This is a genomic window from Runella sp., from assembly GCF_027484545.1.
Classification (GTDB): domain Bacteria; phylum Bacteroidota; class Bacteroidia; order Cytophagales; family Spirosomataceae; genus Runella.
Map to the genome: position 1 here is coordinate 1 of NZ_JAIXST010000277.1, position 41,011 is coordinate 41,011.

At 42.6% G+C, this 41,011-nt stretch carries 39 protein-coding genes; 21 read left to right on the forward strand and 18 right to left on the reverse strand.

Annotated features, from left to right (window positions below; genetic code table 11):
• Positions 1–301 precede the first annotated feature (301 nt).
• The 3 genes from Q0081_RS24935 to hemN are packed head-to-tail and all read right to left on the reverse strand — an operon-like array spanning position 302 to position 4,007.
• Positions 302–1,360 carry a response regulator gene (locus Q0081_RS24935; RefSeq protein WP_298360146.1) on the reverse strand — a complete coding sequence of 353 codons (1,059 nt, stop codon included), beginning with the start codon at positions 1,358–1,360 and terminating at the stop codon, positions 302–304.
• 3 nt (positions 1,361–1,363) lie between these two features.
• Positions 1,364–2,605 carry a PAS domain-containing sensor histidine kinase gene (locus Q0081_RS24940; RefSeq protein WP_298360148.1) on the reverse strand — a complete coding sequence of 414 codons (1,242 nt, stop codon included), beginning with the start codon at positions 2,603–2,605 and terminating at the stop codon, positions 1,364–1,366.
• Between the two features lie 40 nt (positions 2,606–2,645).
• Entirely contained in the window at positions 2,646–4,007 is a 1,362-nt protein-coding gene (gene hemN / locus Q0081_RS24945) for an oxygen-independent coproporphyrinogen III oxidase (RefSeq protein ID WP_298360150.1), read from the reverse strand.
• 165 nt (positions 4,008–4,172) lie between these two features.
• On the opposite strand from hemN, the gene Q0081_RS24950 reads away from it, so the two are divergent.
• The 4 genes from Q0081_RS24950 to Q0081_RS24965 all read left to right on the forward strand — a co-directional run bounded on the left by Q0081_RS24950 (position 4,173) and on the right by Q0081_RS24965 (position 7,622).
• On the forward strand, positions 4,173–4,544 hold the full coding sequence (locus Q0081_RS24950) for a helix-turn-helix domain-containing protein (protein ID WP_298360152.1): 372 nt from the start codon (positions 4,173–4,175) through the stop codon (positions 4,542–4,544).
• Positions 4,545–4,684: 140 nt separating this feature from the next.
• Complete coding sequence (locus Q0081_RS24955; protein WP_298360154.1) at positions 4,685–5,467, forward strand: hypothetical protein; 783 nt, start codon at positions 4,685–4,687, stop codon at positions 5,465–5,467.
• Complete coding sequence (locus tag Q0081_RS24960; RefSeq protein WP_298360156.1) at positions 5,464–6,645, forward strand: phospholipase D-like domain-containing protein; 1,182 nt, start codon at positions 5,464–5,466, stop codon at positions 6,643–6,645. Before Q0081_RS24955 ends, Q0081_RS24960 begins: the two co-directional genes overlap by 4 nt.
• An 8-nt stretch (positions 6,646–6,653) precedes the next feature.
• The gene (locus Q0081_RS24965) at positions 6,654–7,622 is read left to right on the forward strand and encodes a hypothetical protein (RefSeq protein WP_298360158.1); all 969 of its coding nucleotides are present in this window, start codon (positions 6,654–6,656) and stop codon (positions 7,620–7,622) included.
• A gap of 177 nt (positions 7,623–7,799) precedes the next feature.
• Here Q0081_RS24965 and Q0081_RS24970 read toward each other — a convergent pair whose 3' ends face one another.
• Positions 7,800–7,997, reverse strand: a complete 198-nt coding sequence (locus Q0081_RS24970) for a hypothetical protein (RefSeq protein WP_298360160.1) — start codon at positions 7,995–7,997, stop codon at positions 7,800–7,802.
• A gap of 92 nt (positions 7,998–8,089) precedes the next feature.
• On the opposite strand from Q0081_RS24970, the gene Q0081_RS24975 reads away from it, so the two are divergent.
• A complete protein-coding gene (locus tag Q0081_RS24975; RefSeq protein WP_298360162.1) occupies positions 8,090–10,564 on the forward strand; it encodes a WG repeat-containing protein in 2,475 nt (824 codons plus the stop codon).
• A 7-nt stretch (positions 10,565–10,571) separates the two neighbouring features.
• Here Q0081_RS24975 and Q0081_RS24980 read toward each other — a convergent pair whose 3' ends face one another.
• From Q0081_RS24980 to ccoS, 7 genes are all read right to left on the reverse strand, one after another.
• The gene (locus tag Q0081_RS24980) at positions 10,572–10,937 is read right to left on the reverse strand and encodes a hypothetical protein (RefSeq protein WP_298360164.1); all 366 of its coding nucleotides are present in this window, start codon (positions 10,935–10,937) and stop codon (positions 10,572–10,574) included.
• 484 nt (positions 10,938–11,421) lie between these two features.
• Positions 11,422–12,123 carry a sulfite exporter TauE/SafE family protein gene (locus Q0081_RS24985; protein ID WP_298360166.1) on the reverse strand — a complete coding sequence of 234 codons (702 nt, stop codon included), beginning with the start codon at positions 12,121–12,123 and terminating at the stop codon, positions 11,422–11,424.
• Between the two features lie 176 nt (positions 12,124–12,299).
• A complete protein-coding gene (locus tag Q0081_RS24990; RefSeq protein ID WP_298360168.1) occupies positions 12,300–12,734 on the reverse strand; it encodes a FixH family protein in 435 nt (144 codons plus the stop codon).
• An 11-nt stretch (positions 12,735–12,745) separates the two neighbouring features.
• Entirely contained in the window at positions 12,746–14,158 is a 1,413-nt protein-coding gene (ccoG, locus tag Q0081_RS24995) for a cytochrome c oxidase accessory protein CcoG (RefSeq protein WP_298360170.1), read from the reverse strand.
• A 94-nt stretch (positions 14,159–14,252) separates the two neighbouring features.
• A complete protein-coding gene (locus Q0081_RS25000) occupies positions 14,253–15,311 on the reverse strand; it encodes a cbb3-type cytochrome c oxidase N-terminal domain-containing protein (protein WP_298360172.1) in 1,059 nt (352 codons plus the stop codon).
• A gap of 4 nt (positions 15,312–15,315) precedes the next feature.
• Complete coding sequence (gene ccoN, locus Q0081_RS25005) at positions 15,316–17,460, reverse strand: cytochrome-c oxidase, cbb3-type subunit I (protein ID WP_298360174.1); 2,145 nt, start codon at positions 17,458–17,460, stop codon at positions 15,316–15,318.
• Between the two features lie 36 nt (positions 17,461–17,496).
• The gene (ccoS, locus tag Q0081_RS25010) at positions 17,497–17,643 is read right to left on the reverse strand and encodes a cbb3-type cytochrome oxidase assembly protein CcoS (protein ID WP_298360176.1); all 147 of its coding nucleotides are present in this window, start codon (positions 17,641–17,643) and stop codon (positions 17,497–17,499) included.
• Between the two features lie 249 nt (positions 17,644–17,892).
• Here ccoS and Q0081_RS25015 point away from each other — a divergent pair, with 249 nt between their 5' ends.
• Entirely contained in the window at positions 17,893–18,654 is a 762-nt protein-coding gene (locus tag Q0081_RS25015; protein ID WP_298360178.1) for a hypothetical protein, read from the forward strand.
• 6 nt (positions 18,655–18,660) lie between these two features.
• On the opposite strand, the gene Q0081_RS25020 is transcribed toward Q0081_RS25015, so the two are convergent.
• Positions 18,661–21,180: a heavy metal translocating P-type ATPase metal-binding domain-containing protein gene (locus Q0081_RS25020; RefSeq protein WP_298360180.1), complete on the reverse strand. Its 2,520-nt coding sequence runs from the start codon at positions 21,178–21,180 to the stop codon at positions 18,661–18,663.
• A 228-nt stretch (positions 21,181–21,408) separates the two neighbouring features.
• On the opposite strand from Q0081_RS25020, the gene Q0081_RS25025 reads away from it, so the two are divergent.
• From Q0081_RS25025 to Q0081_RS25035, 3 genes are read left to right on the forward strand one after another with little or no spacing between them, the layout of a single operon-like run.
• Complete coding sequence (locus Q0081_RS25025) at positions 21,409–22,569, forward strand: acyltransferase family protein (protein ID WP_298360182.1); 1,161 nt, start codon at positions 21,409–21,411, stop codon at positions 22,567–22,569.
• 30 nt (positions 22,570–22,599) lie between these two features.
• The gene (locus Q0081_RS25030; RefSeq protein ID WP_298360184.1) at positions 22,600–23,328 is read left to right on the forward strand and encodes a hypothetical protein; all 729 of its coding nucleotides are present in this window, start codon (positions 22,600–22,602) and stop codon (positions 23,326–23,328) included.
• Positions 23,325–24,038, forward strand: coding sequence for a glucosamine-6-phosphate deaminase (locus Q0081_RS25035; protein WP_298360186.1), 714 nt, complete (start codon positions 23,325–23,327; stop codon positions 24,036–24,038). Before Q0081_RS25030 ends, Q0081_RS25035 begins: the two co-directional genes overlap by 4 nt.
• Here the strand turns inward: Q0081_RS25035 and Q0081_RS25040 are convergent.
• The 5 genes from Q0081_RS25040 to Q0081_RS25060 form a co-directional block, all read right to left on the reverse strand.
• Complete coding sequence (locus Q0081_RS25040) at positions 24,035–25,192, reverse strand: lycopene cyclase family protein (protein ID WP_298360188.1); 1,158 nt, start codon at positions 25,190–25,192, stop codon at positions 24,035–24,037. The genes Q0081_RS25035 and Q0081_RS25040 overlap by 4 nt on opposite strands.
• Before the next feature lie 7 nt (positions 25,193–25,199).
• Positions 25,200–25,388, reverse strand: coding sequence for a type II toxin-antitoxin system HicA family toxin (locus Q0081_RS25045; RefSeq protein WP_298360190.1), 189 nt, complete (start codon positions 25,386–25,388; stop codon positions 25,200–25,202).
• Entirely contained in the window at positions 25,388–25,603 is a 216-nt protein-coding gene (locus Q0081_RS25050; RefSeq protein WP_298360192.1) for a type II toxin-antitoxin system HicB family antitoxin, read from the reverse strand. Before Q0081_RS25050 ends, Q0081_RS25045 begins: the two co-directional genes overlap by 1 nt.
• Before the next feature lie 12 nt (positions 25,604–25,615).
• Complete coding sequence (gene lipA, locus Q0081_RS25055) at positions 25,616–26,494, reverse strand: lipoyl synthase (protein WP_298360193.1); 879 nt, start codon at positions 26,492–26,494, stop codon at positions 25,616–25,618.
• Positions 26,495–26,576: 82 nt separating this feature from the next.
• Positions 26,577–27,335 carry a hypothetical protein gene (locus tag Q0081_RS25060; RefSeq protein WP_298360195.1) on the reverse strand — a complete coding sequence of 253 codons (759 nt, stop codon included), beginning with the start codon at positions 27,333–27,335 and terminating at the stop codon, positions 26,577–26,579.
• 123 nt (positions 27,336–27,458) lie between these two features.
• Here Q0081_RS25060 and Q0081_RS25065 point away from each other — a divergent pair, with 123 nt between their 5' ends.
• The gene (locus tag Q0081_RS25065; RefSeq protein ID WP_298360197.1) at positions 27,459–28,544 is read left to right on the forward strand and encodes an N-acetylmuramoyl-L-alanine amidase-like domain-containing protein; all 1,086 of its coding nucleotides are present in this window, start codon (positions 27,459–27,461) and stop codon (positions 28,542–28,544) included.
• Here the strand turns inward: Q0081_RS25065 and Q0081_RS25070 are convergent.
• Positions 28,541–29,596, reverse strand: a complete 1,056-nt coding sequence (locus Q0081_RS25070) for a DNA/RNA non-specific endonuclease (RefSeq protein ID WP_298360199.1) — start codon at positions 29,594–29,596, stop codon at positions 28,541–28,543. The genes Q0081_RS25065 and Q0081_RS25070 overlap by 4 nt on opposite strands.
• A 139-nt stretch (positions 29,597–29,735) precedes the next feature.
• Here Q0081_RS25070 and Q0081_RS25075 point away from each other — a divergent pair, with 139 nt between their 5' ends.
• From Q0081_RS25075 to Q0081_RS25125, 11 genes are all read left to right on the forward strand, one after another.
• Positions 29,736–30,959: an NAD(P)/FAD-dependent oxidoreductase gene (locus Q0081_RS25075; protein WP_298360201.1), complete on the forward strand. Its 1,224-nt coding sequence runs from the start codon at positions 29,736–29,738 to the stop codon at positions 30,957–30,959.
• A gap of 44 nt (positions 30,960–31,003) precedes the next feature.
• Positions 31,004–31,711 (forward strand): FHA domain-containing protein, encoded by a 708-nt coding sequence (locus Q0081_RS25080; RefSeq protein WP_298360203.1) that lies wholly within the window; start codon positions 31,004–31,006, stop codon positions 31,709–31,711.
• A gap of 67 nt (positions 31,712–31,778) precedes the next feature.
• Complete coding sequence (locus Q0081_RS25085; protein ID WP_298360205.1) at positions 31,779–32,708, forward strand: hypothetical protein; 930 nt, start codon at positions 31,779–31,781, stop codon at positions 32,706–32,708.
• Entirely contained in the window at positions 32,708–33,307 is a 600-nt protein-coding gene (locus tag Q0081_RS25090) for an FHA domain-containing protein (RefSeq protein ID WP_298360207.1), read from the forward strand. Before Q0081_RS25085 ends, Q0081_RS25090 begins: the two co-directional genes overlap by 1 nt.
• On the forward strand, positions 33,294–34,898 hold the full coding sequence (locus Q0081_RS25095; protein WP_298360209.1) for a caspase family protein: 1,605 nt from the start codon (positions 33,294–33,296) through the stop codon (positions 34,896–34,898). Before Q0081_RS25090 ends, Q0081_RS25095 begins: the two co-directional genes overlap by 14 nt.
• A 14-nt stretch (positions 34,899–34,912) precedes the next feature.
• Complete coding sequence (locus tag Q0081_RS25100) at positions 34,913–35,137, forward strand: hypothetical protein (RefSeq protein ID WP_298360211.1); 225 nt, start codon at positions 34,913–34,915, stop codon at positions 35,135–35,137.
• The gene (locus Q0081_RS25105) at positions 35,116–35,685 is read left to right on the forward strand and encodes a hypothetical protein (RefSeq protein ID WP_298360213.1); all 570 of its coding nucleotides are present in this window, start codon (positions 35,116–35,118) and stop codon (positions 35,683–35,685) included. The genes Q0081_RS25100 and Q0081_RS25105 overlap by 22 nt, the downstream gene beginning before the upstream one ends.
• A gap of 38 nt (positions 35,686–35,723) precedes the next feature.
• A complete protein-coding gene (locus Q0081_RS25110; RefSeq protein ID WP_298360215.1) occupies positions 35,724–37,730 on the forward strand; it encodes an SBBP repeat-containing protein in 2,007 nt (668 codons plus the stop codon).
• 155 nt (positions 37,731–37,885) lie between these two features.
• Positions 37,886–40,270 carry a serine/threonine-protein kinase gene (locus Q0081_RS25115; protein ID WP_298360217.1) on the forward strand — a complete coding sequence of 795 codons (2,385 nt, stop codon included), beginning with the start codon at positions 37,886–37,888 and terminating at the stop codon, positions 40,268–40,270.
• Between the two features lie 39 nt (positions 40,271–40,309).
• Positions 40,310–40,591 (forward strand): DUF4258 domain-containing protein, encoded by a 282-nt coding sequence (locus tag Q0081_RS25120; RefSeq protein ID WP_298360219.1) that lies wholly within the window; start codon positions 40,310–40,312, stop codon positions 40,589–40,591.
• Between the two features lie 4 nt (positions 40,592–40,595).
• Positions 40,596–40,838, forward strand: coding sequence for a type II toxin-antitoxin system MqsA family antitoxin (locus Q0081_RS25125; RefSeq protein WP_298360221.1), 243 nt, complete (start codon positions 40,596–40,598; stop codon positions 40,836–40,838).
• Positions 40,839–41,011 lie beyond the last annotated feature (173 nt).

Sequence of the window (41,011 nt, forward strand, 5' to 3'; positions counted from 1 at the left end):
GATAGTGGCAATGTCATTCATAAGGTGAATGAAAATCAAAGTGGAGGGCAGGCAGGTTTTGTAATCAACCACGGCTTGACCGACAAAGAGCGCGAACTTTACGAGCGAAAAATAGTCCTTTTACAAGACGAAATCGCCTTTTTGCGCGGCTTGGTCAAAGCGCAGCATCAGTAAAGCTATGGTTTCCCATTTTTAATACTTTGAGTGGAAAATTTCAGTATTGGAGGCTGAGGTGTTGAAAAAAGAAAATCGTCAGTCGGGGCTGCCTAAACCGACTGACGATTGACAAACGAAGAACTATTTAATTCCTCATCCTTGCCAGTTTTTCATAGTCCAACACCGTAATAAGACTGCCTTTCATTTCGATGAGGTGTTCATCTTTGAAATCAGAAAGCGTACGAATGACAGTTTCAGTAGCCGTGCCTACAATGCTGGCGAGGTCTTCGCGCGTGATGGCAATGGCAAAAGGCTTTGATTTGTCTTCCTGATACCGATTGGCGAGCATGATAAGCGCTTCGGCTACGCGTTTGCGTACGGAGTTGTAAGCCAATTTCAACAATCTTTCTTCTCGTTCTCTTACTTCGTTAGAAAGCATTTTGATGAATTTAGTAGCTACATCTCGGTTGTTATAAAGCAAGCTGTTGAACTCATCTTTGGGAATAATGACAATTTCGCTGTCCTGCAAAGCCACCGCCGACTCTTGGTAGGGGGTATTTTCCAGTAAATCCAAATAACCAAAAAAATCGCCCGGTTTGTGAAGTTCAACGATATATTCTTTGCCAAATTCGTTGGCTTTAGAATTTTTGATTTTTCCGCTTTTTAAGAAATAAACCGCGTTGGGGTAGCTGCCTTTCGAGTAGATGGTTTCCCGTTTTTTATAGACTTTCGTTTTCTTGTTTTCAGAAAGTTTTTTGAGCGATTCAAAGGATTTGACTTCGTTCAAAAATTGATTTAAGCCATCTTCGGTGCGAGAATATTCACTTTTTAGAAGGTCGTTTTTGCGAAGACGCGTTTCAACGGCGCTCAAAAGTTCGACATCGTCATAAGGCTTGGTGAGGTAATCGTCGGCCCCCAGCGTCATGCCTTTTCGGTAATCGTTTTTTTCGGCTTTGGCAGTCAGAAAGATAAAGGGAATACTGGCTGTTTCAGATTCTTTGCTGAGTAAGTGAAGTACGCCATAGCCATCTAATTCGGGCATCATAATATCGCAAATGATGAGATCAGGCTGCTGTTCCTGCGCCAGTTTGATTCCTTTCTTACCATTTTCTGCAGTGACCACGTTGTAATGTGCCAATTCAAGAATTTCAGTGGTGTTATCCCTCATATCGGGATTATCTTCAATCAATAAAATGGTTTTCATTTGTTAACAGTTAGGGATTTCTACATACACCGTCGTTCCTCTATTGAGTTGACTCTCCAAACGAATTTCACCCTGCATGAGTTGAATATACTTCATTACAATGTTAAGCCCCAAACCCGTGCCTTGAATCGTTCCCGAATTATGCGCTCTGAAAAAACGATCAAACACGTACGATTGATCCTGTTCAGGAATACCGATTCCCTGATCCTGTACTTCAAATTCAATACTGTTTTCCTTTTTGTAAGTACGTAAAAAGATGTTTTTACCTGCTTCTGAATACTTTGTAGCGTTAGACAACAAATTAATCAGCACATTTTTGAGCAGATGTCGGTCTATGCATACGTCCACATTGCCTTCGTGGATATACTGTATTTGTTGATTCTCTTTGCAAACCGAACGCATTTCTTCCACTAATTCCTGACAAAATTCAGAAAGGTTGAATACAACGGGAACGTTACGAATCTGCCCTTCTTCAAGTTTGCCAAGTGACAAAAAGTCGTTTAGAATTTCGGTAAGATTATTGACTGTTGACTTAATGCGCTGAACGTGTTTTTGACGTTTCTCATCTTCATCGGCATTTATATAGCGTCCAATCAAAGAGGCTGAAGATAAAATAGTGGCCAAAGGCGTACGAAATTCGTGCGAGGCAATGGTCACAAATTTGGTCTTCATGTCGTTGAGCTGACGCTCTTTTTCGAGCGCACGCATCACTTCCTGTTTCGATTGCTCGATTTCTTCGAGTGCCTGCGCCAGTTCGCGGGTACGAAGCTGTACGCGCTCTTCCAAATCCGTATTAAGGAGTTGGATTTGACGGTGAGCTTCGAGCAACGCTTCTGCTTGTTTTTTACGGGGAGAAATATCAATAATAAAGCTCACCACGTAGTCACCATCGCTGGTGGAACAGGGACTCAAACTGATTTCGACAGGAAACTCGGTGTTATCTTTACGTTTGGCATAGAGGTCCAAATTGCCTCCCATGCTCCGGGCCTTGGGGTGTTGCGCATAATTCATTCGATGGTCTACGTGCTTGTGCGCGTAGCGTTGAGGAATCAGCAGTTCAATTTTTTTGCCTACCAATTCGCCATCTTCGTATCTGAATAGTTCTTGCGCCTTAGGGTTAGCCAATTGGATAATTCCCCATGAATCCACGACAATAATTCCCTCCGTCGCACTTTTAAAAAGTGCATCTAACATTTCGACGTGTCTTCTCATCGCTTGGGTTTGCTGAATAAAAACTTCTAACATACCAAATACGGAGGTTACGGTGATTTTTCCAAAATTTATTTTAAAATGTTTGACTGAAAATGGCAGTTTGGGGTACATCATCCCAAAGACGAGCATCAAAAGCCATACTAATATTGCGTATAAAAGCCCTTCCTTTGGGAGTAACTTTTAAATGATAAGGCTCTATCAGGACCAGTCCATCTTTCTCGGGTTCTTCCAGCCGGGAAAGTGCTTCGTACAGTTCCTGGCATTGCTCTTTAGTATCAAACCAACCGGTTTCAAAGTGACACATCAATTGCAGGATATGACGACGCAGTATCAAGTCAGAACGAGTCAATATGTGACCTCTGAATGTTGGCAACTCATTGTTTTTCAGTCGCTCATAGTATTTTTCGACTGTTTTTTCGTTCTGTGCATATCCCCACCAACAATCGCTGATGGCCGATACACCCAAGCCGATCAACAGGCGGGTTTGGGTGGTGGTATAGCCCATGAAATTGCGGTGAAGTTTCTTTTGCTCCAATGCTTCGTAAAGGGAGTCGGTTTTGAGCGAAAAATGATCCATACCGATGTCAGTATAGCCGGCCAATTCGAGTGCTCCGCAGCAAGCTTCGTAGATGGCTAATTTTTTTGCGGCATCGGGTAGGTCGGCTTCCGTAAATTTACGCTGACCCGGTTTGATCCAAGGTACGTGTGCGTAGCTGTACAAGGCAATGCGGTCGGGGCGCAGTTGAATTACTTCCCCAATGGTCTGAGTCATACCGCAAACTCGCTGTTGTGGTAACCCATATACTAAATCAAAATTGACCGAAGTATAACCGATTTCTCGGGCTTTTTCGGTGACGTGTTTTACCTGATGGTAAGTTTGCGGGCGATTGATGAGTTCAAGAATAATCGGGTTAAAATCCTGAACGCCAATGCTGATTCGTTTAAAACCTAAGTCATATAAAGTTTGAAGGTGTTCATCAGTCGTACTGGCAGGATGCGCCTCAAATCCAAATTCGTGCTGTGGGTGAATGTCTGCTTTCTCAAACAGGCCATTAATTAACGTACGTAAATTATCGGGACTGAAAAAAGTAGGTGTCCCGCCTCCTAAGTGAATTTCCCGAATTTGAGGACGCGCGGGCAAAAAATCAACGTAGAGTTGCCATTCTTTGAGCAAAGCAGTAATATAGGGCTGCTCGACTTTGTGGTTAACCGTAATACGGGTGTTGCAGCCACAATACGTACACAAACTTTCGCAAAAAGGCAGATGCAAATAAAGGCTGATGCCTTCAGTAGCGTTGCTCACCTCAAATGTATCTTTGACTAAATCCTTCCAACGGGATTCGGCAAGTTCAGTCTTGTCCCAGTAAGGTACGGTTGGGTAACTGGTATATCGAGGACCCGGTACGTTGTATTTTTGGAGGAGATGCGTATTCATGGTAAATAGGTATTTTACCAAAAATGCACGGTATTGAAAAAGCAAAATATGACATTTGTCAGGCAGTGGATAAAAATATCAAGTACTGAGTGTAATTGAAGTGAATCAAAAAGATTATTCTTGTGAAGCCGAATGAAAAGAGTACTGATTTAACATTAGGAACAGATGAATAATACGGACGAAATTTATATGGAAAAGTTGGAGAAAATACAAAAAAGAATTTCTCCTGAACATCATGCCAATACCCTTAAAAGAATGGGATTGGCTGCAAGGATCTATGAAGGTATGCACACCAAAGGGCTTACAAATCAGGAGTTTGCTTTTTTAATGGGTAAAAAACCCGCTGAAATTAGTCGTTGGTTGAGCGGAACGCACAATTTTACAACAGAAACTCTTTGGGAAATAGAGCGTGTATTGGGAATACAACTGGTAGCGGGAGCAGCATCTCCTACTCCCGACGCCTTGCGAGCATTCATTATTGAGGAAATACAAAAAGCATTTGAGCGATTTAATTGGCAGATGAGTGTGAATCAGTAAAATCTAACCGGTGTGTTATTTAACAGCCCCATGGCAGATAGAAATTTCATCTACTTCCAAACCTAATATCTTTAGGATTATTAGAATTTGGTGTGTTTCAAACGTATATTTTTTATGTTTGTAGCCCATACTATTCTCAAATGCACCAATCTATTTCTAAAACCCTTTCTGAACTACCCGAAGACCGTTTTCGGATAGATGAAAATGTAATCGCACTCGCCGACGGTGCGGGCGGTATGGGTGTCTATGCAGGTGAATGGGCATCTTATTTATGTGAACATCTGCCTTCTGAACCTTGGAATGATTTTAGTGCATTTGAAAAATGGTTGGATAACATCTGGGAGCAGTTTTTCGACTTATATCAAGCCCAAAGCCAAAACACCAATTGGGCTGCCAAATTTATTGACGAGGGGTCTGCTTCGACCTTAATAGCGGTTTGGCCTCAATATCATAAAGCGGCGGTTTATGGCGACAGTGTACTTTTTGTGTATGATTCAAAACATGACAAACTTTCAGCTTCTCTTGCCAGTCCACTTGAATTCAATGAATCTCCCTATTTGATTAATTGGCGCGAACCTGCTCTTGAAGTTGGGTTTCGACTTATTGATTTGCCCAAACAAGCTGAAATTTGGCTTGCTTCCGATACCCTTGCGCAGTATTTCTGGGGAACATTCTTGCAGTCGTCATCCAACTCCGACGACCAACGACAATTTAGAGAAGTTTGCCAATTACCTTCCCGTTTGGGCGGTTTGTGGGAAAACATAGCACGTTTGCCTTTACAATCTTTTGAAAAGGATGTGCTTCAACCTTTAAAATCAGCCTTGACCTCAGAAAATGGTTTTCGGGAATATGTCGAAAAATTACAATCGCAAAAAATGTTGGGGATTGATGACATGACACTCATTATCCATTCGTTGGCATGAATATACAGGTACTTTTTACTAACATACGCCCCAAGTTAGTACAACATTTATCGTTGGCTACTGATGAGATTCGCGCGGCTATCGCGTGGTTTACGGATCAAACTATTGCGGAAGTACTGGTGGAGGCTGCGCAAAAAGGGGTAAAGGTCTCGTTGATAGTGGAAAACGACGAAATTAACCATCAATCACGGATTGATTATCAAACCTTACAGCAGCACGGCATCCAAATCATTTGGGCTGATGTAGTGACGGGGGGCAAAATGCACCATAAATTTTGCGTGATTGACCGAAAAAAGGTTTTGTGGGGTTCCTATAATTGGACTTACTGTGGTGCCATCTATAACAAAGAAAACCTGTCGATTGTGGAAGATGACCCCAATTTGGCCCAACTCTTTTTGGAGGAATTCAGTCAACTTTTAGAGGAGTTTGGCCCAAAAATAACCACGAATCCGCAGAAAGAGCTGATAAATAAGTCACAAGAGTGGCGGTTGGCTATCCAACTTTTAGAAGCCGAAATAGGGTATTTACAACAACAAAAGTCTGATTATGAAACCGTTATTGAGCAATACTATTATCAGTTGAAGTCGGCTCTCGGAGATTTGTTGCTTCGGCATCTTTCGCTCAAAACCGAATGGGCGAGGCGAGAGGCTGAGTTGACCGCCAAAAACCAAGATAAACAAAGATATGAAGGCTATCGTGTTGACTATGAGCGCGTAACTACTCAACTCTCGCAGGTCGAAGAAGTAGTTAAATTGGAAGAAGATACTGAGAGGAAGCTCAAAAAAATGTACCGTGAGGCGATTATATTGGGGCACCCCGACAAGTTTATGCACGACCCCGCCAAGCAACAAAAAGCCCAAACGATAGCCACTGAATTAATCGCTGCCTACCAACGCCGCGACCTCGCCAAAGTGACCGAAATTTGGCAATCTTTGAAAGAGGGTACAGCTTTTGGTATTGATTGGGACAGTTCCAAAAGCAGCGATGATTGGCAGCAAATCCATGCCCGACTGCTCCTCCGACGCGAAGACTTATTACGTGAAATCGGGTTGCTTGAAACGGATGAAATTGTGGTAGTGTACGAACAAATAGGTAATTTTGAAAAGCACTTTTCCGACTTGCGCATTCGATTGCAACAAGACATCAAAAACTTAGAAAAGCAACTCAAAGTAAGCTAATACGATTCATGCCGAATCTCATCAAATCCCAACTTTTACCCGCTGAACGAACGGCTGTACAGCAGCTTTTGCAAGCGGCAATGAGCCAAGTCGTACCTAAGTCAAAGCCTTATACTGCCTACATTACGCGCAAAACGCCTTCGGCTATGTTGTTTTTGATTGACCAATCGGGATCGATGGATGTCGAAATCGTTTTTCAGGGACAAACCACCACCAAAGCTCAAGCGGTGGCGTTGACGCTCAATTCGTTATTGGACGAAATCCTCAATCGCTGCAACCGCGAAGGTGAATTGCGTGAATACTTTCAAATCGGTATCATTGGCTACGGAAATCAAGATGATGACGCCTATTCCGCTTGGCAAGGAGCCTTGGATGGGGAAGCATTTGTGGGGATGTCTCAACTGCGCGACCATTATTTGAGCATGACCCAGACCACCGTAGAACAAACCATTCGTGGGCGAATGATTGTGAGTCAAAAACCTGTACGTGAATGGATAACGCCTCAGTCGGGCGGACTTACGCCCATGAAAGCGGCCTTGGATTTGGCCGCAGATTGGCTTGAACAGTGGATTGTGGCTTTGGAAGACAAAGATTGTTATCCGCCTATTGTTATCAATATTACCGATGGTGAAGCAACCGATGGTGACGACACCGAACTCTTGCAAGCGGCTCGCCGTATGAAAACCTTGAATACTGCCGACGGAAACGTGTTGCTGTTCAACGTTCACCTCTCCGATACAGAACATACACCCGTGCTTTTTCCACAGAATCCCGACGACTTGCCCGAGGATAATTACGCACAGTTGCTGTATCGAATGTCGAGCGAAATGCCTGCATCGTACAACACTGACATAGCCCGCCTCACCCAAAAAGACCTCCGTGGAGCTTACACGGGCATGGCGTTCAACGCCAATATCAATGCGTTGGTGTATTTTCTCCAAATTGGAACCACCACCTCCATGGGACGAACCAAGTAAATACGCAACAATGTAGGCCTATGATTGAAAAAACGCAGGTGTGATTTTACGAAGCTGTAGAAAGGTATCTTGTAGATGGTCAAAGTCACCGTCTGTGGTGACGAGTTCGAGAAGCGAGGCAGTAGCCTCAATCGCTGTAGCTTTTAGAAATAATATTGGTATCAAAAAGCAAATTCATTACTTTGAAAGCATTTTGAGGGCTTGTTCGATTTCCTCGTTCGAAAGCTCCTCTCCCTTGATGTCGTAAAACTTCTTGGGGTCATAGCCGGTCTGTTTACCAAATGCAGAAGTACCTCCTGCCGCAATAATCTCTTCGGCAGCGTAGGTTTTGGGAAGTTTGAGAAAATAAGGCTTGGTGATTGTTTTTGTTTTCATTGGTAATGCTGTTTAGAACTTAAAAAAGCAGTGCAGGTTTCTTGGTCAAAGCCTGTGATGCGAAGATACAAAACCGAAACGATTTTACAAAAATGCCGTATCCTACTATTGGTGAATACAAAGATGCCATCCGATTGGCCGAACATAGTTTTGGTAGCCTCACCCACCTGCGCCCCGAATACGATGCTACGGGCGACCTGCATTTTAGCTCGGGCAACTTTGCGGTAGTGTTTAAGATGCGCGATACCCGCACCAATCGCCCCGTGGCGGTGAAGTGTTTTGTGCGTGAGCAGCCCCTCCGCCGCCAACGCTATGAGCAGATAAGTGCGTGTTTGGATACCCTGCCTTACAGTCCTTACCTACTGCGCTATACCTACCATCCCGCTGAGATTTGGGTGGAAACCGCTCTCAGCGAGCAGCGGGAATTTGAGGTTGTGACGCTTGATTGGGTAGAAGGCCATACTCTCTACAACTACCTCCAAAGCCGATGCGATGCAGGAGACAGTATCGCCCTGCGAAAAGTAGCCGAAGCCTTTGACCGTTTGGCGCTATGGCTATTAGAGCAGCCCTTTGCCCACGGCGACCTCAAACCCGACAATATTTTGGTAACGCCCCGTGGAGAATTGGTATTAGTGGACTACGACGGTATGTTTACGCCCGACATGGCAGGACAGGAAGCTACGGAATTGGGCAGCCCCGCGTTTAGACACCCGCGCCGCAGCCTTAGTGATTTTGGCAAATACATCGACCACGTACCTATCTTGGTACTCTCACTGAGTTTACACGTATTGGCCGAACACCCCAATTGGTTAGAAACTTATTACCAAGGTGACAATCTTATTTTGACTGCGAACGATTTTGCTAACTCTGAAAGTTCGATTTTCCATACTATACGTACACAGTGCAGAGCGTGGACAACGCAAAAGCGACTCATTGGCCTTTTGCATGCCCTTATATTCTCTAAAAAGGAGACCGAAGTTCAGATTTATTTAAAACCTTTGTATGATTACAGTGAGTTAGGGCTTGTTCCTTTTTTATTGGTAAGTAAAGATGGTACCAAAAAGTGGGGGTTTGCGAATCGCAGTAAGGAAATTGTGTTCGCTTGCACCTATGAATATGACTTTGTTGGTTCTTTTAGTGAAAATATATCAAGAGTAAAAATTGGCAATAAGGTAGGAATACTAAATAAATATGGACAGGAGATTGTAGCACCCGTATATGATGAAATTGAGCCTTTTTTTAACGGAAAGGCAATAGTAAAAAAAGATAAGAAAATAGGGATGATAAATATTGATGGGCAAGAACTAATACCTCCTTTGTATGATGAAATAAGTAGTTTCTGCGAAGGATTATCTATGGTTAAAATCTACGAAAATCCTAAGGTAGGATTAGACGGTTTTATATCCTACAAAGCTGATAAAAGATTGAATCATTTAGGAAAGTATGGGTTTGTAAATATATTTGGTGATATAGTAATACCATTGGTTTTTGAATATGCAAAAAGTTTTGAAAATGGTATATCATATGTTGAAAAAGATGGAAAAGTAGGGTACGTAAATCAATTTGGAAAACTTATAATATCTTTAATTTATGATGAAATTGTTTCATTTGTAAAAGGTATATCCCCTGCAAAAATTAACAAAAAATGGGGGTATATAAACAACAATGGAGATGTTATTATTCCATTTGTTTATGATGAAGCATTCTGTTTTTCAGAAGACATTGCTAAAGTGAAAAAAGGAGATTTATGGGGATATATTGATGATGAAGAAAATATAATAATTCCATTTATGTATGAAGCAAGCTTTAGTTTTTCTAATGGTTTGGCTAAGGTTAAAAAAGATGGAAAATGGGGAGTAATAGACAAGAAAAATAAAGATATTGTTCCATTTTTATACGAAGATATACCGGTAATAATTGGGGAATTGGTAATACTGAAAAGTGGTTTTTTTTATGGCGTATTAGATATTAAAGGGCAAGAAATAATATCTTTCAAGTATGAGTCGATAAAAATCTTGGAAGAAGATTCTGAGGATAATAGTTTTTCTGTTGATAAAGAGAAAAAAATATTATCTTATCATTTTAAAGTCAAAAAAAATGGGAAATGGGGAATTATAAATAGAGATGGGAAAGAACCAGATCGTTATTCATTTTGGGTAGACTCGATAGGAAACTTTATAGATGGAGTTGCTATTGTGAAAAAAGATTATTTTTATGGTCTTATGGATAAAAATGGGAATATGGTTAAATCTCCTATTTATGAAGATTTAGACAGATTACCTAATTCTTTATTTAGAGGTGAAAGAGAAGATGATTGTTTTATTTTTAATATAAAAGGAGAAATTGAAGAGCATTTTAAAATTTCAAAAGAAAAAAGGAGATACTGGGCAAGGCAACTTCAAGGTAGATGCGGTTATATTGAGAGGTTTCAAGATGAAGAAAAAGTAATCATCCCTTTTTTATATGATGATTGTGAGGAATTTATAGATGGAATTGCTCAAGTAAGGCGCAAGGAATATGAATTTTACATTGATTATAATGGAAATGAATTTGTAGAGTTTGAATAATAAATAATTATTCCGCAAGAGTGGTTATTAAAAATATTCCTTCACATAATTCGACTCCCTTAAGTAACTCTTGTAAACTTACTCGCTTTCTAAAATTTACTTGGCTATTAAGATATTCTATGTCAATATCTGCCTCGGAAATATCTGGAGAGATTGGGTAAATAATAGCAAAATTTCGATTAACACAGCCTGCCTCTAAGTTGATTTTGCAAATTGGAGATGAACCTTGATGTTGTGTATTCTTAATCCAAAATTGACCATAAAATAGATTATAACCTTTATTTGTAAAGGTTAGTAAATATGTGCTTTCATTAGGTATAATTTGTAAAATATCTTCATAGTATTTTACAAAAAAATTGTTGATTTTATTCATAATATTTAAATGTTTTGCTCTTTTAGTTTAGTTTTATAAATCCTAAATACAGTTTTGTATTTATACTTCTTAATTTTAAAATAGTATTTAACTTTTTTTAGCTCTTAAAATTTTTTATGATTCAAGAATTTTTTGTGTCATACTTCGCTTAAAAATAATTCCTTATACTCAAGAAGAGTAATTTTGTTAAATACTCTTTTTAAGAGTAAAAATGTGATTTGTCAATTAATTTAGCTGCAAATAATTACTGGTGAAATGACTTTAATTACACTGTTTTAAAAGTATTGTGATATGTATTATCCCTCAGACAAACGCAGATTAAAATACAGCGAAGATTGGCACAGAAACTCTCATTAACAGAATTAATCACCCAAAATCTGCGGCTACCTGCGGTTTTTAACATCAGCGTAAATCAGCGGGCAAAATATAAACTAACTAATTAAACACTGTATTAATTACTTTTTTAAATAAATTATCCTTTTACCTACTTAACAACCCCATGACAAACTGGAATCTCACGCGTTTCCAAACCTAACAGCGGCCAACCCGTTACTTCCAAACCGCGTAAAATAAGCAATACAGCCACTGCGGCTACAAAAACCGGCATGAGTCGGCGGGCGCGGTTGCGAAGAGAGGCGGAAAATAAATTTTTGACAAACGCCACGGCACTCATGGCAGGCAACGTTCCCATTCCAAATAAAGCCATAAACAAAGCTCCTTCCACGGGACTACCCGTAGCAACGGAACTGATGAGGGCCATATAGACTAAACCACAAGGGAGAAGGCCATTGAGCATTCCTAACATGAACAGAGCCGAAAAACTGCGATTGTGGAGTAAACTTCCCAGTTTTTTCTTAACAGTCTGAACTCCTTTTTGAAGAAAAGAAGGAGGCGCTAATTGGTCGAGCCATTGGGAAGAATAAGCGACTGCGCCCAGCATAATCACGCCCGTTCCGATAGAAAGGCTGCGTTGCAATCCCGCCAGATTGAGGGCATTGCCGACGAATCCCAACAAAAAACCTAAAAATGCGTACGTAAAAGCACGACCTATGTTATACAATAAAATTCCCGCCAATTTCCCAAACTTCGACCGCTGATGCACCGGCAATGCCAACGCAATAGGCCCACACATACCAACGCAGTGCAGGCTACTCATCAGACCGAGGGAAAAAGCGAGATAAAACATTTTTTAAGTGTCGAGTGTCAAGTGCAGAATGTCAAATTAAGAGTGTTGAGCGGTCCGCCGCTGCGGTTCAAATGCAGACGGGGTCGCCCGTGCGGTGTCGAATAGAGAGCGTCGAATGTAAAGTTTAGAATATTGAGTTAATTTCTACTAGACACTCTGCACTCTGCATTTGACACTCAGATATTTACAGTTCCTTCGTTCCAATAGCCTACGCCGTTGGCTTTCCAATCAATTTTGAGTTGGTAGCGGCCTGCGGAGATTTTTTGAGTTGAGATAAATTGGCTTCCCGATTGGCCGGGTTGGATGTCCAATTTAAAATCTTTACGGTTGTCGGAAGGGCAATAAAAGTAAATTTGACCGCTAATGCCTTTCATATCAGCAGGATAATGTATGGAAATGCCGGTTTCGGCTACCTCCCATTTGAGGGGAGTGGTGAGCTGCTTCGCATTATTTATTTTGTCAATTTTTCCCTGATACTGAATTTCTTCAACGTAATAATCGTCGGTGACTAAGTCTATTTTTTGGATAATACTCATGCCGACTAACGCAAGTATCATCAGTACAAACAGGCCATAAACGGCCCCAATGCCCGTACCCCAAGAGATTTTCATAGTATTAAAATTTATTCTTCCGGTGCGATAAATGATGTTTTGAACTCCTCTAATTTTTCATGATTGGCATAAATCGCCAATGTGACTTCGGTTCTCCGATTTTTGAGTTCTGATTTCGGAATCGTAATAAACACAGAACCTTCTACCATCCCTGCTCCGTCTAAAGTAAGGCTGGGAATACCTGCAAACTTCAACGAACCTTTAGGAAACAATAACTTCATTTCCGGTTGGATATAATGGTTGGTTTTGTTGAATAATTTAAAGGTGTATAAATTGCTGATGGTACCGTCCGGATTTTCGATGTAACGAGACCCTGGAACCCGAAGCAGTGTGGTTTCAGTATCACTGCGGGTGAGGAGGGCATAGCCAAGTCCTACCCAAAGGGCCGTCAAAACAACAGCGTATGCAATGGTACGGGTAGTGACGCGTTTGCTTTTTCCGCTCGCAATGTTGTTTTCGGAATCAAAACGAATCAGTCCTTTAGGCAGATTCACTTTCTCCATAATGTTGTCGCAGGCATCAATACAGGCAGTACAGTTGACGCACTCCATCTGGGTGCCGTTACGTATATCAATTCCTGTAGGACATACATTGACGCACTGAAAACAGCTGATGCAATCGCCCGCAGTTCTTACAGTGCCTTTATGGAGTTTTTCGCGCGGTTCACCACGTTTGTAATCATAGGCAATCACCACCGAATTTTTATCTAACAAAACTCCTTGCAAACGCCCATACGGACATACTACGGTGCAGGCTTGGTCGCGGAGCCAGGCAAAATTCAAAAAGAAAATGACAGTAAAAGCACAAATTCCCAAAAACAGGGTCAAGTGCTCCGAAATAGGTTCGGTTACGATGCGCCACAGTCGGTCAACGCCTACAAAATAACTAAGCAGGAGGTTGGCAATCATAAAGGAAACCGTTAAAAAAACGACTGCTTTGACTGCCTTTTTTATGATTTTATCATTCGTCCAAGGAGCTTTTTCGAGGGCCCGCTGCGCTTTCCAATCCCCTTCGATGACGTACTCAATTTTACGAAAAACCATTTCCATAAAAACCGTTTGAGGGCACGCCCAACCGCACCACACCCGACCGAAAACGGTGGTAAACAGTACGATAAAGACAAAAAACGAAATCATCATTAACCCAAACAACCAGTAGTCCTGTGGGCCAATGAAGAGTCCGAATACGATAAATTTACGTTCTAAAATATTGAATAAGAAGAGAGGTTGACCGTTCACTTTCAGGAAGGGTAACCCAAACATAATTGTTAATTGAAAAATGGTGAACCAAACGCGGCGGTTATGCCATTTTCCGGTCGGTTTTTGCGGATAAAACCAATTTCGTTTCCCAGTAGCGTCATCTACTCCGGCAAAACTGTCACGGAATGATTCATCAAAATCGGGGTGTGTTTCGAGGGGTTGCATGTTGAGAATGTAGTTGGGAGTGTCGAATTTGCCTCAACCCCATCCTTCGGACACCCCTTCTCCAATTTGGAGAAGGGGTGTCCGAAGGATGGGGTTATTTCGCAGCGATAGTACTATCTGTAACGGCAGCTTCTTTATAAATTTCTCCTTGTGGAGCTTTAGGAACTGCGGGTTTTGTACCTTTCAAAGAGATGACGTAGCTGGCTACTTGTTGCATTTTGAGCGGATTCAATTGCTTTTCCCACGAAATCATCCCTTTTTCAGGAACACCGTATTTGAGGGTTTTGAAGATATTTTTGATGCCACCGCCGTGCAACCAATATTCGTCGGTGAGGTTAGGACCTACGGTTCCTCCACCGTCGGCAGCGTGACAAGCCACACAATTGGCGGTAAAGATGGCTTTTCCTTCTTCAATAGCCTTGGCATCTGCCAGCAACGTAACGGAGTTTTCGTTGATTTTAGCGGAGGCTTTTTCCAGAAAGGCCGCTTTCTTGGCATCTACAATCTGCGTTTCCTTAGCCAATTCGGCCATTGGCAAATCTCCAACATCGAATACGTGGTAGATAAGAAGATAAATCAAAGCAAAAGCAATTGTTCCCTGAAATAAGAAGGCTAACCAAGGCGGCATCCGGTTATCGAGTTCGTGAATTCCGTCGTAGTCGTGACCTTGGATTAAGATGCGTTGTTCGTCTTGAAGTTGTACACCAAAACCTGTCCAACGCTGCCACCAACGATCACTAAGGAACGGAGCAGAGTCACCGCGCAAATCTTCTTTGGACTCAGCTTCGGCTTTTTGAGGAGTGGAGATTTTACGAAGCAGCATCAGCACTTGTACCAATATGACTACGATGGCGATAATAACCAAACCCAACAGCGAAATAATCAGGTAGTTGACCAATTCTTGATTGCCGGCTTTCTTAGGTTCTTCCTGTGCAAAAGCAGCCGCAGAAATGAGAAGCAACAGTACCGTAGATAATCCGCGGCGAATCGTGCCGTCTTCGAGCGGGATATTGCTTATGTTTTGAATGGTTTTTTTGTCCATGCGAACAAGATACCAAACCAATCCTACAAATAGGGCCGCAAAAATCAGTAGTCCAATGAGCGGATAGATAGCCACTCCGTCAATCGTTTGGAGATAGTTTCTGAATTTCATGTTTTTATTGTTTTTTGATGTCAGTACCAAGACGTTGTAAATACGCGATCAACGCGATGATTTCTGTGCTTGACTTGGCTTTGATACCGTCTTTTTTAAGGTTGGCTACAATTTGATCCGCTTGTTTTTGAGCATCGGCGGTGGCAAGGTTTTCGTATCCTTTTTCGTAAGGAACTCCTAAGGTTTGCATCGCACTGATTTTGGCCGGTGTGGTACTCAAGTCCAGATCATCTTCCAGCAACCATGAGTATTTAGGCATAATCGAGCCCGGCGACATACTCGTTGGATCTTCCATGTGATTGTAGTGCCACGAATCGGGGTATTTAGCGCCTACACGGTGCAAATCCGGTCCAGTACGTTTAGAACCCCACTGGAACGGGTGGTCATAGACAAACTCACCAGCTTTGGAATATTCTCCGTAACGTTCGGTTTCACTGCGGAACGGACGTATCATTTGTGAGTGACAGGTATAGCAGCCTTCGCGTACATAAATATCACGACCGTGCAATTCGAGCGGAGTATAGGGTTTTACGCTTTCGATGGTAGGTACGTTGGATTCTACCATGAACGTAGGAACCAACTCAATTACCCCTCCGATAATTACTGCTACTAAAGCGATAACGGTTAAAAGTACCGGTTTACGTTCAAAAATACGGCTGTGCCAAAACTCGTTAGCAGGTTGATGCCAAATGGATTTAAGTGAAGCAGACCGTGCCTTTTCGTTTCTGATCAATTTGCCACTCAGAGCAGTCATGGCTAAGTTATACGTACCTACCAAGAATCCAACCAAGAACAATGTACCACCAACACCACGCAATACATAGAAAGGAACTAATTGAGTAACCGTTTCAAGGAAGTTAGGGTATTTTAAGAAACCCTCTTCGGTAAATTCTTTCCACATCGAAGATTGTGTCCAACCTGCCCAATACATTGGAACAGCATAGAAGATAATCCCCAATGTACCAATCCAGAAGTGGAAATTGGCCAATTTTTGTGAGAATAATGGCTTTCCGTACAAACGTGGGAACAACCAATACATAATCGCAAATGTCATGAAACCATTCCAACCAAGAGCTCCTACGTGTACATGGGCTACTATCCAGTCGGTATAGTGAGCAATAGCGTTAACGTTTTTAAGCGAAAGCATCGGGCCTTCAAAAGTGGCCATACCGTAAGCGGTAACGGCTACCACCATAAATTTCAACACAATATCTTCACGTACTTTGTCCCAGGCACCGCGGAGCGTAAATAAACCATTAATCATCCCACCCCATGACGGAGCAATCAGCATGATTGAAAATACGGTTCCGAGTGATTGTGCCCAGTCGGGCAATGAAGTATAAAGCAAGTGGTGCGGACCCGCCCAGATATACAGGAAGATCAACGACCAAAAGTGAATGATGGAAAGGCGATAAGAATAAATAGGACGATTGGCAGCTTTGGGTAAGTAGTAATACATCAAACCCAAATAAGGAGTAGTTAAGAAAAATGCCACTGCATTGTGACCATACCACCATTGAACAAGCGCATCCTGAACACCTGCGTACCACGAATAACTTTTCGTCAATGAAATCGGCAACTCAACGCTGTTGACTACGTGCAACATAGCGACCGTAACAAAAGAAGCCAAAAAGAACCAAATAGCCGCGTAGATATGCTGTGTGCGACGGTTAACCATGGTCATAACGAGGTTAATCAAGGCCGCTACCCAAACGACAGCAATCGAAATGTCGATAGGCCACTCTAATTCAGCGTATTCTTTTCCCGTGGTTAATCCCAACGGAAGTGTAATAGCTGCGGCAACGATGATCAATTGCCAGCCCCAAAAGTTAATGTTGGAGAGTAACTTACTGTACATGGGGGTTCTGAGAATACGGGGAGCCGAATAATAAAGACCCATAAAAAAGCCATTACCCACAAATGCAAAAATCACCGCATTGGTGTGCAGTGGGCGCAATCGACCAAAGGTAGTGTAAGGAATATCAAAGTTTAGGGCTGGAAATGCTAACTGAAACGCGATGATTACGCCCACCAGCATTCCGACTATCCCAAACACGATAGAAGCAATGGCGAAGTTTCGTACGATGGTATTGTCGTACTCAAACTCTTCCATTTCAACGGCAGAGGTAGTTTTGGAAATTGGTTCCATACTAAAGTTGAGGAGTTAGATGATTGAGGAGATGAACTATTTTTCTTTATCGTCAAATAAAATACGAATGGAAGGAGTACAGTCGTCGTCGTATTGACCTTGGCGAACCGACCATATAAAGGCTATCAAAAAACCGCCCGCTACCAGCAGACTAATACTTAAAAGGACAATAAGTGCGCTCATAGGAGTTGTTATTTTGGGGCAGAGAAACAAAAATGGGGATTTTCTCTACTGCTTTAGCCCAAAAGTACATTTGGAGAGAACGTAGAAAGATGAGGGAAGTCAGGGTTGAAAAGTGACTTTAGTCAGTTGTTTGGGGGGAGGATTCAACGCTTTGTGTCAAAATAATGCCAATCAATGAACTAAAAACAAAAGGTGACTATTGATAAAAGAACCCCTCTTTTATTGAGAGGATAGCCAAAGGTTTGAAAGATGAATATTTTACTTTTTAAATTGGCCATGATGCCAATGGTGATTGGCTTTGTTACACTGGTAAGTCGCAAATGGGGGAATAAAGTCGGTGGGGTGATTGGCAGTATGCCTTGGGTAGCAGGTCCTATTCTGGTGTTTTTTATTGTCGAACAAGGCCGAGACTTTGGTATTCAGGCGGTTCCAGGTATCTTAATGGGTATTGTTTCGCTGGTAAGCTTTTGCTACACGTATGCCCTTTTGTCAAAACGTCGGCAATGGGGAGTTTCGGTGCTGCTTTCTTATCTGAGTTTTATTTTAACGGCACTTCTACTTGATTTTTTACATCCTCCTTTATTACTTATTTATGGTATCGCTGTGGTAACCATCATTGTAGCACTGCGGTATTTTTCTGTTCCAAACGAAACCGAAAAGGTAAATCACTTATCAAGGCGATTGAAATATGATATACCTATCCGCATGTTGGTGGCTACGCTTTTTGTGCTTTTCATTACGGGTATTGCCAAACTGTTAGGGCCGGCTTGGAGCGGTATTTTGACACCGTTTCCCATCATTACTTCGATTTTGGCCATGTTTACTCATTATTTGCAGGGAAGTAAAGCCGCTATCATCGTCCTGAGAGGAATTATGATTGGCTTGGTGGGATTTACTACCTTTCTGTTTCTGCAAGCTTATTTACTGCAGGAGTTCTCCATCGTAGTCTCCTTTGCAATTGCATTTGTGGTCAATGCACTTATCAATCTTGTTGCCATCAAAGTCTGGTAAATCGCCTTATTTCAATAACTTATGGGAAGCGATTCGGCTTGAGATGGTGGTATAAAGTACAATTGAAATCGAACTGGCAGGCATCAATATCGCCGCAACAACGGGGGAAAGCGTCCCTGTCAAAGCAAAGCTGAGTCCGACAATATTGTACAGCAACGAGATGATAAAACTCTGAACTACAATTCTCCGCCCCGACTGCGCCAATCGCACATACTGAGGAAGTTGTGAAAGCTGACTTCCCTGCAAAACTCCGTCGCAGGCAGGGGAGAAGTTGTTGATATTGTCCGATACTGCTACACCTACGTCGCTTTTTAGGAGCGCCCCGGCATCATTTAGACCGTCGCCTACCATCAAAACGGTACGGCCCTGTTCCTGTAGTTTTTGAATAAACTGAAGTTTGTCGTCGGGTTTTTGATTAAAATGCAGTTGCGATGTGGAACCAAACAGATTGCCCAACATTTCTACATCCGTTGGTTTATCGCCTGACAGTAAGAAGGTTTGGTAGTGCTTTTGTTTCAGTGCAGTAAGTGTTTGGGGCAAATTGTCGCGGTACTGACTCTGAATCTCAAAATAACCCAAAACTCTGTCTCCAAAATAAAAATAAACGTGACTGGTGTTGTCGTCCTGTTTGGCAGAGGGGATCCCGGCAATGAGTGGCGAAGCAAATTGTGCAGAGCCCAATCTGATGAGGCAATCTTCTCCCAATTTTGCTTCAATTCCTTTTCCTTCAATTTCCCTAAAATCACTCAATAGTTGCTCTTTAGGAACATGACTCAACGATTTTGCTATCAATCGACTCAATGGGTGAGACGACTGCTCGCACAATGTTCTGACAATCCGTTTTTGCATTTGTGAAAGCGGCTTTCCGATAAACTGAATCTGAGCATCGTCGGGCAAGGTCAAGGTGCCTGTTTTGTCAAATACAACCGTATCAATCTTTGAAAGATTTTCGATGATTTGTGCGTTTTTCAGGTAAAATTTATGCTTGCCAAACATACCCAACATATTGCCGTTGGTGAATGTATCAGACAGCAATAACGCACATGGACAGGCGACAATCAGAATGGTTGTGATGGCGTTGATACCACGGGGCAAGTCTCCCATAAGTCCCCAATAAAGCAACCCTGAAATTCCTAAGCCTAATAGTGTCCAAGTAAAATAGCGGTTGATTTGGCTCACCATCGTACTTTGAGTGACCTGTTGCTTTTTGGAAAGAGAGTCATTGTTCCAAAGCTGCGTCAAATAACTTTGTGATACACGTTTGGTAACTTCTACCTCAATCGCCCCTCCAACTTGCCGTCCTCCGGCATAAATGAGCTCATTTCGCGTCTTTTCAACGGGAATAGACTCGCCCGACACAAAGCTGTAATCAATCATCGCCCGTTCGCTGATGAGTCGTACGTCGGCAGGAATCAATTCTTTGTTTCGAATCAAAATGCAATCACCCGGCTGTAAATCAGTCACTAAAATCTGGTGGTCAGTGACTGGTGAGCGGTGGTTGGCATCTTTATTTTCTATTTCTGAATTATCCAAGGCATCATTCCTGACTTCTTCCTCCTGATTCCTCGCTCCTAATTTTGTCACTGCTACCGGAAAGTACGATTTATAGTCACGGTCAAAAGAGATAACAGAGTACGTTTTGTCCTGAAAATACCGCCCCAACAACATAAAAAACACAATCCCCGTCATGGAATCCAAGTAGCCAACGCCCGTTTGGGTGCTAATTTCGTAGAGACTGCGAACAAACGTCACCAAAATGGCCAAAGCGATAGGCGCATCAATGTTGAGGTAGCGTTTGCGAATGGCTTTCCACGCTGATACAAAAAAGCCAGAAGCTCCGTAAAAGAAGACGGGCAAAGCCAGCAGAACGCTGAAAATGCTGAACATGGATTGCAGGCGGTGGTCGTTTTGCGTCTCGCCCAAACCAAAATAGTCGGGGAAACTCATCATCATCACGTTTCCAAAAGCAAACCCTGAAATTCCGATTTTGTACAAAAGGGTACGGTTGGTCTTGGGCGCTTCGTTGGCTTCTACATCCTGTAGACTGAGGTAAGGCTCATAGCCGATATAGGTAAGCAGTTCGGCAAGTTTGCTGAGATTTATTTTTTGCTCGTCGAGTACAACCCGTACTTTCTTTTCGGGAAAATTAACCAATGACGAAATCACTCCTTCGTGCAGTCGGTGCAGATTTTCGAGCAAATACACGCAGGAACTGCAATGCATTTGGGGCAGGTACCAATTGATATGGGTTTGGCGACCGTCCGTAAATTCAATAATGCGGTCGTGGACTTCGGGAAGGTCTAAATAAGCGTATTTGCCGGCGTAGTAGCTTTTGTCAGGCGATACGCCCGGGTTTTGAGTGAAGTCGTAGTAGCTGCAAAGTTCATTTTCCTGCAGTAATTCGTAGACCAATTTGCAGCCTTCGCAGCAAAACGGTTTGTCGTCGTGTACCACGATGGTATCTTCACAGTCGGCTCCGCAGTGGTAGCACTGCACTTCGACGCTTGGGGAAATGGATTGAGACATAATTAAACCTTATAGGTTTGACGAAAGATATTGATGATAAACCTATAAGGTTTTACCAAAAGTGCGTCATTAACCGCCGTCAGGCTATGACTAAAATCAGTTTTTTGCGGGATATTTGTCAGTATTAACCCTTCCTTTCTGCTTCCCGATAAGCGCGAACTTCGATTTTCGCGGCAGATAACCGCTCTTGGAATCATTTGCCGTTGATTTGCATAAAAAACGACAACCATGAAAACACAGGAAATTTCCTCTTCTCCAAGTACTTCAACTCAAGCTTCGGCATTGCGCCGTTACGACCTCGATTGGATACGCGTTATCTGCATTGTTATTTTGTTGTATTACCACGTAGGGATGATTTATGTGCCTTGGGGCTGGCATATCAAAAGCGTCGAAAAAAGTGAAGTGATGCGTTGGGTCATGATTTGGCTGCATTATTGGCGGATGCCTCTGCTGTTTTTTGTTTCGGGAGCAGGTACGTATTTTGCCTTGAGTCGTCGTACGTATGGAAGCTACGCCGGTGAGCGGGTCAAGCGGCTTTTTGTACCATTGGTGTTCGGAATGTTTGTGATTGTTCCTCCGCAGATTTACTACGAACGTCTTTTCAATGGCGTTCATTTCAATGGCTACGCCGATTTTTACAAAACCGTTTTTAACTTTGTTCCTTACCCGGAAGGCAGTTTTAGCTGGCATCACTTGTGGTTTGTAGCCTACTTATTCGTCTTTTCATTGATTAGTATTCCGCTGTTTAAGTGGATGAAATCTGCTGGTGGAACTCGTTTTATGGAAAGGGTGGAAAAGTTTGCGACGCGCAAAGGAGGGGCATTGTGGTATGTACTTCTAATTACTCTTAGTCAAGTCATTTTGCAGCCGTTCTACCCCGACGAAACGCATGCGCTCGTGGATGATTGGGCGTATTTTGCTTTCAATATTTTGTTGTTTTGGGGTGGGTACGTACTTGTCAGTCGCCCAAAGTTATGGCAGGTGATGAGTGACCAACGACGCATTTACGGGTGGGCGACGCTCATTACGACAGTCATTCTGTATGGTCTGTATATTTGCGTTCGGCTCATTTATCCCGCTTGGGACGATGCAACTTGGTATGATGTTGTTTGGGATATTAATTCCTTCTGTCTTACGTGGTTTTCGGTTTTGGCAACGGTGGGATACGGGTATCGGTATTTGAATCGAAATCATCCCATTTTGGCAAAACTCAATGAAGGCGTTTATCCGTTTTATATTCTGCATCAAACTGTTATTGTCACTATTGGGTATTATCTGCTTAAGTATAATTTGGGCGTTTGGGGCGGTTTTTTGGTAATCAGTACATTGTCGTTGGGGCTGAGCGCAGGTTTGCATTGGTTTGTTATCAAACGAGTAAAAATTCTGTGATTATTCTTTGGTTTGAAATAAGCTTCTTAGATGACCTACTCTACCAACTTACATTTTCCATTCGACGACGAAACGACCATAGATGTACTTTTTGAAGATGATACGGCTACGCTCATTCGGAAAAAAAGTTGGACTGCCGCTGAAATTGAAGAACAGGTGAAGCATTTTTGCTATACAGGCGAAAATCTTTCTAAAGACCCTACAGTGGAAAAAGCCAAACTGCCTCCGTTTGCGCTGGGTTTTTATAAGTTTATTTTTTTCAAAAACCGTCTACCCAATGAGGTTGAATTTTGGAATTACTATCTTGGACAGCATTTTAAAGTGGTTGACGAACAATACGTTCAATTTTTGCGAAAAAGACTCCCGAGAAAGTACTTGGCTGAATCCGTAAAAGCGCGAATGCTGCGAAGCTATCCTTCCCTGATTCGAGACTTTCATTTTTTTATACTTTGTCAGGAATCTAAATTGTTTGAACGCGTAAGGTATTCATTAAGAGAGGATTATTTTGAAGGGATTGATTTGAATATTCAATTTGCCGGAGTGGTATATCAGGTAGCGGTGATGCTTAACTCGGAGCGTGCCCGTGCTTTCAAAATTAAAAAATATACCCGGCGCTCCGAAAATTCAAAAAATGAAGTTATTATGCTGTTTGATTTGTACAAAGAAGCAGGCAACCACAATAGCAAAGGTCGAATCAAGCTGTTTTCTGTCAAACACGTAAACGAATTATTAATCGAAATACAAAAACAGACCGAATGAATTACCAAGTATTTTCTAATTACGAAACCCTCTCCGCGCACGCATCTCAATTTATTTTGGACTATGTCCGTCAAAAACCTACCGCTACGATATGTGTTGCCTCGGGTGAAACCCCTCTTTTGACTTTTCAGAAAATCGTTGCCAATGCAAAACCAGGCGATTTTGACCAAGTTACGTTTGTTGCCTTGGACGAATGGGTGGGTATAGCGCCTGATAATGCAGGCAGTTGCCGCTCGTACATTGATGCACCGCTCATCACGCAGTTAGGTATCAGCCCTGAGCGCGTTTCATTTTTTGATAGCTTAGCCAACGATTTGGAAGCGGAATGCCAACGCGTCAATGATTTTATCGCGAGCAAAGGCGGCTTGGATATTATCATGGTAGGGATTGGAATGAACGGTCATTTGGGACTCAACGAGCCCGGAACTTCGTTTGATACCTACGCCCATATCTCTGAGTTGGAAGAAGTAACGGCCTCCATAGGGCAAAAGTATTTTCAATCCGAAACTCCGCTTACTCAGGGAATTACGGTAGGATTAAAACATTTTTTGGAAGCCAAAGTGGCGATTGTATTGGCCAATGGCGCAAAGAAAAAAGGAATTATTCAACGAGTTTTGGAAGAGCCTGTCAGCGAAAGTTTGCCCGCTTCGGCTTTGAAATTACATTCAAACAGCTATTTGTGGGTAGATGAATCCGCTAATCCTGCCTAAAATCGCTTGCGTAAAGCATCCAAAGCCCCTTTCGTGAACGCCCAAAGGGGTACAGTGGACATAATTCGGAAGTCTTCAAAAATTGTGGTGTCTTCATCCAAAAATGCAAACAAACGCGGGGTAGGATTTTTCTGGTAAAGTGCCGTAAAAACGTCTTTGCCCAAAGCACGGTTTTTCAATAAAACATTCAGTAATGTACTGTCTAACCAGTCTTTAAAACGTTTTTTGAAATTCTTTTTGGGCAGAGATGGTTTGCCTAACGTCACTAAATCCTTCACTAATTGTTGCGTAAATCGTTGCGTTCGCTGAAAAGCATAACCTGTCGAGGCTTTAACATAACCACCCGATGTTCCTATCCTCACAATATGTTCTCCAGCGTGATTGGGTGTCGGCTCATCGGTCATTGGAATGACGCCAAACTCTTCGTGCTCAATCGTGAAATTCTCAATTTTTAGAAACCTTTTTAGATACTTGTGCAGTTCAGCGTCGTATTCGGTAGGAGAGAGGAGTTTGTCTGAAAAAACGGTGTACTCCACCATAGCGCGGGTAGTGCTTTCGGGCAATACATACATGAATCGCACGCCTGTACCGCGTTGTTCTACGCGATAGTCCATCATGGTCGGGCAAGTGGTGTCAAAGACCGGTTTGTCAGTTACGATTTCCCAACCCTTAAAGTGCTGAAGCATGTTATGACAATCTTCCAAGTCTAATTTAAGCGGCTTGATGCTGTCAAACACATAGCTGCCTAAATACTGATTTTCGGTCGTGATGACAAAGCCGCCGATGGGTGTGTCTTTCAGACGTTCGATACGTTCATTGACAAACTTGATGTTGGGATTGGTGAGAAGGTCGAGTTTAACAAAATTGTAGAAGTCTATTCCTTTTAGCCATTTATAGGAATAGTCTCCCAAATCAAGCGCATCCGAGAAATTAGTGCCGTGAAAATAGACTTTGTTCCATTTTCGGTGAACAATGGCATCAAAAGGGTTTTGGTTGTCTTTTTCCCAAAAACACCAAGTCCGGTCATTCTTGGTCTTGGTGTCTTGGTCAATAATCAGAATGGATTTTTCGCGCAGAACAGTCTGGTTCATATAATAGGCCAAACTCAATCCGGCCAGCCCGCCACCCGCTATGATGTAATCGTATTTTTGCATGGAACTGCTACCCGATTTCAGGAATACCGAGTTGTTTACAAACTTTTTTGCAGAGTATATTTTTCAATTCTTGGTGACGACCGATTGGGGCTTGGTGTCCATTTGCCGGATTATAGAAAATGGTATGGTCGCCTCCCTCTCTCAGCAGCATGCATCCATGAGCCTTCAAATGTTTGATAAGTTGTATTCGTTTCATCAGGCTACTTCCACGATTTCTTTTCGAACTTGTCGCTCGCCTAATTGTTGCTCAAAAAGCCATTTTTGAGTGTCTAAATAGAAATCCAAGGCCGCAATCATATTGATTTTAAGTTCCTCAATAGTTTCTCCCTGTTCAATCACGGCAGGAAATTCTTCAAATTGGCCTACCCAGCCTCCTTCTTCGGCTTTTTCGATTACTGCGGTTAGTTTCATATTGATTACAAATTAAATCGGCACGTTCACATGCCGCTCAGAGTGATAGCTTGAACGTACCAACGGACCCGATTCTACGTATTTTAAGCCACGTTTCAGCCCTTCTTCGCGATACATGGCAAAGGTGTCGGGGTGAATCCACTCAATAACTTCGTGGTGCATTTTGGTGGGTTGCAGATACTGTCCGAGCGTAAGAATGTCTAAGCCATGCGCTACTAAGTCATCCATTGCTTTTAACATTTCATCTTGCGTTTCTCCTAATCCCAACATAATACCCGATTTGGTACGTTTGCCAAATTCTTTGGTACGACGAATCTGTTCCAAACTGCGTTCGTAGCGAGCTTGCGGGCGCACGGCGCGGTACAATCTTGCGACGGTTTCCACATTATGCGATACCACTTCCTGTCCCGCCGAAATCATGCGCTCTAAGGCTTCCCAATTACTTTTTGTGTCGGGAATCAATGTTTCTATCGTAGTGGAAGGACTTAGTTCTTTGGTCAACACAACCGTTTGGTGCCATATTTCCGCTCCGCGGTCTTTCAATTCGTCGCGATTTACGGAGGTAATCACGGCGTGTTTTACCCCCATGGTTTTGATGGCTTCCGCGACGCGACGCGGTTCATCTACGTCGTATTCGTTGGGTCGGCCGGTAGCTACCGCGCAAAAGGAACAACTGCGTGTGCAGACGTTGCCCAAAATCATGAAGGTAGCTGTGCCTTCACCCCAGCATTCCCCCATATTCGGGCAGTTGCCGCTTTCGCAAATGGTATGGAGCTTATTGGTATCTACAATCGTCCGAACTTTTCTGTATTCAGGGCCAACGGGTAACTTTACTCTTAGCCAATCAGGACGTTTTTTGCGTTCAGAGGTAATTACTGGAAGTTCAATCATTGTCTTTTCGTTATCAGTTATCGGTTATCCGTTATCCGACAAAATTTTTACAAATAACGGATAACGATTAACGGATAACGGCTTATTTTTTGTTTCCGAAGAACAAAGTTACGTAACCTGAGGTGAACAAGCTACGATTTTCGGCAAAAGGTATAATAACGGGTGCCTTGGAAAAAAGCTCAGTAAGAAAGCCGACTTCCAAACCCGTGAGATTACTTCGAAAGGCACTCAGTTCAAAACTGAAGGCGATTTTGGCATTGACTCCGGGAATAATCTTTGAATTTCCCAAGCCTTGTAAAAGATTTCCGGAACCTAAAATATTCCCTAAATCAGTGTGTTTGACGGGGTCATACGCTTCGGTACGTACTACACCGGGACGAACCTGATACTGAATGTAATAGGGCTTTAGAATACCTAATGAAGCCCCCACGGCTAAAATACCGTTAATAGAAATTCCTTCCTCGTTGTTGCGATTGGACAGTATAATTTCACGACCATACTGAGGGCGGAGGACAAACAGGTAGTTTTGCTTGCCGGGAGTAAACCGCGAACCGGTATTGCTGGATTGCGACAATTCTTTAGGGTGACGTACATTTACCAGATCAAGCCCTAAATAGCGATACTGGCGTCGCCCGAAAAGTTCGTTTTCGAGGCGCGTAGAATGACGGAAAACCAAACCTCCCAACAAGCCAGAGTTCGTATTGGTGGTAATACCGTAGGTAGTAATGGTGGAGTAGTCCTCTTCCTCTTCTTCTAAATTGGTTTTAGGACGGCGTTGCTGACTCCAAGCGGCTTGGGCAACCAGCAAAAGGGCGAAAGCTATAGTTGAAAACGATTTCATTATTCGTAGCAATAATTTTATCTAAACCTAACAAAAATACTTTTCAAAGTCAAGTGAATGTACGTCAAAAAGGGTAAAAAAGTTGCGGACTCCTTTGCCGAATTAAACTATTTTAATGACTTTATGGTTCAGAAATTTTTTGTGAGCCGTAAATTGCATTCCGCAAAGCGAGAAATAGAAATTGTAATTCGAGTCTCTAAAAAAACGTGCCAACTGAGATTTCGCAAGTTACTTTTTCAAGCTGCTCATTTACAGTTCGGTACGATTATTCATTCCCAAACCAGTAAGAATCAGATAATGCACAACCAAAAGATTTTGTTTGCCAACCTTAGAACACGGATTCAACTGATGGGACGGATAAAGACGGATAGTGGAATCCATTTTAATCTGTTTAATCCGTTCTATCTGTGTTCTATGTTTTTGGTGGTGTTGACTATCAGCGCTTGGCGCATCATTGACCTTAACCAAGCCATTTTCTCCGAAAAAATGCAATTGGACAAAGGAGTGACGAAGGCAGAAACGGTCATCATCATCGCCAAAAGCTTTGCAGGAAACCCGTATGTTTCACACACGCTCGAACAAACCCCCGAAAAACTCGTGTGTAATCTTTCCGAATTTGATTGTTATACGTTTGTGGAATCGGTGTTGGCTATGACCCTCGCTCGCCATCATCAGAAATCATACCTTGAATTTCAAACCCTACTGCGTCAAATGCGCTACCGTGATGGAAAGCTTGAGGGATATGGCTCTCGGTTGCATTATTTTTGGGAATGGAAGCAACAGGGGCAGGCAATGGGTTGGTATTTCGATGTCACTGAGCAATTGGGGGGAACTAAAGCACAACCGGTTATCAATTTTATGACAACACATCGGGGTCTTTATCCTGCGTTGGAAGATGAAACAACATTTCAGGAAATTCAGCGAAGTGAAAAGAAACTGAGTGAAAATTTCTGGCACTATCTTCCTAAAAGTAAAGTGGGTGAAATAGAAACTCATTTACAGGAAGGAGATATTGTAGGAATTACTTCAGGTATTGCCGGTCTTGACTTCAACCACGAAGGATTTATTGTCAAAAAAGGCAATCAGGCCTACCTCCTTCATGCTTCTTCTGATGCAAAAAAGGTAATGGTCTCCACAGAGCCTCTGGCCGATTATCTACAGAAAATCAAGAAACACAGTGGTATTGTGGTGTTGCGAATCAAAGGTTAGTTCTTTGCCGAAAACCAACCGACGGTTGTCGTTGAGCTTTCCAGTTTTTTCTCCAGAGCATCAGGAAGTTTTGGAAAAAAATCAATTCCCGTCATTCGTTCAATTTCATCCACACTCATGACAAAGGATTTGAGGTTTTCGCTTGAAAATTCGTTTTTCATCACAAATCCAATCATACGCGGTTGATTGTCGGTGAGGCAAAGGGCAATTTTGTAATACATTTCAGGGACTGCAATTTCGTTGTATTTTCCGATGGTGGGCAATCCTAACTTTAATACCGGCCCCGTGACGATATACAATTCTTCGTCGCGCTCTGCCCATTGGCGAAATTTTTGTTCCAAATCATTCCAAATCCCGCGGTTAAAATCCGGCACTTGCGGACTGATATTGCTCATGTAAAAAGATTCCTGCTTCTCGTCGGTCGAAAGGTTAAAATCTCCGGCGGGTGCTAAGTGGCCACGGTCATACCCTGTACGTGTATAATCGGTCGTGACAGCCGAGCCTGTTTTGACGAGCGGATCCGGAACAAACTTATTCCCATCGCGGGAGAGGTAGGCGCGCGATTCTTCGCCGGTAAGTTTGTAGGCTACCCAATCGGCCTGTTCGTATTGTTCACGATAACGCAGCGTGTAGCGATCATGACGTACGATTTGGTCATTGGAACCAATGGCAGGAAGGTTAAAATCTTTTGTTTTAGCAAAATCAGGGCCATTTGACGAAGAGGTTGTTTCGATTTCTTCCTCCTTCGATTCCGTTTGTTTTCCCAGTCCTATTTTGTCTAACAGCGACTCATCATCTTTGGATTTTGTACGATCATCAGAAGCTACGTCATCAGTACGGTCGTCGGAGGCGGTGTTGTCGGGTTCCGGAGCGCGGTAAGGGTTATCGCCCCGCTCGGCGGGTTTTCTGTCGTAGATAAACACACTTTTTACATCGTTCCAAAACGCCACCAAGGGTTTTGTGCGGCCGCGATAGTGCAATACAAGCCCTATGACAACAAAGAAAAATAATAAAAAGAGGGTATTCCCGAAACGTAAGCCTTTGCGCTGCATTATTTTCAATTCTGATGGTTGGGTACAAAACGCAAAGAACGCCATAGAAGGTCAAACAAAACAAAGATTTTTTGAATCTTCCCGAAAGTTTCCGCACTTTGAGCCTTATTTTCAATTTCAAATGGTGCGATTTTAGTAAATGCAACAACTATCTATTATTGTCATTGGCGGCGGGGCTGCCGGATTCATGGGAGCAATTACCGCTGCCGAAACGTTTAGAGATGCAAAAGTTACGATTTTAGAGAAAAATCGGGGTGTTTTAAATAAAGTTCGGGTATCGGGCGGCGGGCGTTGCAACGTGACCAATGCCGCTCCAACCCTGCCGAAACTATTGAAAGGCTACCCGCGCGGCGCAAAATTTTTACGTCCCCTGTTTGAGATATTTAACAATCAACACACGATTGAGTGGTTTGAAAGTCGTGGCGTACCTCTCAAAACTGAACCCGACGGACGGATGTTTCCCACAACCAATGATTCAGAAACAATTATTGATTGCTTGCTTAAATCAGCGCAGCGTGCTGATGTACAAATCAGGACGAGTGCCGGTGTTACCCAAATTGAACCCAAGCCCAGCGGTTTTGAGGTAACGTTGCAATCGGGCGAAGTACTTCACGCTGACCGTGTTTTGGTGACTTCGGGCGGGCACCCACAATTGTCGGGTTATGATTGGTTGTCGAGCTTGGGGGTGGAAATTGTTTCTCCTGTTCCTTCTCTGTTTACGTTTAACATTCCTGTTTCTCCTTTGAAAGAGTTGATGGGGGTATCGGTGGGGACAGTAGGGGTGAAAATGGCGGGCAGTAAATTGACCGAATCGGGACCGCTGTTATTTACTCACTGGGGCGTCAGCGGCCCTGCCATTTTGCGTTTGTCGGCATGGGGCGCGCGTGAGTTGTCAGACAAAAACTATCAATTTGTGTCATTAGTGAATTTTACCAATAAGAAGCCCAATGAAATTCTTCAACAATTGACCGATTTTCAACGTGATTCGGCCTGGCGAATGAAGTTTATCACGACACAGGCCCCGTTTGGACTGCCTCAACGGCTTTGGAAACAATTGGTTGAGCTGTCCAATATTCCTGATACCATGCGTTGGACGGATTTGCCCGCCAAAAACCTAAACCGTTTGGTGGAGCATCTAACTAATTTTCAGTTGGATGTTCACGGAAAAACTACGTTTAAAGAAGAGTTTGTTACTTGTGGTGGTGTGAATTTGAATGGCCTTCATGCCAAGACGCTGGAGAGCCGCCAAGTGCCGGGCGTATTTTTTGCCGGAGAAGTCTTAGACATTGACGGTATCACAGGGGGGTATAATTTTCAAGCTGCTTGGACTACGGGGTTTGTGGCGGGGAGCCGATTGTTTTGAAAGTAGATAGAAAATAAGGAAATTAGAAAAATTTTTGCATATCTATGGATTTAAAAGACAATATCCCTGAAATTACCACTATTTCAATTGGTCGAGACAAACAAAACAATATCGTCCTCGACAATCCTCATATCAGTCGTCATCACGCCCAATTGACTGTTTGCTCTCCAAACAGTTTCATAATAGAAGATTGTGGTAGCAAGCGAGGTACTTTTATTGAAAATGCAGGTACGCTTATGCGTGTTGTTCGCAAACTTATTGATATTCAGGATAAAGTATGGTTAGCTGATTTAGAGTTTTCTGTAGCTGATTTATTGCCTAAAGTAAAAGCTACATCAAGTGAAAAGTTAGATATAGAAAAAGACCCGCTTGATTTTACAGAAGAATTTGCCGCTTTACAAAAAGTATATGAAGATTATCCTATATTACGGAAAGACTGCCGCAATCGAGACAAGATGATACGGTTGTGGAGCGTAGTAGGAGGCTCGGTGATTGGAGTAGGCTCAGTAGCTACAGCAGGTACTTTTGGCGTATTAGCTGTACTATCAAGCGCAGGTCTTAGTATGCTGGTGCCAACTTTGGCATCGCATTTACTTTCAACCGAAGAAAAACTGGAACTTATTGATAAAGAATATCGCCAACGGTATCGTTGCCCTAATCCCAATTGCCGCGATTCGTTCGGCAATCGGGAATTTGAATTAGTAGCAAAACAAAAAAAATGTACCAAGTGCAAAGCAGTATGGGTAAAATAAATTTCTCCAATATTTTAACTTACCTTTTCTTTCCTCACTTGATAAAGTAGAAATAACATACATCACCATGCAAAACATGACTACTTCCGACCAACAAATGACCGACGTATTTCAAGCTGCACAACAAAAACTGTCAGTGCCAACCACATCCTCAACAACTAAACTAAGCAGTCGCCAAAAAGCTTTCATATCTACTGCAACTGTGTTATTGGGGGGCGGAGCAGCATTTGCGGCGGTTAAATTGGGGGTTATTCCTATAGATACAAATGAAACTATACCTCCGACAGAAACTACTACAAATTCAGAATCAATCAGCTCCTATCAGCCTATTAAACATGACTACGTTTCGCCTGTTCAGAACGGTGTTATCAAACCTACTAAAAATATTGACATCGCAGGTGGTATCAACGACAATTTGACTTTTGAAGATGCCTACAATGCTGCTCGTGAAGAAGTCGGCCCCGGTGGCATCTTCTCATGGCATGGTGAAGTATATAACACTTATACCGTAGAAGAATGGCGCGGGTTATCGCTGGCACAGCGTCAGGAGTTTTTAAGTGATGTAGGCTACAAGCCTACTGAAACAACTGAGGATTCTTCCGGTAGTGAGGGTAATCAAGAGCCTAACTACGTTGAAACTATGATTAACGGTCGGCCTGCTCTGGGAATAGACGACGACCATGATGGTGTAGCCGACGCCATTGTGATTATGGACATAGATAGCAATGCCATGATAGCGATTGTTGATAATGGCGGTGATAATCGGTTAGATACAGCCTTGCAAATTGATATGACTACGCAAGAAGTAGTCAGTCAGCAACCTTTAGATGAGCCTTTTATGGCTGAAATGGAACGCTTAGAGGACATGAACGATGAACCTGTGTCAGAAGTAAACAATAGGAGTCTCGTCTCGTTGCCTGAGGAAGATACTTCCGAAGAAGAAGGTACTGACGAAGGAGGCTATATCAATGATGCTGAAATGCCCGAAATGGAATAATGACAACCTTTAAAAATACCATCCTTCCCTGCCAAAAATGTGGCAAACTTATCGCCGTCAAAGTGAGAGATTTTGAAAACGGCGCGATTCAGTGTACCCACTCTGGCTGTGGTCATATCAACCAGCTTACGCAAGCGTTTTACGATGAACGCATTTTGTTAGGCTTGCCTTCTTTTGGCCAATTGGTCTATCAACAAGACCCTGCACTACGCTATCCACTTCGGGTGGGTGTCAATACCGTGGGTCATTCGTCGTCGTGTACTGTTCATACCGAACGGTTCATGCACGATGGCAAGTGCTATCTTAGCAGAAAACATTGCACGATTGAGGTATTGTTTGATAAATGGGAGGGGAAATTACGCTATACTTTGCAGGATGGAGCAATAGAGCCTGAAAGTGGTCAGTATAAAAATAGTTTAAATGGGACACTTCTTAATGGTTATTTGCTTCAAAATGGTGACAAATTGGATATACTGGACCAAGGTCTGGTGTGTTTGGGTGGGGTAGATATATTTCGGCTGGAAGCTTACTTTATTCCACCATCTATGCTGCAAACCTACTTGATGTCAAAATCATTCGAGCCTGATGAAACGCAGTAACGCTATGTCAATGAAAATTCAAATTGAAGAACCACTTATTTTTTCCTTAACAGGTCAGCGTGCCAACAATGAAGATTTTGTGTATCCTACCGCTCCTACGTCCGATACACGTCTGTTCATGGTATGCGATGGTATAGGAGGGTGGGACAAGGGCGAAGTAGCGAGCCGATTGGTAGCTGAGGCCATTGCCGATTATTTTCAACAATACCCTCCTGTTGCCGTGACAAAAACTTATCTTATTGATACAATCACTCACGCGCATTTGGCTTTGGCCGAATACCTCCAACAAAATCCACTTCTCAGTCGAGTGGGAAGTACGTTGGCGTTGTTGTACTTGGACGAAGGTGGTGTAACGGTCGCGCACGTGGGTGACAGCCGTGTGTATCACCTGCGCAAGGGGCAGATATTGCACCAAACCCAAGACCACCGATACGTATTGGAGTTGGTATCGGAAGGTATTATTACCCAAGAACAGGCTCAAACACACCCCCGTCGTAATAGTCTTAGTCGCTCAATAGGCGTAGAATCGAATAACCTAAGCTTAAAAATAGATAATCCGACTGTCAATTATTTGACTGATATACAGGCAGGAGACTACTTTTTTTTGTGTACTGACGGGGTATTGGAGCAACTGAACGAAGAGAAATTGAAAGAAGTTTTTAAGAATCCGTCCTCTCAAAAAGGAATGTTTCAGATAGAACAAATTTTGTCTATTTGTCAAAACCAAACCCGCGATAATTACTCAGGCTGCTTAGTCTCCATTCGTGATGTAATAAAAGAAGAAACTTTCTCCACCGTATCGCTGCCTGCCAAAAAGAGTCTTCGGGCATGGATTGGGTTGGCAATTTTGTGGTTTTCGCAGTTATGTTTTGCCCAAAATGGCTCTACCTACGCCATCGTAGTAGGTATTGCTGATTACAAAATAACAGACTATCGCACGGGCGATTTAAAATTTGCGGATAAAGACGCACTCCGCTTTGCCGATTTTCTGAAAAGCCCAGCGGGAGGAAATGTTCCCAATCAAAACATAAAGGTCTTAACAAACAAAGTTGCCACGCAAAAAGCAATACTAAACGCCCTAAAACTATTTGAACAGGCAACTGACCAAGATCGCGTGATTTTTTATTTCTCAGGCCATGGACTCAATGGAGGGTTTATTCCATACGATGTAAAAAAGAATGACCCCGCCTCAGTTTTAACTCACCGCGACGTAAAAAATCGCTTCAAATCCTCCGCTGCCTCAACCAAACTTTGCATTGCAGATGCCTGTTTGTCAGGGAGTATGACAATCCAACAAGCATGGAATATCCCCGAATCGAAAACCTTGCCTAAAAACGCCGATGTAGTGTTGATGCTCTCCTCTCGCTCAACCCAGAGTTCGGTTGAGAGTGGCGTAGCACGGGGAGGATTGTTTACTTTTTTCTTGCTCAACGGTTTGCGTGGTAAAGCTGACGCAAACCACGACAAAACTGTAACAATTAAAGAACTCTTTCGCTACGTGTCTCCGTTACTAAAACGCAATACACCCAATGGCCAAGCTCCGATGTTTTATGGAAAGTTCTCTGATAATTTGGTACTTTCGTATCTTTAAACATCCATATATTAATGATAAATAAAGACCCCAAGCCACGTCCTAATCATCGAAAATACTTAGAAACCCTTCGCCAAATGACAGAAGGAGAGCGATTGTTAAAAGCATTTGAATTATCAGATTTTAGTCGAGCACTTTTTAAGGAGGGGCTACGGAATCGCTTTCCCGAAAAAACACCCGAAGAAATCCATGAACTTTTCTTAAAAAGATTGGCTAAATGTCACAATCAGAATTATTGAACTACGCTTTGGGTCTTCTCAATGCCAACGAGATTCCTTATATGGTGACAGGTTCAGTTGTATCAAGTTTGCAGGGTGAGCCTCGTTTAACTCACGATATTGATATCGTTATTGTGTTGCATCCTCGCTTTGCGTATGCATTTGCCGAAGCATTTCCGACAAACGTGTTTTATGTCAATAAAGAAAGTGTAAAAGATGCCATAGTACGCCAAAGTATGTTCAATGTAATAGACAGTACCTCGGGCAATAAGGTGGACTTTTGGATACTTACCCAAAGTGAATACGATCGAGTACGTTTTGGACGTAGGCAAAAGGTGAAGGTATTGGGTATTGAAGACTTTTATGTGACAAGCCCTGAAGACACTATTGTAAGTAAATTGCTGTGGGCAAAAATGGCAGGAGGAAGCCAAAAACAACTGATAGACGCGACTCGGGTCTATGAGTTGCAATATGAAAAGTTAGATATAATACACATTGAAGAGTGGGTACAGAAACTGGAACTTATAGCCGAGTGGAATGCCCTTTTGAGTAGTGCTGACCCTATTTAGATACAATAAATACAACTGGAAGATATCAAACACAAGCTATGACCTTAAAGTCTAATAAACTATTCAAAATATTCCTTCTGTTATCTCCTTTATGGGCGGCAACCGTTGCTGGGTTAGAGAGCTGCCAATGGACTGACCCAGTACTCAAAACCCTTAAAAATTGTACGTTGCCTACTGACATTAACATTGTTACAGACGCTGTTGACCCCAAAAAATATACATTTTCTTTGGCCAGTACTACTACAGATGTGAAGACCGTAACATGGAAAGTATTGAGTGGTTCGACAGTTTTGGTTCAATCTACCCTCACCTCTGCTCAATCTTATGCCTACACTGCTTCTACTAATGGAAGCTATACGGTAAGTGCGGAAATAGAAACCGTTTGTGGAGAAAAAAAGACATTGAGTAAAGCAATAACTATAAAAACTTGTGTCCAACCAACTGCCATAACAACTACAAGTGTTAGCAACAATACTTACACTTATGGGCTGACTACTACTACACCTGCTGATGTAAAAACCGTCACTTGGAAAGTATTGAGTGGCACTACTGCTCTCGTACAAGAACAACGTACTGATGCTGGTTCATTCAGTTATACTTTTGCTTCCTCGGGTAGCTACACCATTAGTGCTGATATTGTAACTACGTGCAACGAAAATTTGAATCGTTCCTTAAGTGTAAATATTACCGTGTCAGGAGTTTCATCAGCTGCTAATTTTAAAGCATGGAGAAACGGCGGGGGAGCAAATGATGTAGGTAACGGTGTTGCAATAGATGGTTTAGGAAATGTGTATGTAATAGGGAACTATGGTTCTTCTATCGCTTTTGGTGCCACTACTTTAAATGTGGCAGGTAGCAATGATGTTTTTATCGCTAAATACAACAGTAATGGTGATTTAGCATGGGTGCAGAGAATAACAGGGGACGGAACCGATGAAGGAAAAGGGATTGCGGTGGATTCTAATGGAGATATTTATGTGATTGGTCAGGTAAGTACCAATGCTGGCTTTTTCAATACAACTGCCAATGTGATTGTAAACACCCCTGTTAGAAAGCAAACCGGCGGCCCTACTGATATATTTGTGGCAAAGTATAATCGAGATGGTCAAATGCTTTGGAATAAACTCTATGGTGGCGGTAGCCCGGACCAAGGAGTAGGAATTGCCCTACATTCTTCTGGGATTTATATTACAGGCTTTTTTAGCGCTCAGTCTGCTACTTTTGGGGCAACAATTATTCAAGCTTCGGGAATAGAAGGGAAGTATGATGCTTTTTTGGCTAAGTTGAACATCAATGGAGATGCCCTTTGGGCAGTTTCCTGCGGTGGTTTTGAAAACGACTATGCCAGTAGTGTTGCCGTAGATACAGACGGAAATGCCTATATAACGGGAAACTTTTCTTCTCCTGCCACTTTTCGTTCTGTTTCCGGGGCTTCTACGGTATATTCTTCAAATACAACCCCTGATATTTTCATTGCTAAATACAATTCTGGTGGTAATTTAATGGCTTTTCATAATTCCAATTCAGGGACTCCTGCTTTTGGTAGTAGTGTAGCAGTGAGTGGTAGTTCTGTCTATGTAACGGGTACAATACAAGGCTCAAATTATGGGAGTACCCTCGTCAGTTATCGTGGCGGAGGCGATATTTTTCTGGGGAAATATAGCCTAAGTAACCTGAATGTAGAATGGGTAAGAACGGCTGGTGGATCAGGTACAGACGCTGGAAATGGCGTAGTAATAGATAAATCAGGAAACGCCTACATTACTGGGCTGGTAAGCGATAATAGTTTGTTTGATAATACTTCCGTTAGGTCGTCAGGAAGTACGGATGTATTTTTGGCGCAGTATGATAGCAATGGAAATTTTCGATTTGTAAAAACGACTGGGGGTAATGGCGCGGATGGAGGTACTTCCATAGCAATCAATAATACGGGGAATTTATTATTACTTAGTGGGTTTTATAGTAGTTCTTTTATATTTGGTACTCCGCCTGCTTTAACCTATTCGGGCGGATTGGATATTTTTGTGGCAAAGTATCCAGATTAGAGATAAATTCGAGAACAGCCGTGGCGAAAGTGATTTGTGGATGGTAAAGGTGAGGTGAGGATTGTGGCAAGACCAACGATGCAATTAATAGTAAAAAGACATTATTATTCTGATAGTTGAATAAAGTAAATGCCACATTATCAGTAAAATAACAAATGACCCAGACCTTTACCACCTTTCAAGAATTCAAGAAACGCTACCCGATTCAGTTTGCGGAGAAAGGTACGTGGTTGGGAAGTGGTACGTATGGCAAGGTGTTTCGGGTAGAGGACCAAGTAGAAACCGAATGGGTGGCCGTAAAAATCAGTGAGTACCGCCAAAACGATACCAAATCCCTAAAAGCAGAAGTAGAACTCGCCCAAAAAGTGCCGCGCCACGCCAATATCGCCCGCTATGATGCTTGCTACCGCCTCGAAACCGATACGGGTATCAGCGATTTTGCGGTGATGAAGTACTACTCCGACGGCAATTTAGCTGACCTGCTCAAACGTAGTAAACTCACCGACAAAGAACTCCGCGACATTGTATGCGGTACGCTTGAAGGACTAAAACATCTGCATCAGCAGCGCATTGTTCACCGCGACTTTAAACCCGCTAATATCCTCATTTCGAGGGATAACAGCGGCAGATTTATTCCCAAAATCGCTGATTTTGGTCTTAGCAAACTCGTGAGTCAAGACGAAATAGATAGTTCTGATTTTGATTTGAGCGATGGGCGCGGCACACCCTCCTATAAAGCCCCCGAGCAGATTGAGGGCGGACGCGTGAGTTTCAACTTGGACTTGTGGGCGTTTGGCGTGATTTTGTACGAAATGCTGACTGGCGAAAAGCCGTTTAGCGTAGGTACGCAGTCAAGCGAACCTACCCTGAGGCGAGAAATAGAGCGCAAAATCACCTCTGCTCAACTTCCCGACCGCCTCCGCACCTTACCTGAGCCTTACCAAGGCATGATACGGCGGTGCTTGGTCAAAGACATTCGGCAGCGCGTACGTAAAGCGGACGAATTGTTAGCACTATTGGACGAACCCATAAAGCCACCACCGCCGCCCAAACCTGTTGAAAAGCCAAGCGTTACTCTTACCGACCATACAGACGTTTATGTAAAGCCCAAGCGCGTGGTGCAGGAAACCAAGACGGATGTGTATGTGCCGAAAGCCATTGTTCAAACCCCCGAAATTCAACCCAAATCTAAAAATACGTGGCTTTGGGGATTGATTGGGGGGGTGACGGTAGTTTTATTAGGGATTTGGTTGCGGCCAAAAGAGAAAGTTGAGTTTGAACAAGCTGCTAAAATTTGGGATAAAACCCTTGGAGGAAGTGGTTCTGATTGGCCTGCTGATTTGATTGCTACTACTGATGATGGTTTTGTGATTGTAGGAGGCTCAGTGTCCACTCTTTCGGGAGATAAATCTGAAAATAATAAAGGAAAAAATGACTATTGGGTAGTAAAGCAAAATAGTGCTGGTCAAAAAATTTGGGATCGAACCCTTGGGGGGAGTGGTGAGGATTACGCTTCTGCTATTGTTGCCACCATAGATGGTGGGTTTGTGATTGCAGGTATGTCTAATTCTCCCCTTTCGGGAGACAAATCTGAAAACAGTGAAGGCGGGCAAGACTATTGGGTGATAAAGCTTAATAGTAATGGTCAAAAAGTATGGGATAAGACCATTGGAGGGGATAGTTATGATGGATATCCTACCATTGTTGCTACCGCTGATGAGGGTTTTGCTATAGCAGGAAGGTCAAAATCTAATATTTCGGGAGATAAATCTGAAAATAGCAGAGGGGAAAATGACTATTGGGTAGTTAAACTCAATAGCAACGGGCAAAAGGTTTGGGATAAGACCATTGGCGGGAGTGGTTATGATAATATTTCTGCTATTGTTGCCGCGGATGATGGCGGTTTTGTAATAGGAGGAACATCTGACTCTAATATTTCTGGTGATAAATCTGAAGGAAGTAAAGGAGGAGAAGACTATTGGGTAGTTAAACTCAATAGCAATGGGCAAAAAGTATGGGATAAAACATTTGGGGGAAATGATAGAGATAGATCTAATTGTATCATTGTTACTGACGATGGGGGTTTGCTAATTTCAGGGGCATCTAATTCGATTAATTCTGGTGATAAATCTGAAGGAAGTAAAGGAGGGGAAGACTATTGGGTAGTAAGACTTAATAGTAGTGGTCAAAAAGTATGGGATAAAACATTTGGGGGGAATCTTGAGGATAATGCGGATGCTGTCGTTGCTGTTAATGATGGTAGTTTTGTGGTAGGGGGAACGTCCAATTCTAATACTTCGGGAGATAAATCTGAAAATAGCAGAGGTGGTGAGGACTATTGGGTAGTAAAAATAAATAGTAACGGGCAAAAAATTTGGGAAAAAACTCTGGGAGGAGCAGGTAGTGACAATGTTGCTACAATCATTGCTACTGCTGACGGAAGCTTTGTGATTGCAGGAGGATCATATTCTCCTATCTCTGGCGATAAATCAGAAAATAGCCGTGGTGGAAGTGATTATTGGGTAGTAAAAGTGAAGTAGAAGATAGGAATACAAAAAATGTAACACTAACTATAAATAATGGACTGTCAGGGAGTTATTTTTAGTACACACGCTACTGCAAGGATGTTTGCTCGCACTATATCCCAAAAAGACGTAGAGTATGTACTTAAAAATGGAATAACGATTCAACAATATCCAACAGATAAACCTTTTCCAAGTGCATTGTTATTAGGATTCATCAATGATATTCCCCTGCATGTAGTGGTAGCACAAGATGAGGATAGTACGTGTATTGTCATTACTGCGTACATTCCAGATGCGTACATTTGGGATGATGATTTTAAAACAAAAACTAAATAAAACTATGCAATGTGTATTTTGTAAGACTGGGCAGACAGTGGAAGATAAGACCTTGATTACGTTGCAACGTGGGGCGGCTATCATTATCATAAAAGAAGTACCTGCCGAGGTTTGTAGCAATTGCGGTGAGGCTTATTTGTCGGCTAGGACTAACCAAAAAGTCTTGAACTTGGCTGAAGATGCAGTGGAAAAAGGAGCGGAGTTGGAAATTATTCGTTACCCCGATACGTACAAAGAATTAGTTTAAGACAATATTGAAGTAAAAAATGGTGATTAACACGTATATTCATTGATATAACCCGATGACCCAGACCTTTACCACCTTTCAAGAATTCAAGAAACGCTACCCGATTCAGTTTGCGGAGAAAGGTACGTGGTTGGGAAGTGGTACGTATGGCAAGGTGTTTCGGGTAGAGGACC

What these genes read in the sequence shown, in the direction of transcription:
- Q0081_RS24965 (WP_298360158.1), top strand. Translation starts at nt 6,654, where the DNA reads ATGCCGAATCTCATCAAATCCCAACTTTTACCCGCTGAACGAACGGCT.
- Q0081_RS24980 (WP_298360164.1), bottom strand. Translation starts at nt 10,937, where the DNA reads ATGAATAAAATCAACAATTTTTTTGTAAAATACTATGAAGATATTTTA.
- Q0081_RS24935 (WP_298360146.1), bottom strand. Translation starts at nt 1,360, where the DNA reads ATGAAAACCATTTTATTGATTGAAGATAATCCCGATATGAGGGATAAC.
- Q0081_RS25120 (WP_298360219.1), top strand. Translation starts at nt 40,310, where the DNA reads ATGGACTGTCAGGGAGTTATTTTTAGTACACACGCTACTGCAAGGATG.
- lipA (WP_298360193.1), bottom strand. Translation starts at nt 26,494, where the DNA reads ATGATTGAACTTCCAGTAATTACCTCTGAACGCAAAAAACGTCCTGAT.
- Q0081_RS25070 (WP_298360199.1), bottom strand. Translation starts at nt 29,596, where the DNA reads ATGCAGCGCAAAGGCTTACGTTTCGGGAATACCCTCTTTTTATTATTT.
- Q0081_RS25065 (WP_298360197.1), top strand. Translation starts at nt 27,459, where the DNA reads ATGGTTCAGAAATTTTTTGTGAGCCGTAAATTGCATTCCGCAAAGCGA.
- Q0081_RS25020 (WP_298360180.1), bottom strand. Translation starts at nt 21,180, where the DNA reads ATGTCTCAATCCATTTCCCCAAGCGTCGAAGTGCAGTGCTACCACTGC.
- Q0081_RS25035 (WP_298360186.1), top strand. Translation starts at nt 23,325, where the DNA reads ATGAATTACCAAGTATTTTCTAATTACGAAACCCTCTCCGCGCACGCA.
- ccoS (WP_298360176.1), bottom strand. Translation starts at nt 17,643, where the DNA reads ATGAGCGCACTTATTGTCCTTTTAAGTATTAGTCTGCTGGTAGCGGGC.
- Q0081_RS25090 (WP_298360207.1), top strand. Translation starts at nt 32,708, where the DNA reads ATGACAACCTTTAAAAATACCATCCTTCCCTGCCAAAAATGTGGCAAA.
- Q0081_RS24960 (WP_298360156.1), top strand. Translation starts at nt 5,464, where the DNA reads ATGAATATACAGGTACTTTTTACTAACATACGCCCCAAGTTAGTACAA.
- Q0081_RS25040 (WP_298360188.1), bottom strand. Translation starts at nt 25,192, where the DNA reads ATGCAAAAATACGATTACATCATAGCGGGTGGCGGGCTGGCCGGATTG.
- Q0081_RS25115 (WP_298360217.1), top strand. Translation starts at nt 37,886, where the DNA reads ATGACCCAGACCTTTACCACCTTTCAAGAATTCAAGAAACGCTACCCG.
- Q0081_RS24985 (WP_298360166.1), bottom strand. Translation starts at nt 12,123, where the DNA reads ATGTTTTATCTCGCTTTTTCCCTCGGTCTGATGAGTAGCCTGCACTGC.
- hemN (WP_298360150.1), bottom strand. Translation starts at nt 4,007, where the DNA reads ATGAATACGCATCTCCTCCAAAAATACAACGTACCGGGTCCTCGATAT.
- Q0081_RS25080 (WP_298360203.1), top strand. Translation starts at nt 31,004, where the DNA reads ATGGATTTAAAAGACAATATCCCTGAAATTACCACTATTTCAATTGGT.
- Q0081_RS25095 (WP_298360209.1), top strand. Translation starts at nt 33,294, where the DNA reads ATGAAACGCAGTAACGCTATGTCAATGAAAATTCAAATTGAAGAACCA.
- Q0081_RS25030 (WP_298360184.1), top strand. Translation starts at nt 22,600, where the DNA reads ATGACCTACTCTACCAACTTACATTTTCCATTCGACGACGAAACGACC.
- Q0081_RS24940 (WP_298360148.1), bottom strand. Translation starts at nt 2,605, where the DNA reads ATGTTAGAAGTTTTTATTCAGCAAACCCAAGCGATGAGAAGACACGTC.
- Q0081_RS24970 (WP_298360160.1), bottom strand. Translation starts at nt 7,997, where the DNA reads ATGAAAACAAAAACAATCACCAAGCCTTATTTTCTCAAACTTCCCAAA.
- Q0081_RS24950 (WP_298360152.1), top strand. Translation starts at nt 4,173, where the DNA reads ATGAATAATACGGACGAAATTTATATGGAAAAGTTGGAGAAAATACAA.
- Q0081_RS25105 (WP_298360213.1), top strand. Translation starts at nt 35,116, where the DNA reads ATGTCACAATCAGAATTATTGAACTACGCTTTGGGTCTTCTCAATGCC.
- Q0081_RS24955 (WP_298360154.1), top strand. Translation starts at nt 4,685, where the DNA reads ATGCACCAATCTATTTCTAAAACCCTTTCTGAACTACCCGAAGACCGT.
- Q0081_RS24975 (WP_298360162.1), top strand. Translation starts at nt 8,090, where the DNA reads ATGCCGTATCCTACTATTGGTGAATACAAAGATGCCATCCGATTGGCC.
- Q0081_RS25050 (WP_298360192.1), bottom strand. Translation starts at nt 25,603, where the DNA reads ATGAAACTAACCGCAGTAATCGAAAAAGCCGAAGAAGGAGGCTGGGTA.
- ccoN (WP_298360174.1), bottom strand. Translation starts at nt 17,460, where the DNA reads ATGGAACCAATTTCCAAAACTACCTCTGCCGTTGAAATGGAAGAGTTT.
- Q0081_RS25060 (WP_298360195.1), bottom strand. Translation starts at nt 27,335, where the DNA reads ATGAAATCGTTTTCAACTATAGCTTTCGCCCTTTTGCTGGTTGCCCAA.
- Q0081_RS25025 (WP_298360182.1), top strand. Translation starts at nt 21,409, where the DNA reads ATGAAAACACAGGAAATTTCCTCTTCTCCAAGTACTTCAACTCAAGCT.
- Q0081_RS25085 (WP_298360205.1), top strand. Translation starts at nt 31,779, where the DNA reads ATGCAAAACATGACTACTTCCGACCAACAAATGACCGACGTATTTCAA.
- ccoG (WP_298360170.1), bottom strand. Translation starts at nt 14,158, where the DNA reads ATGCAACCCCTCGAAACACACCCCGATTTTGATGAATCATTCCGTGAC.
- Q0081_RS25000 (WP_298360172.1), bottom strand. Translation starts at nt 15,311, where the DNA reads ATGAAATTCAGAAACTATCTCCAAACGATTGACGGAGTGGCTATCTAT.
- Q0081_RS25015 (WP_298360178.1), top strand. Translation starts at nt 17,893, where the DNA reads ATGAATATTTTACTTTTTAAATTGGCCATGATGCCAATGGTGATTGGC.
- Q0081_RS25045 (WP_298360190.1), bottom strand. Translation starts at nt 25,388, where the DNA reads ATGAAACGAATACAACTTATCAAACATTTGAAGGCTCATGGATGCATG.
- Q0081_RS24990 (WP_298360168.1), bottom strand. Translation starts at nt 12,734, where the DNA reads ATGAAAATCTCTTGGGGTACGGGCATTGGGGCCGTTTATGGCCTGTTT.
- Q0081_RS25075 (WP_298360201.1), top strand. Translation starts at nt 29,736, where the DNA reads ATGCAACAACTATCTATTATTGTCATTGGCGGCGGGGCTGCCGGATTC.
- Q0081_RS25110 (WP_298360215.1), top strand. Translation starts at nt 35,724, where the DNA reads ATGACCTTAAAGTCTAATAAACTATTCAAAATATTCCTTCTGTTATCT.
- Q0081_RS25125 (WP_298360221.1), top strand. Translation starts at nt 40,596, where the DNA reads ATGCAATGTGTATTTTGTAAGACTGGGCAGACAGTGGAAGATAAGACC.
- Q0081_RS25100 (WP_298360211.1), top strand. Translation starts at nt 34,913, where the DNA reads ATGATAAATAAAGACCCCAAGCCACGTCCTAATCATCGAAAATACTTA.